35 protein-coding genes, 6 tRNA genes and 1 pseudogene are annotated in these 42,727 nt (G+C 42.7%); 26 read left to right on the forward strand and 16 right to left on the reverse strand.

Annotated elements, in window-relative coordinates:
* The first annotated feature begins 1 nt into the window (after position 1).
* The 5 genes from ACESTK_RS01960 to ACESTK_RS01980 all read left to right on the forward strand — a co-directional run bounded on the left by ACESTK_RS01960 (position 2) and on the right by ACESTK_RS01980 (position 508).
* Positions 2–77, forward strand: a tRNA-Tyr gene (locus tag ACESTK_RS01960).
* Positions 78–118: 41 nt separating this feature from the next.
* Positions 119–191, forward strand: a tRNA-Thr gene (locus ACESTK_RS01965).
* Positions 192–212: 21 nt separating this feature from the next.
* Positions 213–286 (forward strand) — tRNA-Met (locus ACESTK_RS01970).
* A gap of 5 nt (positions 287–291) precedes the next feature.
* Positions 292–364, forward strand: a tRNA-Phe gene (locus ACESTK_RS01975).
* A gap of 71 nt (positions 365–435) precedes the next feature.
* A tRNA-Lys gene (locus tag ACESTK_RS01980) sits at positions 436–508 on the forward strand.
* 331 nt (positions 509–839) lie between these two features.
* Here ACESTK_RS01980 and yedF read toward each other — a convergent pair.
* The 4 genes and pseudogenes from yedF to ACESTK_RS02000 all read right to left on the reverse strand — a co-directional run bounded on the left by yedF (position 840) and on the right by ACESTK_RS02000 (position 4,051).
* Entirely contained in the window at positions 840–1,466 is a 627-nt protein-coding gene (gene yedF, locus ACESTK_RS01985) for a sulfurtransferase-like selenium metabolism protein YedF (RefSeq protein WP_118583174.1), read from the reverse strand.
* A gap of 75 nt (positions 1,467–1,541) precedes the next feature.
* Positions 1,542–1,751: pseudogene (locus ACESTK_RS01990) on the reverse strand (DUF6783 domain-containing protein).
* 46 nt (positions 1,752–1,797) lie between these two features.
* On the reverse strand, positions 1,798–2,034 hold the full coding sequence (locus ACESTK_RS01995) for a DUF3343 domain-containing protein (RefSeq protein WP_118583176.1): 237 nt from the start codon (positions 2,032–2,034) through the stop codon (positions 1,798–1,800).
* Positions 2,035–2,107: 73 nt separating this feature from the next.
* Complete coding sequence (locus ACESTK_RS02000) at positions 2,108–4,051, reverse strand: serine hydrolase domain-containing protein (protein ID WP_373118379.1); 1,944 nt, start codon at positions 4,049–4,051, stop codon at positions 2,108–2,110.
* Positions 4,052–4,492: 441 nt separating this feature from the next.
* On the opposite strand from ACESTK_RS02000, the gene ACESTK_RS02005 reads away from it, so the two are divergent.
* Complete coding sequence (locus ACESTK_RS02005; protein ID WP_118583182.1) at positions 4,493–4,918, forward strand: hypothetical protein; 426 nt, start codon at positions 4,493–4,495, stop codon at positions 4,916–4,918.
* A 201-nt stretch (positions 4,919–5,119) separates the two neighbouring features.
* Here ACESTK_RS02005 and ACESTK_RS02010 read toward each other — a convergent pair whose 3' ends face one another.
* A complete protein-coding gene (locus ACESTK_RS02010) occupies positions 5,120–6,310 on the reverse strand; it encodes a metallophosphoesterase (RefSeq protein ID WP_195391718.1) in 1,191 nt (396 codons plus the stop codon).
* A gap of 239 nt (positions 6,311–6,549) precedes the next feature.
* Here ACESTK_RS02010 and ACESTK_RS02015 point away from each other — a divergent pair, with 239 nt between their 5' ends.
* Both ACESTK_RS02015 and ACESTK_RS02020 read left to right on the forward strand, forming a co-directional pair.
* Positions 6,550–7,515, forward strand: coding sequence for a SpoIID/LytB domain-containing protein (locus ACESTK_RS02015; protein ID WP_373118382.1), 966 nt, complete (start codon positions 6,550–6,552; stop codon positions 7,513–7,515).
* A gap of 207 nt (positions 7,516–7,722) precedes the next feature.
* Positions 7,723–8,385, forward strand: a complete 663-nt coding sequence (locus tag ACESTK_RS02020) for a hemolysin III family protein (RefSeq protein WP_118583187.1) — start codon at positions 7,723–7,725, stop codon at positions 8,383–8,385.
* A gap of 74 nt (positions 8,386–8,459) precedes the next feature.
* On the opposite strand, the gene ACESTK_RS02025 is transcribed toward ACESTK_RS02020, so the two are convergent.
* Positions 8,460–8,702 carry a GIY-YIG nuclease family protein gene (locus ACESTK_RS02025; RefSeq protein WP_148463437.1) on the reverse strand — a complete coding sequence of 81 codons (243 nt, stop codon included), beginning with the start codon at positions 8,700–8,702 and terminating at the stop codon, positions 8,460–8,462.
* Positions 8,703–9,237: 535 nt separating this feature from the next.
* Positions 9,238–10,095, reverse strand: coding sequence for a M23 family metallopeptidase (locus ACESTK_RS02030; RefSeq protein WP_173717489.1), 858 nt, complete (start codon positions 10,093–10,095; stop codon positions 9,238–9,240).
* Positions 10,096–10,388: 293 nt separating this feature from the next.
* Between ACESTK_RS02030 and ACESTK_RS02035 the strand changes: the two genes are divergently transcribed.
* A complete protein-coding gene (locus ACESTK_RS02035; RefSeq protein WP_226837975.1) occupies positions 10,389–10,796 on the forward strand; it encodes a hypothetical protein in 408 nt (135 codons plus the stop codon).
* Positions 10,797–10,949: 153 nt separating this feature from the next.
* On the opposite strand, the gene spoVT is transcribed toward ACESTK_RS02035, so the two are convergent.
* A complete protein-coding gene (spoVT, locus tag ACESTK_RS02040) occupies positions 10,950–11,498 on the reverse strand; it encodes a stage V sporulation protein T (protein WP_173717488.1) in 549 nt (182 codons plus the stop codon).
* Between the two features lie 432 nt (positions 11,499–11,930).
* On the opposite strand from spoVT, the gene ACESTK_RS02045 reads away from it, so the two are divergent.
* A complete protein-coding gene (locus ACESTK_RS02045; protein ID WP_373118387.1) occupies positions 11,931–13,355 on the forward strand; it encodes a GGDEF domain-containing protein in 1,425 nt (474 codons plus the stop codon).
* Positions 13,356–13,479: 124 nt separating this feature from the next.
* Here ACESTK_RS02045 and ACESTK_RS02050 read toward each other — a convergent pair whose 3' ends face one another.
* From ACESTK_RS02050 to ACESTK_RS02060, 3 genes are all read right to left on the reverse strand, one after another.
* A complete protein-coding gene (locus ACESTK_RS02050; protein ID WP_173717472.1) occupies positions 13,480–14,028 on the reverse strand; it encodes a transcription repressor NadR in 549 nt (182 codons plus the stop codon).
* A gap of 151 nt (positions 14,029–14,179) precedes the next feature.
* Entirely contained in the window at positions 14,180–15,037 is an 858-nt protein-coding gene (gene nadC, locus ACESTK_RS02055; RefSeq protein ID WP_373118390.1) for a carboxylating nicotinate-nucleotide diphosphorylase, read from the reverse strand.
* A complete protein-coding gene (locus tag ACESTK_RS02060) occupies positions 15,030–16,418 on the reverse strand; it encodes an L-aspartate oxidase (RefSeq protein WP_373118393.1) in 1,389 nt (462 codons plus the stop codon). The genes nadC and ACESTK_RS02060 overlap by 8 nt, the downstream gene beginning before the upstream one ends.
* Before the next feature lie 354 nt (positions 16,419–16,772).
* Here ACESTK_RS02060 and nadA point away from each other — a divergent pair, with 354 nt between their 5' ends.
* Positions 16,773–17,693, forward strand: coding sequence for a quinolinate synthase NadA (nadA, locus tag ACESTK_RS02065; protein WP_202031493.1), 921 nt, complete (start codon positions 16,773–16,775; stop codon positions 17,691–17,693).
* 116 nt (positions 17,694–17,809) lie between these two features.
* Here nadA and ACESTK_RS02070 read toward each other — a convergent pair whose 3' ends face one another.
* Entirely contained in the window at positions 17,810–19,111 is a 1,302-nt protein-coding gene (locus ACESTK_RS02070; RefSeq protein ID WP_195698866.1) for a sensor histidine kinase, read from the reverse strand.
* Between the two features lie 12 nt (positions 19,112–19,123).
* Complete coding sequence (locus ACESTK_RS02075; protein WP_118583205.1) at positions 19,124–19,864, reverse strand: LytTR family DNA-binding domain-containing protein; 741 nt, start codon at positions 19,862–19,864, stop codon at positions 19,124–19,126.
* A 260-nt stretch (positions 19,865–20,124) separates the two neighbouring features.
* On the opposite strand from ACESTK_RS02075, the gene ACESTK_RS02080 reads away from it, so the two are divergent.
* A complete protein-coding gene (locus tag ACESTK_RS02080; RefSeq protein WP_373118396.1) occupies positions 20,125–23,103 on the forward strand; it encodes a glycoside hydrolase family 3 C-terminal domain-containing protein in 2,979 nt (992 codons plus the stop codon).
* A 43-nt stretch (positions 23,104–23,146) separates the two neighbouring features.
* On the opposite strand, the gene ACESTK_RS02085 is transcribed toward ACESTK_RS02080, so the two are convergent.
* Entirely contained in the window at positions 23,147–23,611 is a 465-nt protein-coding gene (locus tag ACESTK_RS02085; RefSeq protein ID WP_330608471.1) for a DUF4143 domain-containing protein, read from the reverse strand.
* A 447-nt stretch (positions 23,612–24,058) separates the two neighbouring features.
* Between ACESTK_RS02085 and eda the strand changes: the two genes are divergently transcribed.
* The 4 genes from eda to ACESTK_RS02105 all read left to right on the forward strand — a co-directional run bounded on the left by eda (position 24,059) and on the right by ACESTK_RS02105 (position 28,034).
* Positions 24,059–24,697, forward strand: coding sequence for a bifunctional 4-hydroxy-2-oxoglutarate aldolase/2-dehydro-3-deoxy-phosphogluconate aldolase (gene eda, locus ACESTK_RS02090; RefSeq protein WP_195391715.1), 639 nt, complete (start codon positions 24,059–24,061; stop codon positions 24,695–24,697).
* A gap of 4 nt (positions 24,698–24,701) precedes the next feature.
* Positions 24,702–25,724, forward strand: a complete 1,023-nt coding sequence (locus ACESTK_RS02095) for a sugar kinase (RefSeq protein WP_373118400.1) — start codon at positions 24,702–24,704, stop codon at positions 25,722–25,724.
* Positions 25,725–25,931: 207 nt separating this feature from the next.
* Positions 25,932–26,147 carry a hypothetical protein gene (locus tag ACESTK_RS02100; RefSeq protein WP_195391714.1) on the forward strand — a complete coding sequence of 72 codons (216 nt, stop codon included), beginning with the start codon at positions 25,932–25,934 and terminating at the stop codon, positions 26,145–26,147.
* A 201-nt stretch (positions 26,148–26,348) separates the two neighbouring features.
* Complete coding sequence (locus ACESTK_RS02105; RefSeq protein WP_373118403.1) at positions 26,349–28,034, forward strand: AAA family ATPase; 1,686 nt, start codon at positions 26,349–26,351, stop codon at positions 28,032–28,034.
* 62 nt (positions 28,035–28,096) lie between these two features.
* Here ACESTK_RS02105 and ACESTK_RS02110 read toward each other — a convergent pair whose 3' ends face one another.
* A complete protein-coding gene (locus ACESTK_RS02110; RefSeq protein ID WP_373118406.1) occupies positions 28,097–29,224 on the reverse strand; it encodes a glycerate kinase in 1,128 nt (375 codons plus the stop codon).
* A 199-nt stretch (positions 29,225–29,423) separates the two neighbouring features.
* Here ACESTK_RS02110 and ACESTK_RS02115 point away from each other — a divergent pair, with 199 nt between their 5' ends.
* The 8 genes from ACESTK_RS02115 to ACESTK_RS02150 all read left to right on the forward strand — a co-directional run bounded on the left by ACESTK_RS02115 (position 29,424) and on the right by ACESTK_RS02150 (position 35,798).
* Positions 29,424–30,380, forward strand: coding sequence for a ketopantoate reductase family protein (locus ACESTK_RS02115; RefSeq protein WP_118583213.1), 957 nt, complete (start codon positions 29,424–29,426; stop codon positions 30,378–30,380).
* 291 nt (positions 30,381–30,671) lie between these two features.
* Positions 30,672–31,172: a DUF3990 domain-containing protein gene (locus ACESTK_RS02120; protein WP_373118409.1), complete on the forward strand. Its 501-nt coding sequence runs from the start codon at positions 30,672–30,674 to the stop codon at positions 31,170–31,172.
* The gene (locus tag ACESTK_RS02125; RefSeq protein WP_118583215.1) at positions 31,150–31,791 is read left to right on the forward strand and encodes a helix-turn-helix domain-containing protein; all 642 of its coding nucleotides are present in this window, start codon (positions 31,150–31,152) and stop codon (positions 31,789–31,791) included. The genes ACESTK_RS02120 and ACESTK_RS02125 overlap by 23 nt, the downstream gene beginning before the upstream one ends.
* 513 nt (positions 31,792–32,304) lie before the next feature.
* A complete protein-coding gene (locus ACESTK_RS02130) occupies positions 32,305–33,693 on the forward strand; it encodes an alanine/glycine:cation symporter family protein (protein ID WP_373118412.1) in 1,389 nt (462 codons plus the stop codon).
* A complete protein-coding gene (locus ACESTK_RS02135; RefSeq protein ID WP_195590890.1) occupies positions 33,690–34,112 on the forward strand; it encodes a hypothetical protein in 423 nt (140 codons plus the stop codon). The genes ACESTK_RS02130 and ACESTK_RS02135 overlap by 4 nt, the downstream gene beginning before the upstream one ends.
* A complete protein-coding gene (locus tag ACESTK_RS02140) occupies positions 34,109–34,513 on the forward strand; it encodes a hypothetical protein (protein WP_373118415.1) in 405 nt (134 codons plus the stop codon). The genes ACESTK_RS02135 and ACESTK_RS02140 overlap by 4 nt, the downstream gene beginning before the upstream one ends.
* A 695-nt stretch (positions 34,514–35,208) precedes the next feature.
* Positions 35,209–35,478 carry a type II toxin-antitoxin system Phd/YefM family antitoxin gene (locus ACESTK_RS02145; protein WP_373118572.1) on the forward strand — a complete coding sequence of 90 codons (270 nt, stop codon included), beginning with the start codon at positions 35,209–35,211 and terminating at the stop codon, positions 35,476–35,478.
* 2 nt (positions 35,479–35,480) lie between these two features.
* The gene (locus ACESTK_RS02150) at positions 35,481–35,798 is read left to right on the forward strand and encodes a type II toxin-antitoxin system RelE/ParE family toxin (protein WP_173716955.1); all 318 of its coding nucleotides are present in this window, start codon (positions 35,481–35,483) and stop codon (positions 35,796–35,798) included.
* A 471-nt stretch (positions 35,799–36,269) separates the two neighbouring features.
* Here the strand turns inward: ACESTK_RS02150 and ACESTK_RS02155 are convergent.
* Positions 36,270–36,341 (reverse strand) — tRNA-Gln (locus ACESTK_RS02155).
* A gap of 430 nt (positions 36,342–36,771) precedes the next feature.
* Here ACESTK_RS02155 and ACESTK_RS02160 point away from each other — a divergent pair.
* Both ACESTK_RS02160 and ACESTK_RS02165 read left to right on the forward strand, forming a co-directional pair.
* On the forward strand, positions 36,772–38,247 hold the full coding sequence (locus tag ACESTK_RS02160; protein WP_173719198.1) for a nicotinate phosphoribosyltransferase: 1,476 nt from the start codon (positions 36,772–36,774) through the stop codon (positions 38,245–38,247).
* A gap of 156 nt (positions 38,248–38,403) precedes the next feature.
* A partial coding sequence (locus ACESTK_RS02165; RefSeq protein ID WP_373118418.1) for a hypothetical protein occupies positions 38,404–42,727 on the forward strand: 4,324 nt, incomplete at its 3' end.

The following is a 42,727-nucleotide window of genomic DNA, read 5'->3' on the forward strand; positions in this document are numbered from 1 at the left end:
GATTCCCGAGTGGCCAAAGGGGACAGACTGTAAATCTGCTGGCGATGCCTTCGAAGGTTCGAATCCTTCTCCATCCATTTGATGAATATAATTCATCTGTTGTAGCCAGTGGTTACGTGCCGATGTGGCTCAATTGGCAGAGCAGCTGATTTGTAATCAGCAGGTTATCGGTTCGAGTCCGATCATCGGCTTTTGGTTTTAAAAGAATATATCGCGGGATGGAGCAGTCTGGAAGCTCGTCGGGCTCATAACCCGAAGGTCATAGGTTCAAATCCTATTCCCGCTACTTATGCCCAGATAGCTCAGTTGGTAGAGCAGAGGACTGAAAATCCTCGTGTCGCTGGTTCGATTCCGGCTCTGGGCATTTTAAATGCCGAAGGTTGTTTAGAAAAAAACTTGGCGTTTAAGATGTGAAATATATGACAAATTTAATATGGAGCATTAGCTCAGTTGGTAGAGCACTTGACTTTTAATCAAGTTGTCCGGGGTTCGAATCCCCGATGCTTCACTTCAAGAAATGCCGGAAATCCTTTGTTTATGAGGGTTTCCGGTCTTTTTATATTTTCTTATAATTCTCAAACACGCTCTAATTAATCCCAAGCATATGTCCCATTTGTATCCCATTGAAAATAAGATGTCTCAGATATGTCTCATATAATAGTAAAAATCCACGCTTTAATTTTGAAATTTTCTTAAGGCCAAAAATTTGATTACTGAGAAAATTAGTGATTTTAAAGCGTGGATTTTCATTATTTAGAAGTTATTTAGAGAATTATTGGTTTATTGTTCACTGGTAATGTTCTGTAAGGTATTTTTGTGAACGGAGTAAACAGTAATTATTATGGGCGCACGATAGTTCCTGCGCTTTCCATAATTTCTACAATTTCGTACATATTAGTAACGCCACCAACTGCCAGTTTTTCTTTTAAACCATAGAAATCAAGGCAGGTACCGCAGGTGAGAATCTTTACACCCTCGGCTTCCAAAGATTTCAGATCTTCCAGGGAATCGGAGTCTTCGCAGGTAAGGGATGCTCCGGAGTTGTAGCACAGAATGATCTCTGGGAGCTGATCCTGTTTGGTGAGAGCGAAAATGAAGGATTTCATAAGAATCTTTCCAAGCTGTTCTTCACCATTTCCCATGGTATTGGCGGAAAGGACGGCTACAAGACCATGTTTTTTGGAATCCGGGGTGCAGGCGGGAACGGCAGATTCAGCTGCTGGTGTTGAGGTTGTGCTGTTTTCCGGAATCTGGAAGGTTACGGTGAAATCTTTCTCTGTTTTTTTCTCAGAAGAGACTGTAAAGCCTTTGCTGTTGCCAAATTTGGTAAGGTTCTGGACGGCAATTTCATTGTCAACGAGAATGATAAGGGTGCCGCCATTTGTCATTTCTTCGGATTCTTTCTTTGCGTTTACAACTGGGAGTGGGCAGGCCATTCCTCTTGCATCAAATGTTTTGGTTTCCATGTGTAATTCCTCCTACTATCTATATTGTATTTTTTGAATTGATATTTTTTAACAGACTCTATAATACAGCATATATTAAGTAATGGATACTCTGACACAGTAAATTTTTAATATATTGCGTGAGTAATGCTGAAAATTAATTTGTACTGCATTAGAGCCTGTTTGAAAAATCATTCCCGCAATCTGCACATCCCACTTTGCGGTATATTTCGCCCGAATTCAGTTGCCGTAGCCCGCTACGGCGCCCTCATCCGGGCGAAATCTCCCACAAATTGTGACGCACATCTTGCAGAAAGCCTTTTTCAGACACGCTCTAGAGCCTGTTTAATAATTAAATTATACACTCATATATGCCCTCTGGATCCAGGTCTTGCTCCTGAAGTAGTTTCTCAAGGGCAGTGCGGCTTGTGGGGGGCGCACACCAGGAAAGTCCGCAGCTGGCAGAGATACTTCTTGGAACCGGAATCAGTCTTCCTGGAGCACCAGTGGCTTTGCAGGATTTCTCCATGGCGATGGCGTCGGTGGTGCAGCGAAAGGTGATGATTAAGCGTTTTTCCTGGGAAATCATGGGGTACCTCCTGATTGACCGCATATTTGGTCGAAAAAAATTTTATTGCTATTAAAGTGCGATATATGGTGCATTACAAACTTTCTGTAGAATAGGAAGTGGTCGTTATTTCACTGGGTTCTGCTGAAAGTTCTCTGCAATCTGATTCATTTAAGGATGAAACTGATCCCTGTTCCGGAGCCACTTCAGCAGGTGTCACCAGATACCCATGCGAAACCGGTTCAATAGTCTGTTCCATTACCCTGTGAAGGAGCTCCAGGCCGCCTGTTCCCTTGAAGGCTCCATAGAGAAAGTTGTTGGAGATTTCTTCGGTGATGGATTCCAGACCTTCCATGATCATGCCTTTGCCTGGTGTTTCGTACCAGCGGATGAGAATTTCATCTTCAGGCAGGAAGAAAATGTTGATTTTTCTTCGAACACATTCTTCAAGGAAAGTGAAGTCCAGCTTTAGGACGGCGGTTCCGTTTTCATCTGTAGTGAAATCTCCGGAGGCTGCAATCAGATAGCTTTCCTCGTGGAGGGTAAGCCAGGATTCTTTGAATTTTCCAAGTCCGGTCGGGATGCTGTGCCATTCGCCGGATTCCAGAAAGTTTACGGAGAAATTGCCTTTTTCACAGGCGAATGAAATCTTTTGCACACCTTCCGTCATATTATTGTGGAAAATCTGGATAAACAGCGGGAAAAGACCAATGCTCTGTGGAGAAAGTTCAAAAATTTTGCCATCAAGCTGTTGGGTGAACTGGTAAGGATTCGGTTCAGGAAGTCCTTTCACGTAATTCCAGGTATTCGGTCTGGTGTTAGTACTGTGGCGGAGCCCAGATGGATTTTTTTTCCAGCCGCCTTTTCGGAGGGCTGGAAGTGTCTGAGGCGCGTGAGTGCCGTTTTCAAGCTCGGCAGTCAGGCGGTTCAGGAGTGTCTGGGCACATGGGTTTTCAGGCAGAATATCTGCAGGATGAAAGTTGCGCGGAAAATGCTTGCGGATAATGTTCAGCATGACGCAGTTCTGGAAAAGTTCGTTATTTCCGGCGTTTGTGACGACTACCATGTTCATGTCAGGGTAAACGATTACATTCTGACCAAGCATTCCATTGAATTCAAAGCTGCCCGGGCGAGCTTCCATCCACAGCTGGTAGCCATAGCCGAAAGTACCTTCAATGCTTTCCTTATGCTTGGCGGTGGAGACTTCAACCCAGAATTCCGGGATAATCTGTTGACCGTTCCATTTACCTTTTTGTAGATAAAGCTGACCTAATTTTGCCATGTCTTCGGTGCAGAGGAAAAGTCCCCAGCCGCCTTTGGTAATGCCCTTAGGGCAGGTTTCCCAGAAATAGCGGGTGATTCCAAGGGGAGCGAAAAGCCGTGGTTCCAGATACTCGGTAAGTGACTGACCGGTGCGTTCCGTGACGATGGCGGACAGAACGTAGGTATTCAGGCTGTTGTACTGGAAATTTTCCCCGGGGGTGCCGCTGATGGAAGAATTCAGGTAGCTGGTGAGCCAGTCGTTTCCAGAGACGATCCCAGATTCGTTGAAAGTGACGCCGCTGGTCATTGTGAGAAGATTTTCTACAGTGACTTTAGGGCGGAAAATCTTGTTAAAGGTGTTCAGCTTTTTCTGAAAAATGTCGTAAATGTTCTCGTCCAGAGAAAGCTTGCCTTCCTCAACCAGAAGACCAATTGCCATGCCGGTGATGCTTTTGCACATGGAATGGGTCACGTGCCAGATTCGGCTGCGGTAGGGGGCGAAATTAGCCTCGCAGATGACCTTTCCATTTCGGAGAACCATGAAATGGTGCATGTCTGTATAGTGTGAAGTGTCCAGATCCCGCAGCAAGTCGGCCAGCATGTCAGAGGAAATACCCTGGCTCTCCGGCGTGGCGCGGGGAAATGGCTGCTCGTATGGTTTGTCAAATGGAAATTTAGGCTTTTGCGGGAAGAAATCTACCCGGCTGGCTCCGTCCGTTTTTCCCAGAATAATGTTTGTAATCAGTTCTGCAACTGCAATCTGTTCTTTTGCCATAAGGTGCTCCTTTCTTTGGGAAAGCGGTAAAAGTTGTTGTTAGGGTTATTGTAGCAGTGGGGGACAAGTGTGTCAATAAGGGGTGAAATGGGGAAAATTTATAAAAAATGGTTCTATGGGTTGTATTGGCAGACATAAATATTACTAGTACATCGAAAATTAAGTATCTGCTATATTGACGCAGCAGATGAAAAATCAGACAAGTCAATATGGCAGTTACTTAATATTTGATGTACTAGACCCTGCACAATCACGAAAAGTGCGCAGTTCGCTGAGATGTTTTTTCAGGCATATTCTGGCGGCTGTTTGCTGTGAGCTGTCCGTGCAGTCTGCCGGAGGCAGAAAAAGTGCCCGAAATGGTACAAAGTTAATTGCATTAGGAGACAGCAGCGGTGATAAGCTTTTGGATTTTGGACAGGCATGACAAGAAGGAGGGCCTTTATGAGATTATTGAAAAAATATTTCAACCGGGAAAATAAATTCAGTTTGAAAGAACGTTTCAATATGGTGATGACCGTGGTGACTTGCTTTTTCATGGGAGTGATGAGTGAAAATGGACGGGGTATGCAGGGAATAAAGGGACTGATTGATGGAATCGGCGGACTGGCTGTAAGGATGAATGGATGGCTGAGTGTGGTGACTGGCTGGGAGCTGGGCGCGCATGAAGCTTATGAGATATATGAAAAAGGTATAGTGGGAAGATTTTTCCAGGGAAAGATGCTGGAAGGAATAGATGTGGTGAAGCGTGGACAGGCTTTAGTGGAAAGGGCTGGGCTGCGAGGAAGAAGGGGAAATCGGATACGGGATGTTTCACATGAGAAAGGACTGCCTTGCATGGAACGATGGGGGTGCAGAGGCAGTCCGTAGAGGCATAATCGGTTGATTTAATGTAACTATGAAACCTATATTGTCAGGTGGATATGTAATGGTTGGCTCTGTATATAAATACAGTGAAGCATGGTTGGAATGGCTTAAAATCTGAACCGGCAATATTTGAAAAATTAATTGGTAACTGTGAACTATGTTCACGAAAACATCTCGCGGTATAGCATCTGCGGAATAGTTACATTAATTGTTAAAATGAACTGTAATCGGACAGATTTCGCTGTTGGTGCCGACTCTCATGTTCGGACCCCAGATCCCGGCCCCGGAAGTGACAATGTTGTGCATAGTTCCTTTTCGAAGGTAGCCACAGGAATTTTCCCAGAATAGATGGATAATCAGGTTTCCGGGAAAAATCTGGCCGTCATGGGTGTGACCACAAAGGTCAAGGTCAACACCGGCAGCAGCTGTCTTGTCCAATTCTTTTGGCTGATGGTCAATGAAAATAATTGGTTTTCCCTGGTCCAGCGATTCGGTAAGCTGGGACGGAGTGGCTCTGGAGCCTTCTACTTTTTCACAGCGGGAGGCATCCCGGCGGCCGACAATATAAAATTTGTTGTCGATCAGAACAGCTTCATCGTCTAGCAGGTGGATTCCTGCGTCTGTAAGAAATTCTTCCATTCTGGGATCGTTGTAGTTATCTTCTGTTCCGTTGAAGGTGAAACCTGCCAGGATTGGTTCGTTCAGGTCGTGATTGCCCCAGCAGGCGTAAACTCCATATTTGGACTTAATTCCTTTTAAAATTTCTTTTAATTTATCTGGTTTGGAAATGGCGTCATATTCATTATCGAAAATATCACCTGCGATACAGACTACATCTGGATTTTCAGTATTGATCTTTTTCACAATTCGTTTTGCCTGGGCGGTTCCCATGCTGTAGCCGAAATGGGTATCAGCGAGAAGGACTATTTTCAGGGAATCCATGCCGTCAACTGTTTTTTCAACGTTTATCTCATAAGGTGTAGTTTTCACATGGGTTACATGAAGGATTCCGTAAACACTGAGGCTGATGATCAGTATGGTGCAGATCAGGCCTGTGATGACGAAAGTGCTGCGGTGCCCGATAAACGGGGCATGGAATATGTATTTCAGTATCAGACGGCCAAAATCAACGACAGCGATTACCAGCAGAATATAGATGAAAGTTCCGAGAAAATAGTTACCTGTATGCTTGAGAATACGGTGCAGGTTGGCCGGCTTTTTGATGAGAAAGCCGGTGAGCAGGGCTGTTGCTAATATTATGTAAACTCCTATAAAGGAAGCGCGAAATGCCATTGTCTGAAAAAGTCTGTGACAGGCGCCCATCCATCGTATCATCCAACGGACAACGTATGCATTGATCAGGATGTATAGGGGTGCGAGAAAGAGTGCGGCCATGAAAAACCTCCGTTATATTTACTTTGAAAATTAGCAGTTACACGCTTTGTTACCGTGTCTGCGCAACAATGGGTACAGTATACTACGGTTAATAAGTTTTTGCAATTGTGCATATAATAAGGAGAAATGAGATAGACAGGAGAGCTGTTGCTTATGCGGGCAAAGCGAGAAAGATTCCTGAAACCTGGAACATCAGGTATGTCAATTATTTTTAAGCAATGGCAAAGGGCAGGAAATATATGAGAAAATGGTTTCGGAGCTTTTATTCTTCAGGGCTGTTTATTCCATTCATTTTATTACTACCGTATATGTGTACAATTGCCTTGAATGGGGCTGATAAAGCACTTTTACTGCATTCTCCGGGGGTGGAGGATATGGTTCCGCTGATGTTGATGGTACAGATGAAAGGGGATTATGCGGAGGAAGCGGTGAAAGCTCAGGCGGTGATTGCAAGGTCGGAGGTGTACAGGCGGCTGGAGGAGGGGGAAAGTGAAGGAGAAATTCTGGATGAAGTAAGTGAAAGTATCGCAGGGAAAAACAGGGAAAGAAGAGTTGAGCAAATGACAGCTGCGACAGAAGATGAAGAGGTGTTATCTTTCCGAATAGCAGAATTAAATAGTGGCAGGAGTTTTGTTGTTGGGTATGGAGGTGTCTGGAAATTACCGAGTGCGGTGGATAAGCTGCAGCAGTATGGAGCAGCGGCAGAGGCAACAGTCGGGCAGGTTCTTACATATAATGGAAAGCTGAAATTAGTTCCCTATCATGAGATCAGCAGCGGTAAAACCAGGGATGGGAAAGAGGTTTTTCACAGTGCAGATTATGGCTATCTGAAATCAGTGGAAAGTAGTCAGGACAGGGAGGCACCAGATTATGTAAACAGTACATATGTGCCTGCCAGTCAGCTTCCTGCGAAGCTGGTGGTCAAAAAGCGAGATAGTGCCGGTTATGTGACTGCGCTGACAACTGATGGAAACTGGCTTGAGGGTGAGACTTTTCGCCAGGGCATGCATCTGGCTTCCGCAGATTTTTCAGTGCAGAAAGTAGGAAAAATGGTGCGCTTTTTATGCAAAGGAAAAGGACATGGAATTGGATTTTCCCAGTATGGGGGGAATGAGATGGCGAAGAAAGGGAGTAGCTGGGAGGAGATATTGGAGACATATTTTCCGGAGATGGAGGTTGAGGCAGTGATGGAGATGGAGAGGTGAAAAATGTTGCTGAAAATCGAAAAATTACTTTTATTATAAAAGTTTTATAAAACCCCTTGAATTTTTCAAAAAAAGTGTTATAGTATAACACATACTTGATGACGTAGTAATTAAAACTACATGATGAAGTTTGCAAAAACATTGCAGATCAGGGATCAAACTGATTGCTTGCAAAGTTGCTTTGGAAAAGTTCTAGGAGGTGCTATCATGAAATTTAAATTAAAAGATCCGGGAAGTGCGATTACACATGGGATTGCTTTTCTTCTGGCAGCAGTGGGAGCAGCGCCTTTATTGATTCGCTCGTCAGAGTGGAGCGATCATATTCATATCGTGGCACTGGGAGTGTTTATTCTTACGATGATGCTGCTTTATGCGGCAAGTACTCTTTATCATTCCGTTGATTCTACGGCGAAGGTGAACCGCAGACTGAAGAAGCTGGATCATATGATGATCTTTGTAATGATCGCTGGAAGCTATACGCCGGTGTGCCTGATTGTTCTTCATAACAAGATTGGATATATACTTTGCGCACTTGTGTGGGCGACAGCAATTCTGGGAATTGTATTTAAGGCATTCTGGGTGACTTGTCCGAAATGGATTTCTTCTGTGCTGTATATTGGAATGGGCTGGTTGTGTGTGCTTGCGTTCATGCCAATTATTCATGCATTGCCTAAGGCTGGATTTGGCTGGCTGCTGGCGGGAGGGATTATTTATACGATTGGCGGTGTGATCTATGCACTGAAGCTTCCCATCTTTAATGCGAAACATAAGAATTTTGGGTCACATGAGATTTTCCACGTATTTATTATGCTGGGAAGCGCGTGTCATTTTATTGTGATGTATTGTTTTGTGGCGAATATGCCGATTTGATGATATGGTAAGGTAAAATATTTTAGACAAGTTTTTTAATAACTTTTAATATTTAGAGGGAACTGTGACCTCCTTTAAAATTCCATCAGGGCTAATTTTTTCGCCCGGGTTAATTGTTTGATTGCATATTCCCGGCTCATGGCTTCTTCTTTGGTGGCGTAGCCTTCGTAGTAGACAAGAGTTACCGGACGTTTGGTTTTGGTGTATTTGGCTCCGTTTTTGCCGCTGTTGTGGGCTTTCAGGCGCTTTTCCAGACAGTTTGTCCATCCGGTGTAAAGAGTACCGTCGGCACACTGGACGATGTAGGTGTAATTCATGGGGCTCCTTTTTGGGGTGTAAGGTGAAAGTTCTTAATGTTTTACTATGAAAGTCCCGGACGGCAGCCAAGAATGAGCCATGCTTGCATGAGCGAATTATTGGATATCGGACGGGCTAGAGCGTATGAGTAAGTAGGGTGATAGCCCGGATTACGAATGCGGTCGGCAGCTGTGGGAGCGCTATAGGCGCGGAACAGCTGACTTTCATATATGGTGATGTCGCCAACAGGCGACATGTCCGTTTAGGAATTAAATAAATATTTATGTAAAGGAGTATCGTCATGCTGTTAACTGGCTGACAATGCTCCTTATTTTTATAAAAAGCAATCGGTAAGCTGGTATATTATTTGCAGTCCAAAAGAATACTATAGCGTGTCAGAATGGCTACCATGGCGGGTTCCGGGCTCTTAGCTGCCTGGAAGGACTGGAAAAAGCAGGTAGGATTTAGGTACCGACTGCGGATTTTCCCACCTGCTTTATTATACGTTGTTTTTTTACTTTTGTGAATGTTGATATTTCATGGACTGAATTTTTTTTACGGCAGATACGTGATCGGGTCGATTGGTTCTCCGTCTTTTTTCATGGCGAAGTACAGGTTACTGCCTTCTTCGCTGTAATAAATGGTAGGAGCTGCGACATAGCCTATGATGGAACCTTTGGTGACGGTATCGCCTTCAGCAACGTCCAGATCAGTAAGCTGACCATAGATTGCCTGGTAGCCGTTTCCAAGCTCCATGGTGACGGTAGTGCCAGTTTGGGCATTATTTTCAATCGAATATACGGTTCCGTTTACTGCGGAAACTACAGGGGCACCTTCCACTGCTTGTACGGAAATCGCAGGGCTCAGTTTATACTGATCCAGAGTTGGGAAGTAAACACTCTGATCCATGCTGTAATCAATGAGAACATGTCCGTTTACCGGCCACTCCATTAATGTATCTTCCGAGAAGTTGATTTCCGGTCCTTTGTGCAGGGAGATCTGGGCGTTTACGCTGGTACTTTCTCCAATGTCAGAGGAGCTGGAAATATCAGCGGTATTGTTAATGTCAGCAGAATTGGTTAAGTCCACGGTATTGTCAAGGCTTGCCATGTCTGTTGCGGATGAATTATCTGATTCGTTTATCAAAGACTCACTGTCTAGGATTCCGGTATCGGAAATTCCGTCCAAATCTGCTTCTACCATGTTAGTACCTGCTTCTGCAAGGGACGAATCATCAGTTGAGTTGGCTCCATCTGCTTTGGCAGTGTCATTTTCCTTGGTGCTTTCCAATGGAAGCACTTCCTGAATATGTTCTGGTTTGTTTGCAACCTGGTAAGCGGTCACTCCGAGAACTGCCATAACTGCAAGGAGAGCGCCGTTGAAAATAAATTTTGCTGTTCTGTTTTTCCTCATATTCTTTTCACCTCTACATACATTCTGTTCACAGCTGTTGTACCTGTCTGTATTTATAGGGTGTCCAGAAAATTGGAGGTTATTCATTAATTCATGAAAATGAGAAAATTTAAATTGGTGGCACTTATATAAGCGGCATGGTATAATAGGGGAAAACATGTGCGGTGCTGTGAAAAATAAATGATGTCGGCAGCTGTGGGAGCGCCATAGGCGCGGAACAGCTGACTTTCATATATGGTGATGTCGCCGACAGGCGACATGTCCGTTAAAAAATAATTTACAGGGGGTAACTTGTGGTGAAGATTACAGAGGAGCTTTTGCAGAAAGCTGATCAGATTCCGAATTTCTCAGATGGCGTTATTATGCCGGATGGGGATTACAGATTGATTGAGGAGAAGGGCCATCTTCAGACCATGATGGCGCTTTTGCCATATCCGGAGAAGGAGATTTGGAAGATGATCCCGGAGAATGATTCGGCACTGTTCTGGATGATCGAGAAGACAGGATGTGTGCTTACAGATTATAATTCAACTGTGGGTATGGTGATGACGCGGTCGCAGAAGGAGGTTTTTGATGCACTGGTTGCCCGTGGGATTATTTCGCCGGAGTATTTTGATATTACCAGGCAGAGGCAGAAGATGCGGGATCAGGGCAAGCAGGGTAGCACTGTATCTGAAGAGAAAACAGAACAGGATTGTTGAGGTATATAAATTCGAAAACTGCTGTACCATTTAATGGACTTTGAAGAGGGGTTAAATGGATACAGCAGTTTTTTAGTTTCTGTTCACTGGCAGATTGCGGGAATAATTTTTCAAACAGGTTCTATCGAGACGTTGACTGCAGCGATAACAAAATTATTGTTCCATCTGCCGTCCAAGAAACCCGGCAGCGGTCTGCGCCAGAAGCTTTTCGCTGGCGCCGGGAATGTCTTTGTCGGTTTTTCCCATGAGGATGACACTGCCGATAGCATCTCCGGCGGCTATGATGGGCTGGATAACCTGGGATGTGGATGGAGCTGGCTGTTCATCCACCACAGGGACTTTGCCACGGTCTTTGGCACTAAGACATTTGGCTTCTCTGTCATTGATAACAGCTTCCAGCTGGCTGCTGATCAATTTTCCAATGAATTCCTTACTTCCCGGACCGGCAGCAGCTACTACCTGGTCGTGGTCGGTGATGCAGGAAAGCATGCCGGTGGAATGGGAGAGGGACTCGGCGTATTCTTTTGCAAAAAGGCTAAGCTCTCCGATTGGGGAGTATTTTTTCAGAATGATTTCACCTTCACGGTCGGTAAAAATTTCAAGTGGGGTACCTTCTTTGATTCGCAGGGTCCGACGGATTTCTTTTGGGATGACCACCCGGCCCAGATCATCTATTCTTCTTACGATTCCTGTGGCTTTCATTTATCTGTTCCTCCTGTACTTTATGATGCAATTGTGGGAAACAATTGACTTTTTTTAAACACACTATAGAGCTTGTTTGTTTTGTGGGTTTCCATATTTTGTAGTGTATGGATAGTATGTGAAAATATGGGGGAATTATGCGCACGAGATGAGGTAATTTTTTGGCTCGTGACAATAAGAAGTTATCATATTCAACAGTTTTTGAAAGGCAATTAGGCGAGTATGACTGGTTTACATAACAAAAAAATCTTATGAGTTGCCGGCCTGGTTGTGAACGCTACTTCTTGTGCTTGTCACAAGAAGGTTCGTCTTTTTGTGCATCGCAAAGCGCATTACTGTGAATGGAGTGAACAGTAACCGAACGGTAATTTCGGAGAAAATTCATGCAAATTATGTATGGTTTACATATGAAAATTATGATAAAATATATTTATGAAGAAAAAAAAGCTTGTTTTTTTAGCGTTTGCAACCATTGCGATTGCATTATTGCTTGAAGCCGGAATTTTAAAGTATGTCAATGACAGTAATACATACAGGATGTCAAAAATACTGCTGGATCGTGTTATCACCGTGCTCAATAAAAATGATGATAGTGAAAATGGACTCATCGAATCGCTAAAGGACGATTATATAGTAAGAGCAAAGGCTGTATCCTATATTATAGATGCAAAACCACAGGTGGAATATGATGTAGAAGAATTGCAGAAAATAGCAGATTTGATATTAGTAGACGAAATTCATCTGTTTGATAAAAACGGATATATCTACAGTGGTACTTTGCCTAAATACTATGGCTTCAGTTTTGACTCCGGAGAGCAGATGGAATATTTTAAGCCTATGCTTACAGATAAAAAGCTTACCATGTGTCAGGATGTTACTCCGAATACCGCTGAAGGAAAGGAACTGATGTATGCCATTACATGGAACGAAGCCGGTACCAGAATGATCCAGATCGGCATCGAACCAAAGCGTCTGCTTAAAGAACTAAAGCAAAACGAAATCTCCGCTGTAGTAAGTGATATGCCTGTTTATAAGGGAATCGAAATTTTCGTGGCAGACTCCCAGACCAAAATTGTAAAAGGTGCTACGGATTCCAGACAGATAGGCGTGAAACTGGAAGGGCTTGTTGTATCATCTGATAAAAAAAGCGGCGAGACAGATGTCCGACTCATAAGGATAGGTGGAAAACGCTGCAAATGTTTACTCAGTCAGTATGATGACTATATTGTAGCTGTAACTATAGACAGTTCCTTTTATCGGCAAGGAAATATTTTTGCGGTTCTCATAGTTGGCGTGTATCTTGTATTGGCTTCCTGCTGTATGTTCTACATGCTTTCAAGAGTTATGAAAGAAAAATATGAAAAAGAAAAACTGCTGTACATATCAAACACAGATGAACTTACAAGATGCTTTAACCGATATGCATACGAAGAAAGGATAAACAACCTTGATCTCCGCGAGGAATGGATATATATTTCCATGGATCTTAATAACCTGAAACATACAAATGATTCTCTTGGACATGCTGCAGGCGATGAACTTATATGTGCAGCGGCCAATTGTATGAGGGAAAGTTTTGGAAAGTATGGAAATGTCTACAGAATCGGAGGAGATGAGTTTGTTGTGATCATCACCGGAAATACAAAGGAATTTCAAAGCATAATAGAAAGCTTTGACCGGCGTGTTGCACAGTGGCATGGGAAACTGGTGGATTCTATGACAATCTCATGGGGATATGTTTTCAGTTCTGAGAAAGAATGGGATAACATCTATGACATTGCCAAAGAAGCAGATGAAAGAATGTATAAGAACAAGGAACGCTATTACCAGGAAAGCAAAATAGTCAGACGAAGGTAACAGATTGCGTTTTCCTTATATTTTCAAATATTCTAAATACAACAGAGTTGATTGAAATTCTTTTGGAATAACAAGAACCAGGATGAGACTTGTGCTCAGCCTGGTTCTTAGATTTTTTCGCTTTTTATTCCTGACCGCCCCAGAAATCCACGGGCTCGTAGTCCTGTAATTTCGCAAGGAACCCCTTCTGCTGAAGTTCTTCCTGAATGGCATCCAGAATTTCTTCGCTTTCGGCGTCGATGGTGTGATAGTGGTAGCCGGAGGTTACATTTTTCAGAAGGCTGGATTTGCCAGTGCTGATTTCCTCCATGTAGGCGCGGATGTCGCGGCGGGATTTGATTCCCATGTCAGCTTTCAGCACGCCGTAGACCTTGTGGTAGACGAATACGTCGCGAATCTGGCCGCCGGCGTCTACGATGGTGCTTAATTCCTCTTCAACCTGATCATCTGTGTGATAAACCTTAAAAACTCTGGAATATTTCCTGTCCTCCTGGAGCAGATAGCCTTTGTTGGTGGAAAAAATGGTAGCTCCGTTGGCACGCAGGAGAGAAATATCCTGGACAATAATCTGGCGGCTTACATTTAATTCCTTAGCTAAGGTACCGCCGGAAACGGGATTATTGCTGGAAGATAGGATATTCAGAAGTTGTTTTCGTCTTTCTTCACCTTTCATTTTTTATCTCCTGTCTGCTGGTTTGTGATGAAAGTTACCTGTTACCGTGTGGAGCCTTTGTCAAACATGTTTTGGGACGTGTTGATGGCGGGAAACAGGTGACTTCCATTCTGATAATTACTGTCGGTGGGGGAGTTCAGCCGAATAGGGCTTACTCCACCGGATGAAGATTCTTCATAGATAAATCCATAATAGGAGCAGAATGTGTAAGTGCTCCGCTTGATACATAATTTACACCCAAACCAGTGAGTCTGGCAATATTTTCTTTTGTTACATTTCCGGAAACTTCAATTTCGGCACGTCCGGCAATGTAGTCGATGGATTCTTTCAGCTGTTCAGTGGTCATATTATCCAGCATGATAATGTCCGCACCAGCTTCTACTGCCTCTTTTACCATATCCAGGTTTTCTACCTCTATTTCAATTTTGCGGACAAAAGGAGCGTAGGCTTTTGCCATGGAGATGGCCTGTTTTACGCCTCCTGCGGCACCGATGTGATTGTCCTTGAGAAGAACGCCGTCGGAAAGATTATAGCGGTGGTTATTGCCGCCGCCTACACGAACGGAATATTTCTCGAAAATACGGTTGTTCGGGGTGGTTTTTCTGGTGTCAAGAAGCTTGATCCCGGTTCCCTCAAGAAGAGCTGCAACCTGGCTGGTGTAGGTGGCGATTCCGCTCATTCTCTGGAGATAGTTGAGGGCGGTTCTTTCTCCGCAAAGGAGCACACGGATATCTCCGTAAATTTTTCCCACAAGCTGTTTATTTTCTACGTGGTCTCCGTCTTTTACATAGAATTCAGTTCTGGTGGATGAATCCAGAAGTGTGAAAACACGCTCAAAAACCTGGAGTCCGCAGATGATTCCATCTTCTTTGCAGATAAGATCTACAACGCCTGGGGTGGAATCTGGCATTACGCTGTTGGTGGATACGTCTTCGCTTGTGATATCTTCTTTTAATGCGCTTAAAATGAACGGATCAACATTTAATCCGAGAGTTACCTGATCATACATATAAAAATTCCTTTCTGCCTTCTGGATTTTGGCCAAGGGTGATGGCCTGTGTGGCAAGATGGTGATAAGTTTTGGCCAGAGTCTGGATGTCCTGGTATGGGGTGAAGTCTACGTGGGAAGCTAAGTAGTCGGCAACTTCTTTGGCAGTTTGCACTGTCGGAGTTTGCGCTGCAGGGGTATGTGTTGCCGGAGTTTGCGTTGCTACAGTTTGCGCTGCCAGGTCATGCTCTGCCATATCATGCGCAGCCCGTCTTGCAAAAACAAGGCTTTCCAGCAGGGAGTTGCTTGCCAGACGGTTTTTGCCGTGAACACCGTTGCAGGCTGCCTCGCCTACTACATAGAGATTTTCCATGGAAGAACGGCTCTGATAATCCACTTTTACGCCGCCCATGAAATAATGCTGTGCCGGAACAACCGGGATACATTCCTTGAAAACATCATAGCCCATTTCCCTGCAGTGTTCAACAATGTTTGGAAAATGGTGGCGAAGAGTTTCTGCCGGGATAGTGCGCAGGTCTTCCCAGACAAAGTCGGTGTCGTCTTTTGCCATCTGTTCGTGAATTTTCTGGGAAAGAAGATCACGGGGCAGCAGCTCGTTTACGAAACGGTTCATGTTTTTGTCGTAAAGTCTGGCACCTTCGCCACGGACAGATTCGGAAATCAGAAAGCTGCGGTCTTCCGGATGTTTGGTGTAGAAGGTGGTAGGGTGGATCTGCACGTAATCCGGGTTCTGCAGTTCAATATTATGCTTACCTGCAATAGCAAGTGCGTCGCCGGTAAGGTGGCGGAAGTTGGTGGAATGTCTGTAAAGTCCACCTACCCCTCCGCTGGCCAGAACGGTATAGGTTGCAGTAACGGTGTCAAGGGAACCATCTGGACGGCGGATCACAGCGCCGTAGCAGTGGTTGTCTTTTTCCAGAATATCAACCAGGGTGGTGTATTCCAGAAGTTCTACATTGGAAAGCTTCTGGACTTCGCGGAGAAGGGTGCTGGTGATCTCTTTTCCGGTTACATCCTCGTGGAAAATAATACGGTTGGTGGAATGGGCGCCTTCTTTGGTGTAGGCAAGACTGCCGTCTTCGTTTCGCTCGAACTGGGCACCGTAAGAAACAAGATCCCTGACAACCTCCGGGGAGGTTTTAATCATGATCTCTACGGATTTTTTGTCATTTTCGTAGTGTCCGGCTTTCATGGTGTCTTCAAAAAAGCTGTCATAGTCGGACTGTTCTTTCAGCATGCACATGCCGCCCTGGGCGAGAAAGGAATCGTTACTGGTAAGGTCGGACTTGGTGATGACGGTGATTTTTTTGTCGCGGGGAAGCTGGAGGGCACAGTAAAGACCGGAGCAGCCGCTTCCTGCGATGAGGATATCTGTTTTCATAATTGATGGTCCTTTTTTCGTGGATAAATTTGGTGTACAGAGAAATTTTGCAAAAGTAATCTGAAGCGCAGGCTTATGAAATTTCTCTGTGAATGATTACAATGGTGCGTGCGGATTCAAATTTTCCGAACGACATGCCCTGTAGTATATCACTAAACTTTACAATTGACAAGATAGCTGTAAACTTTTTTGTTGACAGTGAGGACGGCAGGTAATATAATCCTAAGAAAATGTCCGAAAAGAGTGGAGCTATTAGCAGCCAATGAGGGTAAGAAGATATTTAAGGACACATTCGGGCATACATGGAAAATTAAAGTTCCGGAATAAATGAAAACACAGGAGTGAAAAACGATTATGATGACAACAAGACAGCTGCAGGATGAAATTCTGCGTTTAAAGAAGGAAAAAGATATCTGCATTCTGGCGCATGCATACCAGAGCCATGAGATTCTGGAGGTAGCAGATTACACAGGTGATTCTTATGGACTGAGCCAGCAGGCGGCTAAGGCTCCGCAGAAGAACGTGCTGATGTGTGGTGTAAGATTTATGGCAGAAACAGTAAAAATTCTTTCTCCGGAGAAAAAGGTTTACCTTTCCAATAGCGGCGCAGGATGTCCAATGGCAGAGCAGCTGGATGTGGAGATGCTTTCCGCACTGAAAGAGTCCAATCCGGACTATACAGTTGTAGCTTATATTAATACCACTTCCGAACTGAAAACGATTTGTGATGTGTGTGTAACTTCTTCTTCTGCGTTGAAGATTGTGAACAATATCGACAATGACAAGATCCTGTTTATCCCGGACTGCAACCTTGGCGCATGGGTGGAGAAGCAGGTTCCAGAGAAGACATTTAAGTTTGTTCATGGTGGATGCCCTACTCATCTTAGAATGTCCGTGAGAGATGTGAAAAAAGCAAGAGATGCCCATCCGGAAGCGAAGTTACTGGTTCATCCGGAGTGTCTGCCAGAGGTTTCTGCAATGGCTGATTATATTGGAAGTACTACCGGAATTATGAAATATGCCAAAGAAAGCGATGCCAAAGAATTTATTATCGGTACGGAGAACAGCATTGTTCAGCATCTTCAGTTCGAGTGTCCGGATAAGAAATTCTATCCGTTGTCTAAGGACTGTGTATGTCACAATATGAAACTGACTACATTGATGGATGTTTATAATTGCGTCTGCGGTCAGGGCGGAGAAGAGATCAAGCTGGATGAGAATGTGAGAGTGAAGGCGAAGGCTTGTATTGATACTATGTTGACGCTGGGGGAATAAAGATATTGACATACAGTAGAAGAGATTTTGGTACGAATATCCCAAAATCTCTTCTATAATGTTATGAATTTCTTAATTACTATTCTTTTTTGGTAAAAATAAGTCTGAAAACGTATCTATAATGTCAGCATAATATCTACGACATACAGCCCATTTTCCCAGTGGTTTTGAAAGTAGCCCTGATATTTAGTGACAATGGAGCGGATTACACGCATTCCAATGCCGTGGTTGCCGGAATCTTTTTTTGATGTGATTAGAAGCGGATTGCTTTTTAATACGTCAACTGAGGAACAGTTTTTTATGGAAATATAGAGATACTGGGAATCAGTGTGGATTTGCAGCTGAATGTCGCCATTTTTTTCCTTGCGGCAGGCATCGATGGCATTATCCATAAGATTCATGAGAAGACTGCACAGGTCATTTTCTTCGATGGAAATTTCAGGTGGAAGCTGAACATCTGCCATAAATTTAATATTGGAATCCTTTGCCTCATTTGCTTTTTGAGTCAAAAGATAGTCTACAAATTTGTTCCCGGTATTAAATTCTTCCAGGCGATCATAACGCTGTGAAAGGTTATGCTCTACAAATGTTTCCAGGTCATCATATTTTTTTAGTTGAAGTTCTGCCTGCAAATAAAAAAACAGGTTTTTCATCTCATGCTTATCGCGGCGCAGTTGTTCTACAAGCGCGGCAGAGCGTTCCAGATGTTCCAGTTGAAGTGCCTGTCTTTGATTGAGCATGGAAACCTCCATGAAGTGATCAAAGTTTCGGATCATCAGATAGGAAAGATAATATACAAGTACGATTAAAAAGCACAGCACAAATTCCTGTAAAAGTCCATAAAACGACTGAACCCGGTAACTTCCCCAAATAGAGAAATAAGATAATATCTGAAGTCTGTCTGCTGTATAGATAAGAACTGGTGCGAGAAACATGAAAAACCAGTAGGAATAAGGCTGTACAGATGTACTTTTTAAGGCATGGCGCTTATAGAAAGCAGATACTGCAATGATTGCCAGATAGTATAATAATGCGGAGAAAAAATTAAAACTATATTGGCTTACATAGCTGGAAAGCGTCAGTGAAAAAAGAATACCAATGCAGCCCTTTATGCTGACGAAAGTAAAAAGGCAGGAAACAAAAGTTGTCATAACATTTTTCAAATCGTAGTTCACAAAAAGCAGGGCATATAGCAGGCCACATCCGATTAACATAATGAGATAGAGATTAAATTCATCATAAAACACGTCAAACACATTAAATGGAATGGCAAAAATAATAGTAAACAGAATAATAGAAGCCCATTTGTTTATGTATTTATTTTCTTTAAAACTATAAGCGGAAACTAATGTAACCAGAAGGACGAAAAAAGTGATAACATCTTCCGGCCAGCTGACGATAATGCTTAATATTTCCATAAATAACTCCTCTTAATGCTGCATTTTCAATGAAATAAACTGAGCTCGTGTTTCAGTGATCCGATTTCTGCTTAAAGGAAGAACAGCGCCATTTTCCAATACAATCTGATTTTTTTCAATCCGGGAAATATAGCGGTGATTTACCAGATAGCTTCGATGAGGCTTTATAAATCCCTGATTGTTTAATTTGGTTTCAAAAAGGGAAAGGGTCTGGCGTAAAGAAACAGTTTCCTTGTTAGTGATAACTTTGCAGTGTTTTCCGTTTACTTCAATATATTGAATTTCGTTACAGTGAAAAGAGTAAACGGCAGTGCTTTTTTCTTCCTCTATTGTGATTGCTTTTTCTTCGTTGCGGGTCATTTCATAGATCAGATCACGGGTTAAAGGGGCAAGTTCTTCCAGAAAATGATTTTTGCGGATAAATCGAAACGGTCTCACTTCGAAAGACTGAAACACAAGCTCAGATTTGTTGCTGATAAATACGATCAGGGTTTGCAGACCAAGCTCACGTATTTTTGAGCTTAATTTTATGCCGTTTAATCCAGGCATTTCAATATCCAGAAAAAGAATATCGTAGGTGTTTCCTTTTAGAACAGACTGAAGCAGTGAATTGCCATCTGAAAACTCAGCACAGTCTGTTTGGTAATTGTGCTTTTGAAATGCTTCTATAATGTGAAGCGTCAGGTAATTTCGTATTGCCGCTTCGTCCTCTGCAATTGCAAAACGGACGGATTTGTTGATTACAGAATTCATAAGACCTCCCCATATTTATAAAACGCATTGCGTATTTGAAAAAGTTTCAAATCTTATATTCAGTATAGCACAATCCATTTCCGAACGTCATTGGAATATCTACATTTCAAGCCCTATTTTTACATTTCATGCCCCGTCCGAAACATCTGGAACCCCTATTTGACAATTGGTGCCACACTACTTCCTTTTTGAAAAAAAGTCTGTTATCTTCTCCTATACCAAAAGACATTGGGAAATGCAAAGAAAGAGAGGAAAGAACTATGAAAGAGAAGCTGAGAACAATATTTCTTAGCAGCAGTGTGTCCTTGTTGTGTTTTACATCAAAAGTAAGTGCGGCTGGCTTAGAGGTGCAGACAAGTGACGTAATAACGGTAGTAAAAAACTGTATTCCGTATGTGATCGGAATGCTTGCAGTAATTATAATTGCAATTGCAGTTGCTGTTGCTGCAAAAAAACAGGATTTAAAGAAAAAATTTATGATCAGAAAACAGTGCTTATGTGCAGGAATCCTTTCCTTTGTACTGTCCTTTAACTTAATCTGTAACGGACCCCTTAGTACGTTGCTGGATGTGCTTGTAAATCCGGTAAAAGAGGTTTCAGCAGAGACAAAAGAAGAGGCAAATAACCTGATTACAGATATTGCAGGAGAAGGTTCTGTTCTGTTAAAAAATGATGGAACCTTACCCCTTTCTTCCGACGTGAAAAACCTGAATGTATTTGGCTGGGCGTCTACCAATCCGTGTTATGGCGGAACCGGTTCAGGTGCAGTTGATACATCAAACTGCGTATCACTTCTGGATGGAATCCAGGCAGGTGGATATACTTTAAACCAGACTTTAATTGACATGTATACTTCTTACGCGGAAGCGAGGGGCGAAGCTGGAATGACAGCTGTTGATTGGACTTTGCCTGAACCTACAGCAGATTATTATACAGATGAAATTTTGGATGAAGCAAAAGAATTCTCTGATACAGCAGTGATCGTGCTTTCCCGAATTGGTGGCGAGGGAACCGATCTTCCTACTGACTTTGGAGCAAAAGATGCTGAAGGAAATAAAATTTATACATACAATGATAACAGCAGCGAATACAGCGATTTTGAAGAGGGACAGCATTACCTTGAACTTAGCCAGACTGAGAAAAATATGATAGACATTGTGTGTGAAAATTTTGCTCATGTAATTGTGATCTGCAACAGCTCAAATGCAATGGAGCTTGGGTGGGTAGAGAATTACGACCAGATCGGCAGCGTGATCAGTTGCCCAGGCGCTGGAGAAACAGGTTTCGCTGCACTGGGAAAAATCCTTAATGGAGAAGTAAATCCCTCTGGAAAACTGGCTGACACTTATGTATATGATCTGACAGCAACACCTGCATTCAACAATTTTGGTGATTTCACTTATGAAAATATGAATGAATTCGGCTGGGAAGAGGCCAATCCATTCAGCGGTGAGACAAAGCAGAACGATGTAAACTTTGTCAACTATGTTGAGAATATTTATGTTGGCTATAAATTCTATGAAACAGCATATGCAGAAGCGGAAGCTGGAAATATGGATTTTGACTATGATAAAGTAGTTCAGTATCCATTTGGCTATGGTTTATCTTACACCAGTTTTTCCCAGAAAATCGTAGATTCAAGCGAAACAGATGAGGGAATCAAGCTTACTGTCGAAGTTGAGAATACTGGTGATGTGGCAGGAAAAGATGTAGTAGAGGTTTATTATAATCCGCCATATACCAATGGCGGCATTGAAAAGTCAGCTGCTAATCTGATTGACTTTGGAAAAACAGGTGTGTTAAATTCTGGTGAGAAAGAAACTCTGGAGTTTACTATTAACAAGGAAGATATGGCATCTTATGATTATAAGAACGAAGGCTGCTATGTTCTGGATGAAGGCGACTATGAACTGAGTATTCGTTCAGATGCACATACGATTCTGGATACTGTAGAGTATAATGTGCCTGAAACCATCGTTTATGATGAGGACAATGCAAGAGAATCTGATCAGCAGACTGCAACAAATCAGTTTGATTTTGCAGAAGGAGATGGTGTTGTTTATCTGAGCAGAGAAAATGGCTTCGAGAATTACGATGAGGCAACAGCAGCTCCGATTGATTTCACAATGGATGAGGATAGAAAAGCAAATTATCAGAATATCACCAATTATGATATTGATAGTATGAATGATAATTCAGAGGAAATGCCAACTACAGGCGCTGATAATAAAATCAAGCTTGGTGCCCTCAGAGGAAAAGATTATGATGACGAAATGTGGGACAGCCTTTTGGATGAGCTTTCTATTGAGGATATGACCACATTGATTGCAGGCGGTGGTTATCAGACAACTGCAATTGATTCCATTGATAAAGCAGCAACAACGGACAATGATGGTCCGGCAACTATTTACAACAACTATACGGGAGCAACCGGAAGTGCATTTACAACAGAGGTTATGCTTGCAAATACCTGGAATAAGGATATTGCTTATGAAATGGGTAAGAGCGTAGGAAAAGAAGCAGACGAGATGGATGTTTCAGGATGGTATGCACCTGCAATGAATATTCACAGAACTGCTTTTGGCGGAAGAAACTTTGAGTACTATTCAGAGGACAGCGTACTTTCTGGAATTATGGCAGCAAATGAGATCAAAGGTGCTGATGAGTATGGCGTATACAGTTATGTGAAGCATTTTGCCCTGAATGACCAGGAGACAAACCGAATTTACCAGCTTTGCCTGTGGAGTACAGAGCAGGCAATCCGAGAGACTTATTTGAAGGTATTTGAGATTGCTGTAAAAGAAGGTCATACAGGTGCAGTAATGGATGCACATTGTTTTATTGGTGATAAGTGGGTCGGCGCAAGCAGTGAGCTGAATAACACAGTCCTTAGAGATGAGTGGGGCTTCCAGGGCTTTGTTTCTACAGATATGTTTGCTGGATATGGCTATTATGATGCGGATATAGCAATCCGTTCCGGTGTGGACAGTATGTTGAATCCAATGAATTCCCCAGACGCAACTGTAACGGATACACAGAGCGCTACTTCTGTGAATGCAATGCGTAAAGCCTGCCACAACATTTTATATACAGTGGTAAACAGCAGAGCATATAATGAGGAGAATGCATATTTTATGGTTCTTTGGAAGAAGATCCTGATTATGCTCGATGTGTTGGCAGCAGTTATTCTTGTTGTGATTGAGATACTTACAGTGAGAAAATATCGTAAGATCAAATAAAATGTTTTAATAATGATAAGGTCCTGCACCTGTGGAGAAATCTTCAGGGCAGGATCTTTTGTGCTTCCACAGCAGAAGGAATTCGGCAAAATGGGGGAATAATACCCACATCAACATTGTAACCGCGCATGCGAAGCTCATTATAGATGACATTTTCCATAGAATGAGTCTGTTCAAACTGGCGGAAATTGATCCTTGCATTGCGGAGTCCTAAATCTGTAAAATAATATTTTTTCGGCGTTTCGATATATGCTTTTCCCTTAATGTTATAACGACCGGCTGCTTCAATTAGAAAAGAATCTTCAAAATAATCCAGATATTTCTTTATAGTACTGGAAGTTATTTTGGATTTTTTTACTGTTCTGAAGGTGTTTTTCAGTTTTTCATCCATATTGTCTTTTCGGAGATAACCGTTTAGAACGGATTCGAAACAATCCAACATTTGCACTTCGTCCAGGAGAAGATAATACATTTTATCGTCTACAATCTGAGTACGAATGTAAGCCATAAATTTCTCTGGATCTACACCTCCTTGTAGAAGAGATTTTTGGTAATATATGTAAAATCTCTTTTAGAAAGTTCGTGCTTCGCTGAAAGATAGCCAGCCGTTTCGGCAGACTTTTTTCTTCATCTGCAACTGTCATCATACGTTTTCACACAAAGCAAAAGACTATAGTTGCAGGAAACTTGCAAAAAAGAACTGCCAAAATGGAAAAATAACCTAAAATTGAAGGAAATAATTGGTAGTAATTACATATTGCAAATAGAGTATGGTGAGATATATTATAAGCACATCAGATGAATTTTATAATAAAAAAGAAATATCTGCTAAAAAATGGAGGTTATCTGTTAAAAATAAAAAAATGGTATGATGAATTTGATGCGTTCGAAAAACGCTCATGTCTATTGTTAGACAGGATTTTCGTAGTAATTAAGTGGTGAAAAAGGAGAAAGTATGAACACAGTATTGGAAAAAATTAAAAAAATGGGAATTGTACCGGTTGTAGTAATTGAAAATGAGAAAGATGCAGTGTCGCTGGCAGATGCACTTTGTAATGGCGGACTTGCCTGCGCAGAAGTAACTTTCAGAACTGCAGCAGCAGGTGAAGCTATCCACCTCATGAAAGAGGCACATCCAGAAATGCTAGTGGGTGCAGGAACCGTACTCACTGTAGAGCAGGTAGACCGTGCTGTTCAGGCAGGTGCTGAGTTTATTGTAAGCCCTGGTTTTGACCCGGAAATTGTCGATTACTGTATTGAGAAAAAGATTCCGGTGCTTCCAGGCTGCATTACACCATCTGAAGCTGCACGGGCAGTACGCAGAGGTCTTTCTGTAATCAAATTTTTCCCGGCGGAGCAGGCTGGTGGACTGGCATTTATTAAGGCAATGGCAGCACCGTATACTTCCTTAAGTTTTATGCCAACAGGCGGAATCAATCCGGAGAATGTAAAGAAATATCTGGAATACGATCGTATTTTTGCCTGTGGAGGAAGCTGGATGGTAAAAGGCAAACTGATCGCAGAAGGCAGGTTTGACGAAATTGAGAAGCTGACCAGAGAAGCCGCAGAAATCGTAAAGAATATAAGAGGATAATAAAATGGGAAAAAAATTTGATATGCTGGCATTAGGCGAAGTGCTCCTTCGTTTATCACCAGAAGGAAACGAACGTTTAACCCAGGGTACCAGGTTTGAGAAACAGCTGGGTGGGGCAGAATTAAATGTAGCTGTTGGCGCAGCCAACCTGGGGCTTACTGCAGGTATTATCTCCAAGATTCCATCTCATGCCATTGGAAATTATGCGAAAAGGGAGATCAGAAGAAACGGTGTTGACACGGATTACCTGGCTGGAGATAACAGTGCAGATTCCAGACTGGGAATTTACTATTACGAATATAGCGCAGATCCTCGTAAACCGCAGGTGGTTTACGACCGCAAGTATTCTTCTGTAAATAAATTATCTTTAGAAGATTTTCCAGAAGAAATGTATGAAAATACAAGATGCTTCCATACCAGCGGAATCACCTTGGGACTTGGCGGTCCGGTAAGGGAAAATGCTATTGAAATGATGAAAAAATTCAAAGAAAAAGGTGCATTGATCTCATTTGATGTAAATTTCAGGGGGAATTTGTGGACTGGAGATGAGGCAAGAGACTGCATTACAAAGATTTTGCCCATTGTAGATATCTTTTTCTGCTCAGAATCCACAGCTAATCTCACATTTGGAAAAACAGGGGATATAAAAGAAATCCTAAAAAGTTTTTCTGATGAATATGATATTGCTGTAGTTGCAGCAACCCAGAGAATCGTGCACAGTCCCAAGTCTCATACTTTTGGTTCTGTAATCTATGAGAAAAAAACAGACAGCTATTATGAAGAAAAGCCTTATGAGAAAATTGAGGTTGTAGACAGAATCGGAAGCGGAGACGCTTATATTTCCGGTTTCCTGTATGGATTATTAAAGGAGAATGGAAACTGCCAGGCTGCGCTGGAATATGGAAATGCAGCCAGTGCTATGAAAAATACCGTCAGTGGGGATATGTTATGGACAGACCCTCAGGAAATGCAGCAGACAATCGAGATGCATCACAATATAGGGCAGGATTTTGAAATGAAGCGTTAGAGCCTGCTGCTTGCCCGGTACATACATAATAAAAGGCTGTTAATGCTTGTGATAAAAGGGCTGGCTGTATCTGTCGGCTCTTTTTTTCGTAGGTCTAAATTACAGAAAACGATTTTATGTATGTTGTCTGCAGGTAATGATTCGAGGAATACATTGCTGTGAAGCTCATGAATAGAAAGTTTATATGAGTCAGAAAGGGAGGAATTTATGAAAGCTCCTGATTTTTACTTAAATAATTACATTGCTGATGAATTAAGAGCAGCTTTCGATAAAGAAGATGTATGTATCAGTTACAGTGGAGATTATGAACCGGAAACTTTGAATCAGGTTCATAATTCCTGCGAAATTCTTTTTGTAGAAGAAGGGGAAGCGGATCAGGAGATGTATAAGGAGAAGATGGCATCCCGGGTCGGGAGAGAGTAAATGGAGGAGACCATCGGTTGGCAATATTTTGTGGCTACCGGTGGTCTTGTTCTTGTAAAGCATTCAGATGATAGTGTATAATGAAGTAATAATTTAAGGCGTAGCATCAAATTATTACGCTACGCAAACGTAGCCGCAGGCGGAGTTCGCGGTTCCACGAGAATTAATTTGAGACGTAGCATTTGAAAGCGAGGGTGAGGTATGGGACAGGTTATCAGTATTGGAAAACAGGATTATGTTTCTTTAAGAGAAAACCACTATTTTTATATTGATAAAACGGATTTCATCAGGCAGTGGTGGAAAAATGCAGATGATATTACCCTTATTACCCGTCCGAGGAGATTTGGAAAAACACTGAATATGAGTATGCTGAACTGTTTTTTTTCAAGACAGTATGCAGAAAGAGGAGACCTTTTTGAGGGACTTTCCATTTGGGAAGAGGAGAAATATCGCGAGCTGCAGGGAACCTATCCGGTGATTTTTATTAGCTTTGCAGATGTGAAGCAGAATAATTATGAGGATGCGGTTCAGAAGATTAAAAATATTATTGTGGATGTGTATAGACAGCATCGCTATTTGGAACAGCAGGAGTGCTTTTCTGAAAGCGAGAAGCAGAATATATTGTCTGTCACGGAAGAAATGAATGATGTGACAGCACAGGATGCGCTGAAAAATCTCTCCAAATACTTAAAATTATTATATGGAAAAAAGGTTTTGATTTTTCTGGATGAATATGATACGCCCATGCAGGAAGCGTATATACATGGATATTGGGATGAATTTATCGGATTTATGAGGGGGCTTTTTAATGCAGCCTTTAAAACAAATCCTTATCTGGAAAGAGCGGTGATGACTGGGATTACCCGTGTGTCAAAAGAATCCGTATTTTCGGACTTAAATAATCTTGCGGTGATTACGACTACATCAGAGCAGTATGCAGATTGCTTCGGTTTTACAGAAGAAGAGGTCTTTTCAGCCTTAGATGCGTTTGGAATGTCTGAGAAAAAACAGATAGTAAAACAGTGGTATGATGGATTTATTTTTGGTCAGAGGCGGGATATTTACAATCCCTGGTCAATTACGAATTATCTGAAGGAAAAGAAACTAAAGCCATATTGGGCGGCAACAAGTTCTAATGCACTTATCAGCAAATTAATCCAGACGGCTTCGGCTGACATGAAAAAGCAGATGGAAAGGCTTTTAAATGGAGAACTGATTACTGTCAGCTTTGATGAGCAGGGTGTATTCAGCCAGTTAGAGCAGGATGAAAGTGCAATATGGAGTCTGCTTGTGGCAAGTGGGTATTTGAAAGTGGAGGACGTGGAATATCGGGGAATGACGCTGGAGCCATGGTATCATCTGGATATAACAAATCTGGAAACGGTAAGCATGTTTTCTAATATGTTTAAAGGATGGTTTGCTCCGGTAGCATCAAATTATAATGAATTTATCAGAGCCTTACTTGAGGGAAATGTTAAGGCTATGAATCTGTATATGAATGATGTTGCACTTGCAACGTTCAGCAGCTTTGATGTTGGAAAATATGTCTCTGAGAGAACACAACCGGAACGTTTTTACCATGGATTTGTGCTGGGGCTTCTGATAGAAATCAGAGATCGTTATGATGTTCGTTCTAACAGAGAAAGTGGTTTTGGAAGATATGATGTAATGCTGCTTCCCAAGAGCAAGCGGGATAATGCAATTATTTTGGAATTTAAGGTGCGTGAGCCAGATTCGGAAAAAACACTTGAAGATACTGTGGAATCTGCACTCGATCAGATAATAGAGAAAAAATACGATGCAGAGCTTCTGGGACTGGGGATTACACAGGAGCGGATCAGGCATTATGGGTTTGCGTTTGAGGGGAAGAAAGTTTTAATAGGATAAATGGAGAAAAGCGATATAATGGTTTAATTCGGTTTACAGCCAGAATTAAACCATTATATCGCTTAAAGCAGCCGGAAGACCTGCTCGGCAGTGGCTGTCATATTGTTTTTTGCAGTGGCAGGATCCATAGCCTCCGCAAGTGTGCAGACATTTCGTAAAATTGGGAAAAAAGCATCAATTCCCTCTTTATTGCAGGCGGCTGCTTCCTTTGTGACACTTCCGGCAAATGCGATAACCTTTGCATGATACTTTTTTGCCAGCTTTGCCACGCCTACAGGGGCTTTTCCCATGGCTGTCTGAAAATCCAGGCGGCCTTCACCGGTGACTACCACGTCTGCATCAGAAAGTTCCTGCTCCAGTCCTACAGCATTCAAAATCAGTTCGATCCCAGGCGTCAGCGTCGCCCCTAGGTAGGAGAGAAAGGCGAAGCCAAGCCCTCCGGCAGCACCGGCACCAGGGGTATTGCAGTAATCCGTTCCCAGAGCTTGGGAAGTGATTTGCGCAAAATGTGCCATATCTTCATCTAATTGCTTTTTCTGATTTTCTGTCACACCTTTTTGCGGACCGTAAACATATGTGGAACCAATTTCACCGCAAAGAGGGTTATTCACATCGCATGCCACCTGAATATGAGCTTCTCTTAAAAGCGGATTCAGGCCGGAAATATCGATTCTGGAAACCTTCGCCAGTGCCTGTCCGCCTTCGCCTGCATCCACATCATTTTCATCCCAAAAACGTACGCCAAGAGCTTTTAACATACCGATGCCGCCGTCGTTGGTGGCGCTTCCGCCGATTCCAATGATAAAATTGCGGCAACCCTTCTGGAGGGCATGGTTTATCATTTCGCCCACACCGTAGCTGGTAGCAAGAAGAGGATCCTTTGCATCATCTGGAACCAGTGTGATTCCGGCAGCGGAAGCCATTTCCATGACAGCGGTATTGCTGTCTTTCAGATATCCATAATGAGCCTTGACCGGAGTGTGCATGGGTCCGGTGACGGTCAGATCGATCCGCTCTCCGTTCATGTCTTCGATCAAGGCGTCCGTAGTGCCCTCTCCGCCGTCTGCGAGAGGTTTTACGATGACTTCTGCATCCGGCTTTGCCCGAAGAACTCCTTCCCTGATGGCCATTCCGGCTTCTATTGAGCTTAAGCTTCCCTTTAAAGAATCAATTGCGATGACAACCTTCATATGAAAAAATCCCCCAAAAAATAAATGGTAAAATATGTTGCGAAAAGATTCTCAATCTTATGTCTATTTAAAGAATAGACCGCCTGGATTGTGGAGTCAAGTAGAAAAAAGCAAGAATTTTTGTATGGAGTTTTTATCAGATAATGATAAAATAGTAATATCTGTCTAGAAGGGAAAATATACATGGGAGGTTAAGACAATGAAGATAAAAACAGTTGCAGTTCTTGGCGCAGGTGCGGTTGGGTCTTATGTGATATGGGGGCTTTCCAGGCGGAAGGATATCCGGCTGGGAGTTCTTGCAGAGGGTAAGCGTGCGGAGAAATTGAAAAAAGGCTGCACGATCAATGATGAGGTTTATCATCCGGAAGTATGGACACCCCAGGAAGCAAAAGGGATAGACCTGCTGATCGTATCTTTGAAATATGGAGCGCTGCCAGGTGCAATGGACAGCATCCGCCAGGTTACAGGAGAGAATACCACGGTCATGAGTCTTATGAACGGCGTGGACAGTGAGAAATTGATTTCCGATGAAATTGGAGCTTCCCATGTGATCTATTCGGTAATAAAAGTTGCTTCCCATAAAGAGGAAAATGGATATTGTTTTAACCCGGAAACCACCATTGGCATTATTTTCGGAGAGCCTTGCGCACCCTATGACAGTGAACGTGTGCAGGCCATTGAGGCTCTTTTTGCAGATACCGGACTGCATTATCGCTCTACAGAATATATCAGGGAAGAAATGTGGAGCAAATTCCGACTGAATGTATGCAATAATCTGCCCCAGGCAATTCTAGGGGCAGGAGTTGGCTGTTACCAGGACAGCGTTCATATGAAAGCAATCAGCGACGGACTTAGAAGAGAACTGGAAGCCATTGCTTCTGCAAAAGGAATCGATATAAGTAAGGCTGCTGCATCCTCTGGACATGGAAGTGCCGTTCCCCCATCAGCCAGATATTCCACATTGCAGGATCTGGATGCGGGACGCCATACGGAGATTGATATGTTCTCAGGCGCGTTGGTCCGCATGGGGCGGGAACTTGGGATTCCTACGCCGTATAATGAATATACCTACCATATGATAAAAGCTTTGGAAGAGAAAAATGATGGGAAGTTTGACTATAGCAAAGAGGATGGAGAAGTAACCTGTTCCAGGTAAAGAATTACGGCTATTGAGAGGCGCAAAAATGAACGATAAATGGCTTGATTTTGCAATCCGTATTCAAAGCATCGGCTGCACTCTCTTGTATCCACAGAGGCGGCTGGAGTCGAGAAAGCACATGAAGAAAAATGACGACATTATTGCATTTGTTAAAACAAAATGTTCGTAGTTTTTTGAGTGATTATAGAAGAATGGAAGAGACTGGAAATTTGAATTCTGGTCTCTTTTTTTATATCTTCAAATCTGTAACAAGGTGTAAATATTTAGATATGCTCATAGAAGGGAGAATTGGAACCAGAGCAGGTTCGGAACATTATGGACAGCATGATAAGAAAATTGTATGACATGGAACTGGAAGAACAGGGACGGAGCGACTGGCAGAATGGAAGCATTGCAGAAGAGGGGAAAAGATATCTGAAAGAACATTTTTTGCTGGATATTTCAGAATATGATGTGATCATAGGATATCGGGCGGATGATTCTTATTTTTCGTTTGCACAGGATTTTGTGGCAGGGGTAATCTCGTTACAGAAGCTTTCGGAAGCTATGCAGCTTGGGAAACTTGGTGAGCAGATTGTCTTGAAAAGTCCGCAGGCATTTGAAAAAATCCAATATGTAAAAAGTGAACTGGTTGACATGCAGGCGTACTATATAAAGAAAATAGAGCGGGAGCGTGCCGCCAGAAAAGAATATCGAATGAGTAAACGACAGAAAGCAGATTTAAACGAACGGTTTATATTGGATATTATGCGAGAGGAAATGGAAAATGATGATCCACGCTTATTCTGAAGATTATTTGAATAATGCACAAAAAATACTTGGAGATATGATGGATTATGCGGTAAATACGTATGAGTTTTCTCCGAATCAGTTTTATGAGATGTTTCTGGTATCGGATGTGTCAATGCAGTTTCAGACAGGAAATCCGACTTATGTGGCAGGAAAGACCGGGTGTGAACTGGTAAAAGAAGTAATTCGGAAATCAGGTCTGTTGATTCCAGAACTAGAAGATGAAATGTATCTGGATAAATCTCCGGAGTACTGGTGTGGTTGGGCACTGGCCTATTATCAATGGTACACAGGGCGAAGCTTCATGAAAATCTATCATGCGGTCTCAATCGAAGAGATTTTAAACATGTATCCAGTTTATCACGAAATGGATATTTCCAGATTTGTAGAAACCATAAATGAAAAATGGGATCAGTACTATGTGGAAACCAATTTGAAGCGGCTTCGGATGTTATCCGGTCTGTCCCAGAGCGAGCTGGCAAAGAGGAGTGGTGTGGCACTTCGTCAGATCCAGCTTTTTGAACAGCGTCAGAGGGATATCAACCATACAAGGGCGATTGATGTGTTAAGTCTGGCAAGAGAAATCGGCTGTAAAAGTGAAGAACTGCTGGAAATTTAAAAGATGTAGTAATACGAAAAAAGGGGATGTGAAATAAGTCCCCGCGCCGCAACTCTCGGGTTTTCTGTGAACTTTGTTCACAAAAAACACCTCGCGGAATGTTACCAGTGAACCAATGGTATTTAGATAATGCAAACAATACTTGATGAAATTCCATGTTAAACGATGCTGTAGGCTTCAAACATAGTTGAAAGCTTGATTGCCAGTAAATAAACTATTTATTTTCAACGACAAATAAGATGATGTGATTTTATTAAAAGGAAAAGTTTCGCCGGCGGATATGAATATGGCGGTAGAGGAAGCAAGAAAGTTTACACTGGATATATGTGAACAGTTTTGGTAAGGTGAAAGATTTAATTATTTAAAGTTTTTGACTTTAAACCCTAAAAGTACTTGCGTTTAAGGGTTAATATGGGCTATACTATTATGGTATCTGTCCGGGAATCAGGCTGTTGTAGATGACGTGAGCAGCATGTATCCCGGATGTTGTGAGTATGGAAGAGGGTTTAAAGTATGATAGTTACTCTGATTGAGAAAGTATATAGTTTTCTGTGGGGAGATCTGGTGCAGATTCCACTGCCGGGCGGCAGCACTCTGGGGATTTCGCTTCTGATTATATTACTGATTCCTACAGGAATTTATTTTACGGTTCGGACGCGTTTTCTGCCGATTCGCCTGTTCCCGGATATGGTGCAGGCACTGGTTGAGAAGAAACAAGAAAAAAACAGTCTGTCTTCATTTCAGACACTGATCGTTTCGACGGCAACCCGTGTCGGTATGGGAAATCTGGTCGGTGTTGTTGCGGCAATTTCGGCAGGCGGCGCCGGTGCGGTTTTCTGGATGTGGGTGACGGCAATTATCGGTTCATCAACAGCTTTTATAGAAGCGACACTGGCACAGCTTTATAAAGAAAAAGATCCGCTGTACGGAGGTTACCGCGGCGGTCCGGCGTATTATATTCATGCATATGTAGAAGAAAAACAGAAGAAAAAGAGAAACAAAGTGGTGATTTCTGTGTTGTTTGCAGTCTCCGGTCTGATCTGCTGGTGCGGTATCAGTCAAGTGATCAGCAATTCTGTTGTTTCTTCATTTAAAAATGCATTTTCCATTCCGCCGATCTATATGACGGTAGTACTTGTTGCTGTGGCTGCTGTGATAGTGCTTCGTAAAGATGCGACAGTTAAGATCCTGGATATGGTAGTGCCGGTCATGGCGGTATGCTATTTTGCAATCACGATTCTGATCATTGTGATGAATCTTGGAAGTTTGCCGGGTGTTTTTGCAAGAATTTTTGAGGAAGCATTTGGATTCCGACAGGCAGCAGCCGGCGGTTTTGGCGCAGTCCTAATGAATGGAATCAAACGTGGACTGTTTTCGAATGAAGCAGGTTCCGGATCTGCTCCGTGTGCGGCAGCAGCGGCAGAATGTGACCAGCCGGTCAAAGCCGGATTGGTACAGGCGCTCGGGGTATTTGTGGATACGATCGTGATCTGCAGCTGTACAGCATTTATCATGCTGCTTGCGCCGGAAGAAAAAGTTACAGGACTTTCCGGAATGGATCTTCTGCAGACAGCAATGGAACATCATCTTGGCCGTTTTGGTGTGATCTTTATTGCGGCGACGCTGTTTTTATTCAGTTTTTCGACGTTTCTGGGCATCCTTTTTTATGCGAGATGCAATGTTGCATATCTTTTCGGAGATAACTGGGCTTCACAGACTGCATACAAAGTACTGGCGCTTGTGATGCTGTTCATCGGCGGCCTTGCAGCATATACATTTGTGTGGGATCTTGGTGATGTTGGAATCGGACTGATGACGATCTTTAATATCATCATTCTTTACCCACAGGGTGAGAAGGCTCTGAAAGAACTGAAAGAATACGAAAAAGAAAAAAGAAAATGAAAAACACAAAGAGGAAGCATTTGAAACTATGTCTGTTGTTATTGTTTATGGTTCTGGGATGTTTTGCGATAACCAATGTCAGGACGACAACGGTGCAGGCATCATCGCGGACGTTCAAATCAAATGGCAGAACCTATATGGAAAAGCATAATGACAATACACTTAATACGGTATTGTATCAAAAAGTTTCCGGACGTTACAAACAGGTTGCGAAATCGTCAAGATATCTCATCTACAGATTTTCTTATGGAAAGAAATTGTATTTTTCAAGTGCTGACGATGAAGGAACAGGTATTACCTGCACATATACGAAAGGCAAAAATGGATTTAAACTTGAACGAAGCAAGATGGTACTGACAGAACGCAGTGGAAGATATGCAGTCGGATATATCTGTATGATCGTGTATACAATTTTATGATCCCGTTTGTGGATGTTGTTTACGACGGGGATGATTATGAATTTGAAGTTTCCCTTGAGCCAAAGGATCCGTGCTGCTTTGGATTTAAAGTAGTATATCATAACGGTTCATTTTTACTCCTGCAGAATATTGAGTCAATAGACATCTCCTGTGTCCCGGGAATGAAATATATTGAAAACGATGAAGAACTGTATGACCGTGAACCGTTTACGGTAGAAGTTGGAAATACAGAAGACATTGATAAAATCGCAGATATTCTCCGTGAGCTTGGAGACCATTATCTGGAAGAAGATGTAGCATCTATTCCGTTATCACTCACTGCTTATATGAAAGTCACATCTTTTAATCCAGTTGTATATGAAGTTTGCTACATGGATAAAGAAAGAAAACAGAGGACGTAGAAGAGGAGAAACTTCGAAAAGAAGCAGTACAGGAACTTCTGATATACCAGGGGTAATTTTCGAACATTTTTTGGGGATGTGAAAAAACTCAATCGAGTTTTTTCACATCCCCTTTTTTCACGTTCAAATATATCAGAGAAAGGAAAGCACCTGTATATCAGCAGATCAGCGGTACAGGGCAAAGGCGCTAGAGAATGATAAAAGAGGCTGAACGCTATCTGGACTATGCGCGGGTTGATTGGGAGTATAGGAAATGAGCTAAAAGTGATGGAGAAGAGAACAAAAAATATTTTCGAGTAAAGATCAATCGAATACCACCATATTACCCTATAAACGCAGCTTACGACTTTGAAGAGGATGTGTGGGCTTACTCAGACAAGGGAGCAGAAAATAAAGTAAAAGGGCAGTATAAGAAATGTTACGGAAGCCATGTTATAGAAAAAGTTATAGAAGTGTCTAAGGCTGATTTCCGTGGAGACAAAAAAGTTGTGATGTAAGAGAAGAAGAGAAAATTCTATGTTCAATTACTACTGGGGATGTCGAAATGAGGTATTAATCGACATCCCCTTTTGGGGTGCTAGAACAAATGAAGAATTCTAAAATTTATGAATGGAATTGACTAAGAAGTTGAAAGTATAGACATTAAATGATATAATTTTCATATATAACAACAGGAGGTGCGTATTATGTTTGCTATGCAGGAAACTATCAGACCATCAGCGGATTTAAGAAATCATTATAATGAAATCTCAAAGCAGTGCCGTGAGGGAAAAGAAGCTGTTATCATAACTGTAAATGGAAGAGGCGATACAGTGTCTCTGTCCTATGAAGAGTACAAGAACATGAAATCAAGAATAGAATTGCTTGAAATCCTTACTGAAGCAGAAGATGATGTAAAGAATGGTCGCGTTGCGCCAATCAGTGAAACTTTTGATGATTTACGTGCTATGCTGCAGGAGGGCTGAGTTTGAAATACAATGTTGTTCGTACTGATACCGCAGATGCTGGTCTGCGAAAGATTGTATTATATATTGCACAAAATTTCGGCAATGATGTGGCATTGAAAAAGTTAGACGAAATAGAAGATCGTATACGACAGCTGGGAGAAAATCCAGATCTTGGAATTGATCCAAGATACCTGGTATTAAAGCGTCAGGGCTATAAGGTATTGATTCTTGAAAAAGACCTTGTATTTTATAAAGTTAATGAAGCCCGAAAGGAAGTTATTATATATGCTGTCGTAGACCAGAGACAGGATTATTTGAACATTATCCGAGGGCTGTGAGGCAAACGCCGAAATATAACTGACCAAGTAAGTCAATTAAGGTTCGCCTTCGGACAGAAGAATAAGCGGTGGGAGTACTAAAATAGATTTGTGCACTTGAAGCGTGGAAACTGTCTTGATTATGAGGCGAAAATATCACAAAAGTAAACATAATTTTTTGTGCAAAAGGTAGAAAAAGTAGAATTTTGTCGATTTTTAGCCGATTTTCTTCATTTTTCCTGTTTTCAGCACCTTTTGGCAGCAACGTCATTTTAAATTGACCTATAATCGTTCCCAAATTGACCTATCACATCTGAAAACCACCGAAAATGTAGTAAAAATCAGTAAGCCAAATAAGGAAAAAATCGCCTTTCAGAGCCACGAAAAATCGTTTCAGAAAAAATTTTAAAAATCGCGCAAAGCCAGTAACTACGCGGCTTCCGGGACTTTTACGACATGAAAAAAGCACCTCATCTGAGGTGCTCCACTTAGCAGGGCTACAAGGATTCGAACCTTGAAATGACGGAGTCAGAGTCCGTTGCCTTACCATTTGGCGATAGCCCTATGTGTCTTAGCAAGTCGTTTCTCGCTTGCGACATGTTGTATTATATATCAATGCATATATAAAAGTCAACCCCTTTTTTCAAATTTTTTTAAAAATTTATTCAATTTCTGTGAAGCCTTGATTTTTCGGGGAAAAATTAAGATTTCGCTTTTCTTTTTCCTGTGCATTTTGAGATGAATGTGTTATAATCAAGCAAAATATACGGAATCGCATAGGTCGCTGGCGGGAAGCTTTTGGAGTTTTTTTCGACACACTCTAAGGTAGTAGTGCCAGAAACTTTTTTACTTTATAAGAAATTACTTCGCTTTGTTCCTGTGAGTCTATGGTTACCGTATAAAATTTTTATAATTAAACAGCCTGTCTGGAGCCTGTTTAAAATTATTCAGGTAATTGGTTCTCAGACTGGCCTCATTAATAAGGAGAATAAACATGAGAGCAAATAACCTGACTCTGCTCACGGATCTCTATGAACTTACCATGATGCAGGGGTATTTTAAGAACCCAACTGACCAGACTGTCGTATTCGACATGTTTTACCGTGATAACCCATGCGGAGGCGGTTTTGCTATCTGTGCAGGACTGGAGCAGGTAATTGAATATATTGAGAATCTGAGATTTACAGACGCAGATATCGAATATCTTCGCGGTCTTTCCATTTTTGAGGAGGATTTTCTGGAATATCTTCGCTCCTTCCATTTTACCGGCGATATTTATGCCATCCCGGAAGGCACTGTTATTTTCCCAAGAGAGCCAATGGTGAAAGTGGTAGCACCGATTATGGAAGCTCAGCTTGTGGAAACTGCGATTTTGAACATTATGAACCATCAGAGCCTGATTGCTACTAAGGCAGCACGTGTCTGCTATGCGGCGAAAGGTGACGGAATCATGGAGTTCGGTCTTCGCCGTGCCCAGGGACCGGATGCCGGTATTTTTGGAGCCCGTGCAGCTGTGATCGGTGGTTGTGTCGGAACATCCTGTGTGCTTACTGGTCAGATGTTTGACGTGCCAGTGCTTGGAACCCATGCACATTCCTGGATCATGAGCTTCCCGGATGAGTATACTGCATTCAAGACATACGCAAGAATGTACCCGGATGCATGTATCCTTCTGGTAGACACTTACGACGTGCTGAAATCCGGTGTTCCCAATGCAATCCGTGTATTTGAGGAAATGCGGGAGGAAGGCATTGAGCTGAAAAAATATGGTATCCGTATCGACAGCGGTGACCTTGCTTACCTTTCCAAAGAGGCATATAAAATGTTATCGGCAGCTGGTTTTGATGATGCGACCATTTCTGCATCCAGTGACCTTGACGAATATCTGATTGAGAGCCTGAAAGCCCAGGATGCCAAGATCAATTCCTGGGGCGTTGGAACACGTCTGATTACTTCCAATGATAATCCGGCATTTGGTGGTGTATACAAGCTGGCAGCAGTGAAAAATCCTGAGACAGGTGAATTTGTTCCGAAGATCAAGCTTTCTGAGAACACAGCTAAGGTAACAAACCCTGGAAACAAGACAGTATATCGTATTTACAGCAAGTCCACAGGAAAGATTAAAGCTGATTTGATCTGTCTTGCTGACGAGAAGCTGAACCCAGATGAAACTATGGTAGTATTTGACCCGGTTGACACCTGGAAAAAAACTAAGATTCTGGGTGGTACTTACGAGGTTCGTGAGCTTCTGGTTCCGGTTATTAAGGAGGGAAAACGCGTTTATACGTCTCCTTCAGTAATGGAACTTCGCGCAATCTGCCAGAAAGAACAGAGCACTCTCTGGGACGAGTCCAGACGATTCTCCAACCCACAGAAGGTTTATGTGGATCTTTCTCCGAAGCTTTTTGAGGTGAAGAGAGAGCTGATTGAGGAGATGAGCCGTAAGGATCTGGAGTTTGAGGAAGAGTAATTTAATAAGAAAATAAATGGGGCGATGTATCAGCGGAAACGATACATTCGCCCCATTTTTTGTTGAAATTAATCAGAAAAGTGCAGAAAAAAACATAGTGTACAGAATGTAAAAATGGTAAACTGTAGGAAAGGAAATTTTTTACAGGAGGAGTGTATGAAAAAAAGAAAATCCATTGGTCTGTGGGTGGGAGTCTGTCTTCTGTTTCTGGGAATATTTGGCAGTGTAAACGTTTTAGCTGCAGTGACAGAAGGAAAGGCAGGGGAAACACTTACTGGGGAGTATGCAGTGATTATTAATACGGATACATCTGATTCGAGGAGCGCAGGCACACTGATCTTTGATGACAGTGGAAGTACTGCATCCGCTTCAAGTGGAAGTGAGCTTCCCGCAGCTCAAAGCCTGGCCGGACTGAATACAGGGAGCACCAGCTCAGTCACTGCGCTGAATGAAAAAAGCGCCATTTCGTCCGTTGCATCGGCAGATGAGACTGACGATGGTATATCCGTTCAGGCAGCGGTTACCACTTATGCAATAGGAGAAGAGAAATATATTTACAGAAGCAATGGCAGCGGCAAGACCTATATATGCATTGGGATTGGCGAACATTGCTATATCTGGATGGACAAAAATATGAAAGCGGATTATGATGCCGCTGGAAAAACATCTCTCATAGCATCAGACATGGCGAGTATTTATGACAGACAGCCCTATCAAATCCTGAAAACACTGGCAGGAGGCGATCTTCCCTGGGAAGATGGATCCGGCAAGCTCTCTATTGTGCTGGAAACCTTAAGCGGCGCAAGTGGTCAGTTTCAGTATGATGAGGGAATTACAGCAATCCATATCAACACTCCGGCGGCAGCATCCTATGTCTCCGGTGAAATGACCAGAAGAAACGGTCTGCTGGTTCACGAGGGACAGCACGCAGTATTCTGGCTGAAAACAAAATTCAATGCCTCCGAGAAATATATGTGGATAAACGAAGGTCTTGCAGTAACGGTCATGGATTATCTGTGGGGCGGTACGGACACAAATGGCTGGATGAACGGAATTGCAGGAAGTACCGCTATTCGTAACGGCTCTTCCTTGATGTATAAGAGTTATCGCGATGATATTGCCCAGGACTATGGAATGCCATACCTGTTTGTCAGATACGTAATTGACCGTATGGCAGGAAGCTATGAGCCTATGGCTGTGTTGCCGAGATTTTATACAGTAGATGCTTCCTCCCTTACCTGTGAAGCTTATCTGGAGAAGGTAACAGGAATTCCGTTTAAAACACTTCTTTCAGATTTTTATACAGCTGTGGCAGCAGGAGAAGCTTCTGGTGTATACAGTTTTCCAGGTGATCGGATAGCTGCAAAAAAGGCATCTGCATTTCCGGTATTTTCCGGAGACAGTGGCTCAAAATATTCCATTCCGGCAGCTTCCGCGATCCTTGTGAAACTGAAGGATGGAAAATTTACAGTCCCATCTGATGGGGAAAGCGGAATTGTTTATCGTGTAATAGGAAAACGGACTTCATCTGTGAAACCGGCTGGCGGAAATGGTACAAGCAGCAGTCCTTATCAGATTGATTCTCTGGATGATCTGAATTTGATCGAGGAAAATCAGGGCGCATATTATCAGCTGACCTCAGATATTCAGACACAGGGAAGAATTAATTTTACCATCTCTTATTTTGGTGGAACGCTGGACGGAAACGGACATACGATCTATGGATTGAAAAAGCCTTTGATAGCCATGAATCAGGGGAAAATCAGGAATCTGCGCGTAGCTGCAGATTTTAATGATGATATGCAGAACGTGCAGGGCGTCATCACACAGTACAATGAAGGAAATATTGAAGACTGTATGGTGACAGGAACAATCAGCGGATATATGGGCGGAAACGGAGCTGTTGTATATCCGGAATTTGGCGGAATTGCAGGTGAAAATGCACTTGCCGGAATTATTTTTGGCTGTACATCAAAGCTGAATGTTAATTTGACAATGGCTCCTATGAAAAGCTGGGTAGGTGGAATTGCAGGTCTGAACATTGGTACTATAAGCAAGTGTGTCAGCACCGGTACGATTAGTGTTACCCAGACAAACGGAAACGAATATCCGGTCTATGTTGGCGGAATTGCGGGAGAAATCCAGAAGTTTGGGGGCATGGGCGGTGTGCTCAAAGAATGCCTTCATGCAGGAAAAATCACAGTAACTGCGGCAAACAACTGTGTAGGACAGATGTGCGGAACTGCTGCTGATAATGTACTCAGCTCTTCTTACGGTTTAAGCGGACATGTGCTGAACTGTTATGGAAAGAGTGGAGAGGGGAATCTTGTGGGCGGAACTGCTGCTTCCATTGGATCAGGTGGACTTCTCACAGAGGCACAGATGAAAGATTCCAAATCTTACGTGGGTTGGGAGTTTGGAACTGACTGGAAGATTTCAGAGGATGGTTTGCCAGAGCGGGTGGAGAATCCGGAGATTACTTCATTGGAGGTAAAAAACAACTGGACTTCCTGTTACGTGGGAGAAAAACCGTGGTATTGGGGCAGGCTTTTGATAAATGGTACAACTTATTCTGAGATTAAAGCCGATATGATAAGCGGATTTGACAGTTCTGCTGAAGGAACTACTCATGTTTATGTAAAATATAAGGGAAAACAGGTTGTCTATTCAATGGAAGTTGTCGCGCCGAAAACCAGTGATATCAGCAGTATTGTAATATCAGGACAGCCGAAGAAATCTTATGTGGAAGGAGATGTATTCAATCCATCCAGAGCCAGTATGTATGCAACGATTGGTGGCCGTGCAGCTTATATTTACAGTGGATTTACCTATGACAAAACAGGCCCACTGAAAACCTCGGATACTCAGGTTACTTTTGATTACTTCGGAGCAAAAATACCGTGGGCGATTACGGTTGCAGCGAATGCACCAGCAGCTTTGACTATGCTTGCAGCTCCTGATAAACTGAATTATGTAGCTGGAGATAAACTCAATCTGACTGGAGTGAAGCTTCAGATTACATATAGCAATGGAAAAGTATCGCCGGTTATTACAGGGGCTGATCTGAATACTTATGGAATACATTTGGCGCTTGGAAGTGGAAGCGGTTCATCGGCAATTGTTGATAATGGCAGAATAATAGAGTCATCAGATAATGGAAAAGATCTTATTGCTTATGCGTCTGATAAGCTGCCGGGAGAATATGGTGCCGTGATCGCTGTGCTCGGAACAATGAGCGTAACAGAACCATTGGCGATTACAGATACTGAGCTGTACGCAGTTACAGGAACTGGAAAAGAGCAGTGGATATATTCAGGCTTTGTTACTGGTGGAAGTGGTAAGTATGAAACTCAGGTTGTTTCTGAGAATTTACCGGCTGGCTTAACTGTCTTTGCGGTTCCTGGCGGAGGCTCTTATGGAAGTAAATATTTTACTTTTTCCGGAACTGTCACTGCACCAGTGGGAATTTATGAGTCACAGTATAAAATTGTGGATACAGGAACAAAGGCAGTTTTGCCAGTTACAATAAAAATTATAGTTACGGCTTCTAATGAGGCAAGATTTTATAGTTTTGTACTTAACAAGGCGTTTAATTCCCAGTTAAAAGAGGATGTTGTTGGGGAAATTGATAATGAGAACCGTAAGATTACGCTGCGGTTGCCAAAAGGAACTAATGTTACCAGGCTGGCACCGAATATTGATTATGGTTCTGGTACAGGAACAGCGGTGGCAGATGAGTTTACCAGTGGAAGATCTCATGATTTTACAAATCCGGTACAGTATGTTCTGACAGCGCCAGATGGCGTAACGAAGATAACCTATACGGTTACAGTCGTTTTTTATGATGAAACGCAGGGTGGTTCCGGGGAAACTGAGCATACGCATACCTGGGATGCCGGAGTTATAACGAAAGAGGCTACCACTTCAAGTACAGGAATTAAGACATATACTTGTACTGTGTGCCAGAGCAAACGCGAAGAGGAAATTCCGAAGTTGGTTGTTTTACCGACGAATACGCCAGTACCAACGGCAACGCCGACGAACACGCCGGTACCAACGAATACGCCAGTACCGACGAACACACCAATACCAACGGCAACGCCGACGAACACGCCGGTGCCGACGAATACGCCAGTGCCGACAAACACGCCAGTGCCGACGAATACGCCAGTACCGACGAACACGCCAGTACCAACGGCAACGCCGACAAACACGCCGGTACCAACGGCAACGCCGACGAACACGCCGGTACCAACGGCAACGCCGACGAACACGCCAGTGCCGACGAATACGCCAGTACCGACAAACACACCAATACCAACGGCAACGCCGACGAACACGCCGGTACCAACGGCAACGCCGACGAACACGCCAGTACCGACAAACACGCCAGTGCCGACAAACACGCCGGTACCAACGGCAACGCCGACGAACACGCCAGTGCCGACGAATACGCCAGTACCGACAAACACACCAATAC

Origin of the sequence: Ruminococcus sp. Marseille-P328, assembly GCF_964249465.1 — a bacterium.
Lineage (GTDB): Bacteria > Bacillota > Clostridia > Lachnospirales > Lachnospiraceae > Blautia_A > Blautia_A faecis.

Excerpts from the sequence above, each read along its gene's own strand:
- yedF (WP_118583174.1), bottom strand. The coding sequence starts at position 1,466 with ATGGAAACCAAAACATTTGATGCAAGAGGAATGGCCTGCCCACTCCCA.
- ACESTK_RS01995 (WP_118583176.1), bottom strand. The coding sequence starts at position 2,034 with ATGATTTCCCAGGAAAAACGCTTAATCATCACCTTTCGCTGCACCACC.
- ACESTK_RS02000 (WP_373118379.1), bottom strand. The coding sequence starts at position 4,051 with ATGGCAAAAGAACAGATTGCAGTTGCAGAACTGATTACAAACATTATT.
- ACESTK_RS02005 (WP_118583182.1), top strand. The coding sequence starts at position 4,493 with ATGAGATTATTGAAAAAATATTTCAACCGGGAAAATAAATTCAGTTTG.
- ACESTK_RS02010 (WP_195391718.1), bottom strand. The coding sequence starts at position 6,310 with ATGGCCGCACTCTTTCTCGCACCCCTATACATCCTGATCAATGCATAC.
- ACESTK_RS02015 (WP_373118382.1), top strand. The coding sequence starts at position 6,550 with ATGAGAAAATGGTTTCGGAGCTTTTATTCTTCAGGGCTGTTTATTCCA.
- ACESTK_RS02020 (WP_118583187.1), top strand. The coding sequence starts at position 7,723 with ATGAAATTTAAATTAAAAGATCCGGGAAGTGCGATTACACATGGGATT.
- ACESTK_RS02025 (WP_148463437.1), bottom strand. The coding sequence starts at position 8,702 with ATGAATTACACCTACATCGTCCAGTGTGCCGACGGTACTCTTTACACC.
- ACESTK_RS02030 (WP_173717489.1), bottom strand. The coding sequence starts at position 10,095 with ATGAGGAAAAACAGAACAGCAAAATTTATTTTCAACGGCGCTCTCCTT.
- spoVT (WP_173717488.1), bottom strand. The coding sequence starts at position 11,498 with ATGAAAGCCACAGGAATCGTAAGAAGAATAGATGATCTGGGCCGGGTG.
- ACESTK_RS02045 (WP_373118387.1), top strand. The coding sequence starts at position 11,931 with ATGAAGAAAAAAAAGCTTGTTTTTTTAGCGTTTGCAACCATTGCGATT.
- ACESTK_RS02050 (WP_173717472.1), bottom strand. The coding sequence starts at position 14,028 with ATGAAAGGTGAAGAAAGACGAAAACAACTTCTGAATATCCTATCTTCC.
- nadC (WP_373118390.1), bottom strand. The coding sequence starts at position 15,037 with ATGTATGATCAGGTAACTCTCGGATTAAATGTTGATCCGTTCATTTTA.
- ACESTK_RS02060 (WP_373118393.1), bottom strand. The coding sequence starts at position 16,418 with ATGAAAACAGATATCCTCATCGCAGGAAGCGGCTGCTCCGGTCTTTAC.
- nadA (WP_202031493.1), top strand. The coding sequence starts at position 16,773 with ATGATGACAACAAGACAGCTGCAGGATGAAATTCTGCGTTTAAAGAAG.
- ACESTK_RS02070 (WP_195698866.1), bottom strand. The coding sequence starts at position 19,111 with ATGGAAATATTAAGCATTATCGTCAGCTGGCCGGAAGATGTTATCACT.
- ACESTK_RS02075 (WP_118583205.1), bottom strand. The coding sequence starts at position 19,864 with ATGAATTCTGTAATCAACAAATCCGTCCGTTTTGCAATTGCAGAGGAC.
- ACESTK_RS02080 (WP_373118396.1), top strand. The coding sequence starts at position 20,125 with ATGAAAGAGAAGCTGAGAACAATATTTCTTAGCAGCAGTGTGTCCTTG.
- ACESTK_RS02085 (WP_330608471.1), bottom strand. The coding sequence starts at position 23,611 with ATGGCTTACATTCGTACTCAGATTGTAGACGATAAAATGTATTATCTT.
- eda (WP_195391715.1), top strand. The coding sequence starts at position 24,059 with ATGAACACAGTATTGGAAAAAATTAAAAAAATGGGAATTGTACCGGTT.
- ACESTK_RS02095 (WP_373118400.1), top strand. The coding sequence starts at position 24,702 with ATGGGAAAAAAATTTGATATGCTGGCATTAGGCGAAGTGCTCCTTCGT.
- ACESTK_RS02100 (WP_195391714.1), top strand. The coding sequence starts at position 25,932 with ATGAAAGCTCCTGATTTTTACTTAAATAATTACATTGCTGATGAATTA.
- ACESTK_RS02105 (WP_373118403.1), top strand. The coding sequence starts at position 26,349 with ATGGGACAGGTTATCAGTATTGGAAAACAGGATTATGTTTCTTTAAGA.
- ACESTK_RS02110 (WP_373118406.1), bottom strand. The coding sequence starts at position 29,224 with ATGAAGGTTGTCATCGCAATTGATTCTTTAAAGGGAAGCTTAAGCTCA.
- ACESTK_RS02115 (WP_118583213.1), top strand. The coding sequence starts at position 29,424 with ATGAAGATAAAAACAGTTGCAGTTCTTGGCGCAGGTGCGGTTGGGTCT.
- ACESTK_RS02125 (WP_118583215.1), top strand. The coding sequence starts at position 31,150 with ATGATGATCCACGCTTATTCTGAAGATTATTTGAATAATGCACAAAAA.
- ACESTK_RS02130 (WP_373118412.1), top strand. The coding sequence starts at position 32,305 with ATGATAGTTACTCTGATTGAGAAAGTATATAGTTTTCTGTGGGGAGAT.
- ACESTK_RS02135 (WP_195590890.1), top strand. The coding sequence starts at position 33,690 with ATGAAAAACACAAAGAGGAAGCATTTGAAACTATGTCTGTTGTTATTG.
- ACESTK_RS02140 (WP_373118415.1), top strand. The coding sequence starts at position 34,109 with ATGATCCCGTTTGTGGATGTTGTTTACGACGGGGATGATTATGAATTT.
- ACESTK_RS02145 (WP_373118572.1), top strand. The coding sequence starts at position 35,209 with ATGCAGGAAACTATCAGACCATCAGCGGATTTAAGAAATCATTATAAT.
- ACESTK_RS02160 (WP_173719198.1), top strand. The coding sequence starts at position 36,772 with ATGAGAGCAAATAACCTGACTCTGCTCACGGATCTCTATGAACTTACC.